Raw genomic sequence first — 56,661 nt, forward strand, 5'->3', positions numbered from 1 at the left:
GGGGGGGGGGGGGCTGGGGGGGTTGTTGGTGGGGGGGGGGGGGGGGGGGGGGCGGGGGGGCGGGGGGGGGGCCCCCCCCGGGGGGGGGGGGGGGGCCGGGGGGCCCCCCGGGGGGGGCCCCGCCCCGCCCCGCCGCTGTTTCGCCCCCTTCGCGTTAGGCTGCCCGAATGACGTGGCTCATCACCGGCGGCGCCGGCTACATCGGTTCCCATGTCGTCAAGTCCATGACCGAGGCCGGTGAGCGGGTGGTCGTCCTGGACGACCTCTCCACCGGCGACCCGGACAGGGTCCCGGCGGGCGTGACCCTGGAGCGCGGCAGCGTCCTCGACCGCCCCTTCCTCGACCGGGTCCTGCGCGCCCACACGATCGGCGGGATCGTCCACCTCGCCGCGAAGAAGGCCGTCGGCGAATCCGTCGAGCGCCCGCTCCTCTACTACCGCGAGAACGTCAGCGGCCTCCAGGTCCTGCTCGAAGCCGCCGCCGCGGCGGGCGTCCGGAGCTTCGTCTTCTCCTCCTCCGCCTCCGTGTACGGGATGCCCGACACCGCCCTCGTGACCGAGGACACCCCCTGCGCCCCGCTCAGCCCGTACGGCGAGACGAAGGTCGCCGGGGAGTGGATGGTGCGCTCCACCGGCCGCGCGCACGGCATGGCCACCGCCTGCCTGCGCTACTTCAACGTGGCCGGCACCGCCGAGCCCGCCCTCGCCGACACCGGCGTCCACAACCTCGTGCCGATGGTCTTCGAGCGGCTCGACGCGGGCGAGCCGCCGCTGATCTTCGGCGCCGACTACCCGACCCCCGACGGCACCTGCGTCCGCGACTACATCCACGTCGCCGACCTCGCCGACGCCCATCTGGCCACCGCGCGCCGGCTCACCGAGTTCGCCGCGGCGGGGGAGTTCCGCGACCTCACCCTCAACATCGGCCGCGGCGAAGGCGTTTCGGTCCGGGAGATGATCGACCTGGTCCGCGAGGTCACCGGCCGCGAGGTCACGCCCGAGGTGGTCGCGCGGCGTCCGGGCGACCCGGCCCAGGTGGTCGCCTCGGCCGAGCGGATCTCCGCGGAGCTCGGCTGGAAGGCCCGCCACGACGTGCGCTCCATGATCGCCTCGGCCTGGCAGGCGCACACCGGGAACGCCGTCCAGCCGGTGGAATAGGCGGGCGGTGCGCGACACCGCTCGCGTAGATTGCGTGCCGAGCGAGAGCACGAGCATGACGGCGAGGACGACGCAGGTGACAGTGGCCAGGCAGTACGTGACGGAAGCCCGCAGGATCGTCGTGAAGGTCGGGTCGTCCTCGCTGACCACCGCCTCCGGCGGACTCGACGCCGACCGCGTCGACGCCCTCGTGGACGTCCTCGCCAAGGTCCGCAGCGGCGGCGAGAAGGAGATCGTCCTGGTCTCCTCCGGCGCCATCGCCGCGGGCCTCGCGCCGCTCGGTCTCACCCGCCGCCCCAAGGACCTCGCCCGGCAGCAGGCCGCCGCCAGCGTCGGCCAGGGCCTGCTCGTCGCCCGCTACACGGCCTCCTTCGCCCGGTACGGGGTCCGCGTCGGCCAGGTCCTCCTCACCACCGACGACACCAGCCGCCGCGCCCACTACCGCAACGCCTACCGCACCCTCGACCAGCTGCTCGCCATGGGCGCCCTGCCGGTCGTCAACGAGAACGACACCGTCGCCACGGACGAGATCCGCTTCGGCGACAACGACCGGCTCGCCGCCCTCGTCGCCCACCTCGTCCGGGCCGACCTGCTGGTCCTGCTGTCCGACGTGGACGGCCTCTACGACGGCGACCCGTCGAAGCCCGGCACCTCGCGCATCGAGGAGGTCACCGGCCCCGACGACATCGCCCACGTCGAGATCGGCTCCGCAGGCAAGGCGGGCGTCGGCACCGGCGGCATGGTCACCAAGGTCGAGGCCGCCCGGATCGCGGCCGCCGCCGGCATCCCCGTGGTCCTCACCTCCGCCGTCCGCGCCGCCGACGCCCTGGCCGGCCGCGACACCGGCACGTACTTCCACCGCACCGGCCGCCGCTCCGCCGACCGGCTCCTCTGGCTCGCCCACGCCTCCACCCCGCAGGGCGCGCTCACCCTCGACGACGGGGCCGTGCGGGCCGTGGTCGAGGGCAAGAAGTCGCTGCTCGCGGCCGGAATCGCCGCCGTCGAGGGCGAGTTCACCGCCGGTGACCCGGTCGAGCTGCGCGACACCGCGGGCCGCGCCGTCGCCCGCGGGCTGGTCAACTTCGACGCCCGGGAGATCCCCCGGCTGCTCGGCCGCTCCACCCGTGAACTCGCCCGCGAACTCGGCCCCGAGTACGAGCGCGAGGTCGTGCACCGCGACGACCTCGTCGTGATGTGAACCGAAACGGCTGAAACTCTGGTCATCCGGTAGGGACCTTTACCAAAACCGCCCCATGCGCCGCCCCGGGCTGGTCAACTTTGTCTCGGGGGCACGGAAGAGGGCGGGGACGACAGCACGCGCAGCACACGCAGCAGCATGCAGCAGCACGCAGCACAGGCATCACACAGGAGGCCGCCGGTGAGACGAGCGCGCCCAGGGGCACTGCCCCGCGGGACGGCCGAACGCGCCCTGACGAGCGTCGAGGCCGGAGCCGACTTCGACCAGTACGAGCAGGATCTTCCGGAGCAGTCCGACGAGACGACCCCGGACCGGGAGGTGTCCAAGCTCTGGCACATCACCCTCAGCGTCTCCGGTGCGGAGGCTCCGCTGAAGGAGGTGCGCCGGGCCCTGGAACAGCTGGCCCACGACCACCCGTTCCTGCTGACCAGTCGCTACGCCAACGACCACGCGGAGATCCGCTACTGGGAGGAGGCCCGCGACCTGCACGACGCCGCGGCCGTCGCCCTGCGGCTGTGGGGCGAACACCGTCAGACCGCCAAGCTGCCGCCCTGGGAGATCGTCGGCCTGGAGGTCATCGACCGGGAGACCTACCACCAGCGGATCGCCGAGGGCTACGGCCCCCCACCGGCCGCCCCGGTCGGCGTCCACCCGTACTGACGTCGACTTCCGGCCGTTCGGCAGCCGGTCACGGGGCGTCTCGCAGAGCGGGACGCCGGAGGGATACGTGAGGGATGTCCGCAGAGGTGCCAGTACCCTGCGGGCATGACCTCGCTCACGCCCTTCGACAACATGTCCCCGGTCACCCAGGCCGCCTACCGGGCCCGCGGCGCCGCCGCCGAGATCGCGCCACTCCCGCGCGCGACGAAGGACGACGCCCTGCTCGCCGTCGCGGACGCCCTGGAGGTCCGCACGGCCGAGATCGTCGAGGCCAACGCGGAGGACATCGCCCGCGCCCGTGAGGCCGGCACCAGCGAGGCCATCATCGACCGCCTGACCCTCACCCCCGAGCGGGTGCGGGCCATCGCCGCCGACGTGCGGCACGTGGCCGCCCTGCCCGACCCGGTCGGCGAGGTCGTCCGCGGCTCGACCCTCCCCAACGGCATCGACCTGCGCCAGATCCGCGTCCCGCTCGGCGTCGTCGGCATCATCTACGAGGCCCGGCCCAACGTCACCGTCGACGCCGCCGCCCTCTGCCTCAAGTCCGGCAACGCGGTCCTGCTGCGCGGCTCGTCCTCCGCGTACTCCTCCAACACCGCCCTGGTGAAGGTCCTGCGCGACGCCGTCGGCGGCGCCGGACTGCCCGCCGACGCGATCCAGCTCGTCCCCGGCGAGTCCCGCGACTCGGTGCGCGAGCTGATGCGCGCCCGCGGCCTCGTCGATGTCCTCATCCCGCGCGGCGGCGCCTCCCTGATCAAGACGGTCGTCGAGGAGTCCACCGTCCCCGTCATCGAGACCGGCACCGGCAACTGCCACGTCTACGTCGACGCCCAGGCCGACCTCGACATGGCGGTCGAGATCCTGATCAACTCCAAGGCCCACCGGGTCAGCGTCTGCAACGCCGCCGAGACCCTCCTCGTCCACCAGGACATCGCCGCCGACTTCCTGCCGCGCGCCCTCGACGCCCTGGCCGAGGCCGGTGTCACCGTCCACGCCGACGAGCGGGTCCTCGCCCACGCCGAGGGCAGCAAGGCCACCGTCGTCCCGGCCACCCCGGAGGACTGGGAGACCGAATACCTCTCCTACGACATCGCCGCCGCCGTGGTCGACTCCCTCGACCGGGCCGTCGAGCACATCCGGCTGTGGTCCTCCGGCCACACCGAGGCCATCGTCACCACCTCCCAGGCCGCGGCCCGCCGTTTCACCCAGCTGGTCGACTCGACCACCGTGGCCGTCAACGCCTCCACCCGCTTCACGGACGGCGGACAGTTCGGCTTCGGCGCCGAGATCGGCATCTCCACCCAGAAGCTGCACGCCCGGGGCCCCATGGGCCTTCCGGAACTCACCTCCACCAAGTACATCGTGACCGGCGACGGTCACGTGCGGTAACCGGCGTCCCTCTTTCGGCCGCCCGGATCGGGCAGGGACAGTTCGCGCTCTCCCTGCCCAAAACCCCCTCCCCGGTCTACTCTGAATCCGTGCCGGACGACGTGGGGGGCAAGCCGTTCCAGGACGGCGGGGACCCCGAGGACTCTGTCGACCGCGGAGGCGCCGACGAGGACTTCGCCACCGTGGTCTTCGACGAGGACTTCGTACGGGCCGCCACGATCCACGAGCCCACCGCCGTCGAGCGACTGCTCGCCGCCGCCCAGGCCCGTGCCGAGGCCGAGGCCGCCCGGGCCCGCGCCGTCGCCGGCCTCGCCGACGACGACCTCTACGAGGACGGCTACGACCCCCGCCGCCTGCCCGACGGCTACGACCCGGACACCGCCGACGACGACCTCGGCCCCTACGGCCCCCACGGCGGCGCCCTGCGCCCCTACCGGAGCAGCGCCCGCTGGCACCGCCCGGTGGCCTGGGTGCTCGCCCTGGTGATGGGCGTCGGCATGGTCGCCCTCGCCTTCAGCGCCGTGTACCGGGGCGCCTCCGCCAACCGCCAGGACCGCATCCCGCCGCCGGCCACCACCGGCGTCGACAAGCCCCGCGCGGTCCCCTCCGCGGCCACCGCCTCCGCCTCGCCCGCTCCCGCCGTTCCGGCGGCGCCGGGCGCCCCGTAGGGGCCGTCCGGGGGCCGTTCGCGGACCGTCCGGGAGGCTGTTCGAGGGACTCGTCCGGGGGCTGCCCGGTGGCTGTCCGTGGACCGTCCTGGAGGGCTGTTCGAGGACCGTCCGGGAGCTGTCCGTGGACCGTCCGGGCTCTCTCGGGGCCGCGGGCCGGGCCCGGTCGGCGGTTGCTTCGCCCGTTCGCCGCAGCCGCGTCGGAATTCTTCGGAAGTTGTCGTGTACCTGGGCGTTTACCGAAGCTTCCGCCGACCTACCCTGAAGGTATGGCAGGGCGTGGCGACCCGCCTGAGGGGACTCCCGAGGGACTCCCCGGCGGTGAGGACGAGTACCGATCCGTCGTCTTCGACGAGGCGTTCGTCCGTGCTGCCCGGCTCCAGGAGTTCTCCGCCCAGGAACGCATGGGGGAACACGCCCAGGCCGTCCGCTCCCGCCCGACCTGGGAGGGCCGCGGGGGCTCCCGGCAGGCCCTGCTGCTCGTTCTGCTGATCGTGCTGGCCTTCGGCACCGCGGTCTACCTCGGCGTCCGCAACCCCTACCAGCCGCCGGTCGACCAGCGGGCCGAGGCGCTCCGGACCACTCTGGTCCCGCTCGCCCCCCAGGGTCCCGTGCCCGGCGGCGAACCCGCCCGGCTCTTCGCCCGCAGCCCCGCCGCGGAGTTCCGCACCGGCGCCGCCGGCATCAATCTCCCCCTGGCCGGCCGCACCAGCCACTTCTCCGAGAGCCAGGTGGTCGCGGCCCTCGTCATCGCCAAGGACTACCTGGTCGCCTCCTCCCTCGAACCCGACGTCCTGGCCGGCGTGACCGTCCGCCCGGCGCGGCTCCTCCTCGACCCCGACCAGCTGGAGCAGTTCGACCGGAGCGTCGAATCGCCCCAGGACGACGGCCGGCACGCCGTCTCCGGCTGGCTGGTCCGCTTCGACCCGCGCCGGGTCGTACTCGCCGACCCCGCCGTCCGCGTCCAGGGCACCCTGCACTTCGCCGAGGTCAACTCCGACCTGCTGGACGTCGTGGCGGACCACACCTTCACCTACGCCGTCCGGCCCGCCGCCTCCGGCACCGGCCCGACGGCCCGGGCCTCGCTGTACACGGTCCACCGCGCGCTGCACTTCCGCTTCGACCGCGAGGACCTGCGGATGCACCGCGCCGAGCTGCTCACCAGCACCGTCGAGGCCGGCCCGCAGTCCTGCGACGCCGACACCACCGGCGCGCTGCGGCCGCTGCTCGCCGGCGAGCGGGCCGCCGACCCGAGCCGGCGGGCCGGCACCGACCCGTACGCGACGGGCCGGCCCACCGTCTCCTCGCTCTGCGGGACCCTGGCCCCGGAGGCTCAGCCCTCGCTCTGACCCCGCTCGCCGCTCCCGGTGCCGTCGCCGTCGTCCGAACCGCTCCCGGAGCCGCCATGCGCGCTCTTGGCGCCCTGGCCGCCGGCGGCGCCGGCGCCACCGCCGTTGCCGCCGTTGAAGCGGCCGAACAGCTTGCCGCCCAGGTCGCCCGCGAGGTCCCCGGCGCCGCCGGCTATGTCCGACACCAGCTTCATCAGCGGATCCCGGCTGGTACGCACCGAGTCCGCGTAGTGCCGCCCGGACTCGCGGAAGGAGTCGGTCACCGAGGTGTCCTTGTCCTCGGAGCGCTTCGGGTAGTGCCCGTCCATGATCCGCTGGTAGTCACGGGTCTCGGACCACTTCTTCAGCTCGGCGGCCCGCACCGTGGTGAACGGGTGCGAGCGCGGCAGCACGTTGAGGATCTTCAGGACGGAGTCCCGCAGGTCGCCGCCCTTCTCGTACTCGTCCGCCTGCGCGAGGAAGGCGTCCACGTTCATCTCGTGGAGGTGGTTGCCGCCGGCGATCTTCATCAGGCCGCGCATCGAGGCCTGCACGTCCTGGCCCACGAGCAGGCCCGCCCGGTCGGCCGAGAGCTCCGACTTGCGGAACCACTCGCGCAGCGCGGTCACGATCGCCATGATCGCCACGTTCCCCAGCGGGATCCAGGCGATCTTCAGCGCCAGGCTGGTGAGGAAGAGCAGGATCGTCCGGTACACCGAGTGGCCCGACAGCGCGTGGCCCACCTCGTGTCCGACGACCGCGCGCATCTCCTCCTCGTCGAGCAGCTCCACCAGGCCGGTGGTGACCACGATGATCGGCTCGTCGAGGCCGATGCACATCGCGTTCGGCTTCGGGTCCTGCGTGACGTACATCGGCGGGACCTTCTCCAGGTCCAGGATGTAACAGGCGTCCCGCAGCATGTCGTTGAGGTGAGAGAACTGTGCGTCGCTCACCCGCACGGAGTCGGACAGGAAAAGAAGGCGCAGGCTGCGCTCGGGCAGCAGCCCGCTCAGCGCCTTGAAGACGGTGTCGAAACCGCTCAGCTTGCGCAGCGCGACCAGCGCCGAGCGGTCCGCCGGGTGCTCGTAGGCCCGCGAGGAGATGCCGGCGAAGCGCCTGCGCTGCCTGCCCGGCAGATTCCCCTGGTGGTTCTCGGTCATGGATGCCCCCTGTTCGTACGAGTCGGTGCTCGTCCCCCTGACGCCCACCAGACTAGGCGAGGGGGCTACCGTGTGCCGGAGCCTGTGGATAACTCGGGCACTGTGGACAAGCGAGGAGCACCACCGTCATGACGGACACCCCGACCACCGCCGTCACCGCCCTGCTCGCCGCGACGGGGCAGCAGGGGCCGGGCGACACGCTCCGGATCGTCCTGCTCGGCTCGCTGGTGGGCGCCGCCCTGCTCGCCTGGTTCCTGCTGCGCGGATACCGCAACGGCGGCGAGGACACCACCGGCGCCGAGGGCCCCCGGGGTGACGGCCGGGCCGCGGCGACCCGCGCCGAAAACGGACCCGGTGACGCCAACGCCTGAGTCGGCGTGAGCGCTCCGCGACGCGCCGCATACGATGTGCGCGAAGTCTCCGCTCCCATCCCCGATCGAAGGTCCTACCGAAGATGAGCCTCCACGCCACCGCCGCCAACCTGGTCACGCTCGCCGAGGGTGCCGAGCACGGCGGCAACCACGAAAGCCTCAGCCCGTACGTGACGGGTGGCGGCGCCCTGCTCGCGCTCCTTCTGCTCCTCTGGATCACCACCCGCTTCAACCGCGACCGCTGAGCCGAGAGGCCGCTGATCCGGCGTCCGCCGCCGTGCCAGTAGGCTCTGCACGCATGGGAGAGCAGGAAGTGCCTACTGGCGGTCGCGGCAAGCGCCGCCTCGGCGTGATGGGCGGAACGTTTGATCCGATCCACCACGGACACCTGGTGGCCGCCAGCGAGGTGGCCGCCCTGTTCCACCTCGACGAGGTGGTGTTCGTGCCGACGGGACAGCCGTGGCAGAAGAGCCACAAGGCCGTCACGCCGGCCGAGGACCGCTATCTGATGACGGTCATCGCCACCGCGTCCAACCCGCAGTTCTCCGTCAGCCGCATCGACATCGACCGCGGCGGTCCGACGTACACCATCGACACCCTGCGGGACCTGCGCTCCCTCAACAGCGATTCGGACCTGTTCTTCATCACCGGCGCCGACGCGCTGTCCCAGATCCTCACCTGGCGCGACGCCGAGGAACTGTTCGCGCTCGCCCACTTCATCGGCGTCACCCGCCCGGGTCACGACCTCACCGACGACGGCCTGCCCAAGGGCGGGGTGTCGCTGGTCGAGGTCCCCGCGCTCGCCATCTCGTCCACGGACTGCAGGGCGCGGGTCGCACAGGGCGACCCGGTCTGGTATCTGGTCCCGGACGGTGTGGTGCGCTACATCGACAAGCGCCAGTTGTACCGCGGCGAGTGAGCCTCGGGGAGGGGCACCGGTGAACGATCAGCAGAACCCGTACGACCCGTACTATCCGCAGCCGCAGATCATCGGCTACGACGCGTACGGGCAGCCGGTGTACCAGCAGCAGGTCCCGCAGCAGCACTACGACCCCTACGGACAGCCCGCCCAGCAGCAGCCGCAGCAGCAGCAACAGCAGCAGCAGTACGGCTACGACGCGTACGGGCAGCCGGTCCAGCAGCCGCAGGCACCGCAGCCCCCGTACGACCCCTACGGCCGGCAGCCCGGGTACGACTACCAGCAGTACGACGCCGGCGGCACCGCCCAGTTCGACCAGACGGGCCGGACCGCCCCGTACGACCAGACCGGCCAGACCGGCACGTTCGACCGGATCGACCAGGTCGACCAGACCGGTCAGCAGTGGGCCGTCCGGACCCAGCCCGCCCCCGCTCCGCAGGCCCCGCCGGCGGCCCGCCCGCCGCAGGCCGCCCCGGCCGGCGTGCCCGGGCAGCGCCCCGCGCCGGAGGACGACGGGCGCGCGTACCGCACCGAGCAGTTCTCGTTCATCGAGGAGCCCGACGAGGACTCCGAGGACGTCATCGACTGGCTCAAGTTCACCGAGAGCCGGTCCGAGCGGCGCGAGGAGGCCCGCCGCCGCGGCCGCAACCGGATCGTCGCCCTCGTCGTGGTCGCCGTGCTCGCCGTGGTCGGCGGCGTCGGCTACCTGTGGTCCGCCGGCAGGCTCCCCGGGATGTCCGCCGAGGAGCAGCAGCAGAACACCGCCACCGGGCCGCAGAAGCGCGACACGATCGTGGTCCACCTGCACAACACCACGGGCGGCGGAACCTCCACCGCCCTCCTCGTGGACAACGCCACCACCAAGCAGGGCACGACCGTCCTGCTCCCCAACTCCCTCGCCGTCGCCAACGGGGAGGGCGCCACCACCACCCTCGCCAAGTCCGTAGAGGAAGACGGCTCCAGCGGCACCCGCGAGGCCATCGGCAACCTCCTCGGCGCGAAGATCACCGGCACCTGGCGGCTGGACACCCCGTACCTGGAGAACCTCGTCGAGCTCGTCAGCAACATCGACATCACCACGGACACCGACGTCCCCGGTGCCAAGCCGGGCGACGAGCCGCTGGTCAAGAAGGGCGAGAACCAGACCCTCAACGGCCGCGCCGCCGTCGCCTACGCCACCTACCGGGCGCCCGGCGAGGCCGAGGCCAAGCAGCTCCAGCGCTTCGGCACGGTCCTGTACGGCGTCCTGCGGAAGATCTCCGACGACCCCAAGGCCGCCACCGTCACCATCGAGACCCTGGCCCAGATCCTCGACCCGTCCCTCCCCGAGAAGGACCTCGGCGCCTCCCTCGCCAAGCTCGCCGAGCACGCCAAGGTCGGCGACTACAAGACCGCGGTGCTGCCCGTCGAGCCCGACGGCTCGCTCAGCGAGGCCACCGGCGACAGCGTGGTCAAGGACATCCTGGGCGGCAAGGTCAGCGCCCCCGAGCAGGGCGCGGCGACCCGGGTCGCGATCCGCGACGCCACCGGCAAGGACGCCACCGAGGCGGCCCGCGTGGTGCTGATCAACGGCGGCTATGCCGTGGTCGGCGGCACCAAGGCCGGAACCGAGGAGAAGTCCCAGGTCGTGTACGGGGACGACGCCCAGAAGCCGACGGCCGTGGAGGTCGCCAAGACCCTCGGTCTGCCCGCCGGCTCCGTCACCAAGGGCAAGCCCACCGGGAACGCCGAGGTCACCGTGGTCCTGGGCGAGGACTACAAGGTCCCCGGAGCCAAACGGTGACCCTCCGATAATCCTTTTCGGGCCCGTCGGCGGTACATGAGACCCTTGAGGTGACTCAGACCGCCGACGAAAGCCTGCTTGTGACCGCCACGGATCGCTCCATCGAGCTCGTCAACGCCGCCGCCCAGGCGGCGGCCGACCGGCTCGCGCACGACATCATCGCGTACGACGTCAGCGATGTGCTGTCGATCACCGACGCCTTCCTGCTCGCCTCCGCGCCCAACGACCGCCAGGTCAAGTCGATCGTCGACGAGATCGAGGAGCGGCTGAACAAGGACCTCGGCGCCAAGCCGGTCCGCCGTGAGGGCGACCGCGACGCCCGCTGGATCCTCCTCGACTACGTCGACATCGTCGTCCACGTGCAGCACAGCGAGGAGCGGGTCTTCTACGCCCTGGAGCGGCTGTGGAAGGACTGCCCCGAGCTGGAACTGCCCGAGGACGCCAAGAAGACCCGCGGCAAGGCGGAGGAGCACGCCAAGCTGATGGGCACCGACGGAACGGACGGTGAGCTGAGCTGACCAGCGGCAAGGGCGGCACCGGCCGCCGCATCGTGCTGTGGCGTCACGGCCAGACCTCCTGGAACCTGGAGCGCAGGTTCCAGGGGTCCACGGACATCGAGCTGACCGAGACCGGCGTCGCCCAGGCGCGCCGGGCCGCCCGGCTGCTCGCGGCGCTGAAGCCGGACGCGATCGTCGCCTCCGATCTCAAGCGGGCGGCGGCCACGGCCGCCGAGCTCTCCGCCCTGACCGGCCATGTCGTCGCCCACGACTCCGCGCTGCGCGAGACGTACGCGGGGGAGTGGCAGGGCCTCACGCACGACGAGATCACCGCGCGCTACGGCGAGCAGTACGCCGCCTGGAAGCGTGGCGAGCCGGTGCGCCGGGGTGGCGGCGAGCTGGAGACCGAGGTGGCCGACCGGGCCGCCCCGGTGGTCCTGGAGCACGCCGACAAGCTGCCCGTGGACGGCACGCTGGTCGTGGTGAGCCACGGCGGCACCATCCGCACCACCATCGGCCGGCTGCTCGGCCTGGAGGCCCGGCACTGGGAGTCCCTCGGCGGCCTCTCGAACTGCTGCTGGTCGGTCCTGGGTGAGGGCGCGCGCGGCTGGCGCCTCCTGGAGCACAACGCCGGCACGCTGCCGGAGCCGGTCCTCGGCGACGACGACTGACCCCGCGTGCGGCCTGTCAGGCCTCGATTTCACTTTCTGGCAGGTCACAGGCTAAAGTTCTTCTTGTTCGCAGCGCGGAGCGCGAAGAACACGAGGGGCTATAGCTCAGTTGGTAGAGCGCTTGCATGGCATGCAAGAGGTCAGGAGTTCAATTCTCCTTAGCTCCACAGTCACCGGATCCCGTCCCCGCAGGGGGCGGGATCTTGCTTTGCGTCACCTCGTCGTCCGCAGACGGTCGATGGCCCGGCGGCTGTCCTCGTCGTTCGGCGTGTACGTGACGATCCGGCACTCCGGCATCCCGTTGATCGACAGCGAGACCGAGGTCATGCGTATCTCGCCGACCAGCTCGTGCCGGAAGGTCTTCACCCGCGGGCCCGGCGGCACCACGTCCCCGCTGCGCCACAGCTCCGCGAAGTACGCGCTGGCCTCGCAGAGCCGCCGGACGAACCCCTCCCACGAGGGCTCGCCCACATGCCGGCCGTACGCGCCGCGCAGCTGCGCCACCATCAGCGGCAGCTCGAGCCGCCGGTCGACCACCGGGCAGTCGAGCTCGGGCATCGTGAAGAGGTTCCACAGCACGTTGCGGACACCCGGCGGCTCGTCCGCCGTGCCCTCCCGGTCGTCGACGAACAGCATGTCGTACGTCGTGTTGGTCGCGAGCACGTCGTACCGCGCGTTGTAGACCACGGCCGGATGCGGCGCGAGGGCGTCCAGGATGCCCTGGATCTCCGGGCTGACCGACGCCACGTGCTCCGGGGCCGCCTCGGGCTCGTACGGCACCTCCGCGAGGTGGTACAGATGCTCGCGCTCCGGCCGGTCCAGCCGCAGCGTACGGGCCACCGCGTCGAGCACCTGCGCCGAGGCGTTGATCGGCCGCCCCTGCTCCAGCCACGTGTACCAGGTCACGCCGACCCCCGACAGCTGGGCCACCTCCTCGCGGCGCAGTCCCGGAGTGCGCCGTCTCAGGCCCGGTGGCATGCCGACGTCCGCCGGCGTCACCCGCGCCCGGCGGCTGCGCAGGAAGGCCGCCAGCTCCGGCCTGCGGCGCGTCTGGATCGGTGCTGCCAAAGTCGTCACACCCCCATGGTCGAGCCCCCGTACCGCCGTTGCCAGGTGCTGTCGCTACCAGCATCAGCGGGCTCTCGTTACCCGTATCCGGCCCGCGTCACGCTTCCGGCATGACGACGACCCTCACACGTCCCGCACCCAGTGAAGACCCCGGCACCGACAACCGCCCCGGCGCGCTCCTCGCCGTCGTGCTGGCCGCCCAGTTCATGGCCCTGCTCGACGTCTTCATCGTCAACGTCGCCGCCCCCACCATCCGCACCGAACTCGCCGCCACCGGCGCCGGGATCCAGCTCGTCGTCGCCGGATACACCATCGCCTACGCGGTATTGCTCATCACCGGGGCCCGCCTCGGCGACCTGCTCGGCCACCGGCGCGTCCACCTCACCGGCCTCGCCGTCTTCACCGCCGCCTCGCTCGCCTGCGGACTCGCGGCGAGCACCGGGCAGTTGATCGGCTTCCGTGTCGCGCAGGGGGCCGGGTCGGCCCTGATGATCCCGCAGGTGCTCAGCCTCATCCAGCGCAACTTCACCGGCGAGGGGAGGGTCCGGGCGCTCAGCGCCTACTCCGCCGTCCTCGCCACCGGCGCGGCCGCCGGCCAGGTCGTCGGCGGCGTCCTCGTCAGCGCCGACCTGTTCGGCACCGGCTGGCGCCCGGTCTTCCTCGTCAACGTGCCCATCGGCCTCGTCCTGCTCGTGCTCGGCGCCAAGGTGCTGCCCCGCGACGCCGCCACCGGCGCCGGCCGGGCCCGCTCCCTGGACCTGCCGGGCCTGCTCCTGCTCGCCGGCTCCGTCTCGCTGCTCACCGTCCCGCTCGTGCTCGGTCAGGAGGAGGACTGGCCGCTTTGGACCTGGCTGTCGCTCGGCGGCGCGCTGCTCCTCCTCGCCGCCTTCGGCGCCTACGAGGCCCGTCTCGCCCGGCGTGGCGGCGCCCCGCTCATCGCCCCGCGGGTGCTGCGGATCCGGGGCATCGGGCCCGCCGTCCTGCGGATCGCGGCAGTGATGGCCGTCAACGCCGGATTCCTGTTCACCCTCACCCTGCACCTCCAGGGCGCCCTCGGACAGAGCGCCCTGCGGGCCGGACTCACCTTCGGTCCCACCGCCGCCGCGTTCGGGCTCGTCGGCCTCACCTGGCGTCGCCGGCCGGCCCCCTGGCAGCGCTTCCTCGTGCCGGGCGGCTTCTTGTTGACGGCCGCCTCCGCGCTCGGCGCCGGCGCCGCCCTGAGGGACGGCGGCACGGGCGGCTGGACGCTCTACCCGGTCCTGTGCGGCATGGGCGTCGGACTGGCCCTGGCCTTCAGCCCCGTCCTGACCGGCGCGCTCGCGACCGTACGGCCGGAGGACGCCGCCGACGCCAGCGGACTGCTCGCCACCGTCACCCAGCTCGGCCAGCTGATCGGCGTGGCCGCCTTCGGCAGCCTCTACCTGGGGGCTGTCACCGGACCGGGGGCACGGGTCTCGGCCGGGGCCCTCGGAGAGTCCACCCTGGCCCTCGCCGCGGTGGCGGTCCTGGGCGCCTCGGTGGGCCTCCTCGGCCGACGACGCTGACCCCCTTGCGGGGCCATGGCAGAATCGGACCGCCGGAGGGGAAGAGGGTCCGGGCGGGAGGGAGCGCGCATGGCCGTGGACGGTGCCGAGGAGATCGCAGCCTTTGCCGTCGCGGAATGCGTTCCCGAGCCACGGGCCCGGCTGGACCGCCCCTCGTGTCGCTCCGCTCGGGTCACCGGGGCCGAGTGATGGGGGCCCACAGGCGGAAGTGCGACTGGTGCGACAGCGGTACGCCCATCGTCCGGGACATGGACCCGGTCAACGCCGAGTTCCAGTACTGGTGCGAGGAATGCGCGCGGGCGCTGATCATAAAGGGCGACCCGATCGAGACCTACCGTGAGCTCGAAGGGGAGCCGATCTACGGCCGGCTCCTCGACGAACACTGCACCCTGAAGCGGTTCTACTCCTTCGCGACGGCCTGACGCTCCCGCTCCCGGACCGTCTCCCGCGGCTCCGGCTCCGTCGCGGGCGCCTGCACCCGGGTCCGCGCCCGCCACAGGCTCAGCGCGTAGCCGGCGAGGACCGCGGTCGCCGTCAGCGGATAGACCGCGGACAGCAGCATCTGACCGGCGTTCTGATCGAGTTCGGGGCGGCCCGGGTCGTGCGGCACCCACCACAGCGCGAACGAGGCGAAGGCCAGCGCCACCGCTCCCGTCACCGGCCACGCGCGCGTGGAGCGGTCGTACAGCAGGATCAGCAGCGTCACGCACCACACCCAGTGGTGGGACCAGGAGATCGGGCTGATCATCAGCGCGGTGAACGCGGTGACGACCACGGCCACCGCCTTGTCGCCGCGGACCGCTGCCCGTACCGCGAGCACCATCGCCGCGCCGCCGAGGAGGGCGGCCGCCGCGACCCACCACAGGCCCGGCGCGTCGGTGTGCAGAAGCCGGGCCAGGACGCCGCTGACGGACTGGTTCGCGGTTTCCTCGGCGTGACCGACCCGGCCCGTCTCGAACAGGGTCTCCGTCCAGAACTTCTTCGAGTCGGCCGGCAGGGCCAGCGCCGAGGCGAGGGTGATGCCGAGGAAGGTCCCGGTCGCCGTGATCGCGGTGCGCAGCCACTGGTTCGGCCGCCGGTCCCGGCGCCACAGCAGCAGGCCCGCGGCGAACAGCAGGACCACGAAGAGGCCGGGTGTGAGCTTCACCGCGGTGGCCAGCCCGATGCCCACGCCGGCCCACCGGCTGCCCTCGCGGCGCGTCAGGTCCCACAGCACCGCCACCGCTATGAGCAGGTTGATCTGCCCGTAGCGCAGCGTCGTCCACACCGGCTCGCACCAGACCACGACGGCCGCGATCCACAGCGCCGTACGCCACAGCTCGGCGCGGGACCCGGGACGGGACAGCGCCGGGCGGACCAGCTGGAGCGACAACCGGACCAGCGCCACCACCAGCAGCAGGTTCCCCGCGGTGTTCAGGGTCCGCATCAGCGGGACGCCGACCAGCGTCAACGGCAGGAACAGCACGGCCGCGAACGGCGGATAGGTCATCGCCAGGTTCGCCGACGTGGCGCGCATCGCGTAGAGGTCGCCGCCGGCCCGCAGGGTCTCGGCCTCGGCCCGGTAGACCATCACGTCGAGCATGTTCACGTGGGCGAGGCGTTGCGCCACCCAGAAGGCCGCGAACGAGATCAGACAGGCCGCCGCGGCGGTGGCGAGGGGCCACGGCCGGGCGCGGGTCGGGGACAGCGACGAGACGGACACAGTCGGCGACCCTACCCGGAGCCCCGCACGGGCCGGAGAAACGGATTTGGCGATCTGCCGGGCGGGCCGTTAGTGTTCTGTCCGTCGCCGCGAGGGAGACCGGAGCGGTGACGGCAAAACAAGGGGCTATAGCTCAGTTGGTAGAGCGCCTGCATGGCATGCAGGAGGTCAGGAGTTCAATTCTCCTTAGCTCCACAGAACGGAAGCGGGCCATCCGGATCGGATGGCTTGCGCCGCTTCTGCGGAAAACCGAATTCCCGCGCGCGGGGCTATAGCTCAGTTGGTAGAGCGCCTGCATGGCATGCAGGAGGTCAGGAGTTCAATTCTCCTTAGCTCCACAGAAGAGAAGCGGGCCGTCCATCGGACGGCCCGCTTCGTCGTGTGCCCACGGCACGGAACATCGGTGCGGCCCGCTCGGGCCCTGCGGTACCCTGACGCCATGCGTGCCGTACGCCTTCTGCTTAGCGAGCCGCGCTGATCAGTCCCGACGGATGAAGATCCGGTCGGCATCGGCGCGGCGTCCCCTCCTGTGCGAGGGGATTTTTCATTTCGTGGCAGTTGCTGGCAGTGGGCAGAGACGATCGATGGAGCTTCAAGGACCATGACCGAGATCAACACGGCCGCCGAGACGGCGGCCCCGCATCGCTACACGGCGGCCATGGCCGCCGACATCGAGGCACGCTGGCAGGACGCCTGGGACGCCGAGGGCACCTACGAGGCCCCGAACCCCACCGGTGACCTCGCCGGGGACGCGGCCGTGGCGGCCCGCCCCAAGAAGTTCATCATGGACATGTTCCCCTACCCGTCCGGTGCCGGTCTGCACGTCGGCCACCCGCTGGGCTACATCGCCACCGACGTCTTCGCCCGCCACGCACGCATGACCGGGCACAACGTCCTGCACACCCTGGGCTTCGACGCCTTCGGTCTGCCGGCCGAGCAGTACGCCGTGCAGACCGGCACGCACCCGCGCGTGTCCACCGAGGCCAACATGGAGAACATGAAGGTCCAGCTGCGCCGGCTGGGCCTGGGCCACGACAAGCGCCGGTCGTTCGCCACGATCGACCCGGACTACTACAAGTGGACCCAGTGGATCTTCCTGCAGATCTTCAACTCCTGGTACGACGACGAGGCCGGGCGGGCGCGCCCGATCGCCGAGCTGGTCGAGCAGTTCGAGACCGGCGCCCGTGAGGTTCCCGGCGGCCGGGACTGGAACGCCCTGACCGCCGCCGAGCGCGCCGACGTCCTGGGCGAGTACCGCCTGGCGTACGCCTCCGACGCCCCCGTCAACTGGTGCCCCGGCCTGGGCACCGTCCTGGCCAACGAGGAGGTGACCGCCGACGGACGTTCCGAGCGCGGCAACTTCCCCGTCTTCAAGGCCAAGCTGCGCCAGTGGAACATGCGCATCACCGCCTACGCGGACCGCCTGCTGGACGACCTGGACGGCCTGGACTGGCCCGAGGCCATCAAGCTGCAGCAGCGCAACTGGATCGGCCGCTCCGAGGGCGCCCGCGTCGACTTCCAGGTGGGCGACGCCGGCGCGATCACCGTCTTCACCACCCGCCAGGACACCCTGTTCGGCGCCACCTACATGGTCCTGGCGCCCGAGCACGACCTGGTCGAGAAGATCGTCCCGGCCGCCTGGCCCGAGGGCACCCACGACGTGTGGACCGGCGGTCACGCCACCCCCGCCGAGGCCGTCGACGCCTACCGCAAGCAGGCCGCCTCGAAGTCCGACGTCGAGCGGCAGGCCGAGGCCAAGGAGAAGACCGGCGTCTTCACCGGCGCCTATGCGACCAACCCGGTCAGCGGCGAGCAGGTCCCCGTCTTCATCGCCGACTACGTCCTGATGGGCTACGGCACCGGCGCGATCATGGCCGTCCCGGCCCACGACGGCCGCGACTTCGCCTTCGCCCGCGCCTTCGAGCTGCCGATGCGCTGCGTCGTGGAGCCGTCGGACGACCGCGGCACCGACCCGTCCACCTGGGACGACGCCTTCGGCTCGTACGAGGCGAAGCTGATCAACTCCGCCAACGACGAGATCTCCCTGGACGGCCTGGGCGTCGTCGAGGCCAAGGCGAAGATCACCTCCTGGCTGGCCGACCGCGGCATCGGCGAGGGCACCGTCAACTTCCGCCTGCGGGACTGGCTGTTCAGCCGCCAGCGCTACTGGGGCGAGCCCTTCCCGATCGTCTACGACGAGGACGGCGTCGCCCACTCGCTGCCCGAGTCGATGCTGCCGCTGGAGCTGCCGGAGGTCGACGACTACTCGCCGCGCACCTTCGACCCGGACGACGCGGACACCCAGCCGGAGACCCCGCTGTCCCGCAACGAGGACTGGGTCAACGTCACCCTGGACCTGGGCGACGGCCCGAAGAAGTACCGCCGCGAGACCAACACCATGCCCAACTGGGCCGGTTCCTGCTGGTACGAGCTGCGCTACCTGGACCCGCACAACGACCAGAAGCTGGTCGACCCGGCCGTCGAGCAGTACTGGATGGGCCCCCGCGAGGGCATGCCCACCGGTGGCGTGGACCTGTACGTCGGCGGTGCCGAGCACGCCGTGCTGCACCTGCTGTACGCGCGCTTCTGGTCCAAGATCCTGTTCGACCTGGGCCACGTGTCCTCGGCCGAGCCGTTCCACAAGCTGTACAACCAGGGCATGATCCAGGCCTTCGTCTACCGGGACGCCCGCGGCATCGCCGTCCCGGCCGCCGAGGTCGAGGAGCGCGACGGCGCCTTCTACTACGAGGGCGAGAAGGTCAGCCGCGTCCTGGGCAAGATGGGCAAGTCCCTGAAGAACGCCGTCACGCCCGACGAGATCTGCTCCGAGTACGGTGCCGACACCCTGCGCCTGTACGAGATGGCCATGGGCCCGCTGGACGTCTCCCGTCCGTGGGACACCCGCGCGGTCGTCGGCCAGTACCGCCTGTTGCAGCGGCTGTGGCGCAACATCGTCGACGAGACCACCGGCGAGGTCACCGTCGTCGACGCGTCGGCCGACGAGGACACCCTGCGGGCCCTGCACAAGGCCATCGACGGGGTCGGCCAGGACATGGTCGCGATGCGCTTCAACACCGCCATCGCCAAGATCACCGAGCTGAACAACCACCTGACCAAGTCCGGTGGCGCGGTCTCCCGCCCGGTCGCCGAGCAGCTGGTCCTGCTGGTCGCCCCGCTGGCCCCGCACATCGCCGAGGAGCTGTGGCACCGCCTGGGCCACGCCGACTCGGTCGTCCACCAGGACTTCCCGGTCGCCGACCCGGCCTACGTCGTGGACGAGACCGTGACCTGCGTCGTGCAGATCAAGGGCAAGGTCAAGGCCCGCCTGGAGGTCTCCCCGTCGATCACCGACGCGGACCTGGAGGCGCTGGCGCTGGGCGACGCGAACGTGGTCGCGGCGCTGGGCGGCGCGGAGATCCGCAAGGTGATCGTCCGCGCGCCGAAGCTGGTCAACATCGTCGCCGGCTGACGCCGTCGGCCGCTGACGCCGTAGGCCGCTGACACCGGCCGTCCCCTAGGGGAGCGGTAGGGGCAGGTTGGGGGTTCCGCTGGAACCGTCGGCCTGCCCTTTCCGTTTACCGTGGAAGAACCACCATCGAGGCCGGAGGGGCGAGCACATGGAAGCCGCGATCATGATCATGGCGTTGCTCTTCGTCGCCTTCGTGGCGCTCGGGATCTACGCCACGGTGAAGGTCGCCAAGGCGGCCAAGCGCGGTGTCGACCGCACCATCGGCCACGCCCGGCGCACGGTCGAGGACACGACTCTGAAGGCCAAGAGCTTCGGACAGGTCGGTGTCGGAAGCGAGCTGGCCCAGCTGCGGCTCTCGCTGCGCACGTCGATGCGCGCCACCCAGGACGCCCTGCACGCGGGCGTCGCGGAGGACGCGTCCCTGAAGGAGTCCCTGGATCTCTTCGAGCGGCTCAGCGCCCATGGGCGGGAGCTGGACGAGGACCTCAAGCGGCTGGAGCGCGAGCCGGACAGGGCGCACGTCGCGTCGCAGCTGCCGGACCTCCGCCGCCGCACCGAACAGATCACCCACTCCGCCGACTCCCTGCGCTTCGCGGCCCGGGACCGGGCCCGCAAGTTCGCCGAGGACGAGCTGTCCTCGCTGAGCGCCCAGATCGACATGGAGGCGGGGGCACTGCGGCACTGGACCGGGACCGGGGTCGAGACCGAGACCGGGGCCGGGGCCGTGGGTGGTGTCGGCGGAGGTGTGGGTTCGAGTGCGGGCGCGGCGGGCGCCGGGCAGGCGCGAACGGGGACGGGCGGCGCGGGTGCCGGGGCGGCCGAACGGCCGCAGGCGATCACGGCCCCTGACCCCCGTGCGACGGCGTATCCGTGGGAGAAGACGAACCGCCCCGAGACGACGACCTGAGCCCGCTGCCTGCTGCCCGAGCGGTTTGCCGGGCCGCCCCTCGCCCTTGCCCTCGCCCGGCCGGCTGAGCGAAGGCAAGGGCGAGGGGCGGCCCGCATTCGGCCGGCGGGAGTCCTCGGGGGGCCTGAGACGGGGTGGTCGGGGTGACGGCCCGGCCCGCTGCCGGGGCCCGGGCTGCCGTGCGGCCGCCCCGGCGGGTAACCTCCCGCTCATGTCCCGGCATGTCGCGATCGTCACCGATTCCACGGCCTACCTGCCACCCCAGACGATGGAGCGGCACGCCATCACCGCCGTTCCGCTCACCGTCGTCATCGGCGACCGCGCGCTGGAGGAGGGGACCGAGATCTCGGCCCGCTCGCTCGCCGAGGCGCTGCAGAAACGCCGCTCAGTGACCACCTCGCGGCCCGCCCCCGAGGTCTTCGCGGCGGCCTACCGCGCCGCCGCCGAGGGAGGGGCCCAGGGGATCGTCTCGTTGCATCTGTCCGGGGAGTTCTCCGGCACCTACGACGCCGCCGTGCTCGCGGCCAAGGATGCTCCCGTGCCCGTCCGGGTCGTCGACACGCGGATGGTGGGGATGGCCCTCGGCTTCTGTGCCCTCGCGGCGGCGGAGGTCGTCGAGGCGGGCGGCTCGCTGGACGAGGCCGTCGCGGCGGCGGAGAAGCGGGCGGCCGGCACCTCGGCCTTCTTCTACGTGGACACGCTCGAGTATCTGCGGCGCGGCGGGCGCATCGGGGCGGCGCAGGCGCTGCTCGGGTCGGCGCTGGCCGTGAAGCCGCTGCTCGAACTCGACGGCGGGCGCATCGAGCTGCGCGAGAAGGTGCGCACGGCGTCGAAGGCGATCGCCCGTCTTGAGGAGATCGCGGTCGAGCGGGCGGGAAACGGTCCCGTCGACGTCGCCGTGCACCACCTGTCCGCGCCCGAGCGGGCCGCCGCGCTGGCCGAGCGGCTGCGTGAGCGGCTGACGGCCGTGGAGGACCTGCAGGTCACCGAGGTCGGTGCGGTCATCGGCGCGCACACGGGGCCGGGGCTGCTCGCGGTCGTCGTCTCCCCGCGCTGACGAGCCGCCGGGGCCGCGCGATCCCTCGTGCGGGTGACGGAGTTATCCACAACTGGGCGTTTGTCCACCGGATTTGAAGGGTCTCGGCAGGTTCGGGCGGAAGTCCCTAACGTCGGATCCATGACTCTTCGTACACACATCGGATCACGACACGGCGCACCCACCAGCGGCCCCGGCAGGCCGCCGGGATCGGACGGCCGGGCCACCCGCCGCCGTACCCGGACGGATCGCACGGTGCGGGCCGGCCGGCCGGGGCGGCACGCGGCCGGACCGGCGTCGGAGGCGCTACGACGCAGGGGCGAGGCGCTGTTCCCGCCGACGGCACCTCCGGAGCCGCGCGCGCCTGAGCCGCCGGAGCCGCGCGCGCCTGAACTTCCCGGGTCCCGGGTGCCCGAGCCTCCGGAGCCGCGCGCGCCTGAGCCCCCGCAGCCGCGCGCGCCCGAGCCGCCGGAGCCGCCCGGACTCCCCGTGGCGGATCGGGCCGGACCGGAGCCGCCGGTGTGGCACGGGGAGCGCTTACGGCTCGCGCTGCGCGAGCGGCTGCCCGTGTGGATCCAGGCGCGGTGCGGGCTCGAACGGCGCTCGCTGGCCGCCCTCGCCGTGGTCCTCGTGGTGGCCGCGGGCGTCGCCGGTGCCTTCTTCTGGACGGGGCGGCCCCAGCAGGTCAGGGCGCCGGAGGTGGTGGCGGCGGCCCGGCCGCTGCCCGAGACGCCGCCGTTGACCGAGCCCGCGGACCATTCGCCTGCCGGTGCCGGTGCCGGTGCCGGTGCCGGTGCCGGTGCGGGTGTGGGGACGGCTGTGGGTGCGGTGGCCGGGGCGGTGGGGACAGGGGCGGGCGCCGGTGCCGCCGGTGCCGCTCCGGTGGTCGTGGTGGACGTCGGGGGCAAGGTGCTCCGGCCCGGGGTGTTCACGCTGCCCGCCGGGTCCCGCGTCACCGACGCCCTGCGCGCGGCGGGCGGCGTGCGTCCCGGCACGGACCTGACGGGCCTCAACCGGGCCAGGGTGCTCCTGGACGGCGAGCAGGTGGTGGTCGGACTGCCGGGCGCCGCGACGAGCGGCACGGGAGCGAACGGCGCCGGTGCCGGAGGCGCGGCCGGCGCGGGCAGTCGCGCGGCCCCGGGACTGCCGGGCCCCGCCGCCCCGCTCAGCCTCAACGCGGCGACCGTGGAACAGCTCGACGGGCTGCCCGGGGTCGGTCCGGTGCTCGCCCGCCACATCGTCGAACACCGCGTCCGGCACGGGGGGTTCCGGTCGGTCGCCGAGCTGCGGGACGTGAACGGGATCGGCGCACGCCGGTTCGCGGACCTCGCGCCGCTGGTCCGGCCATGAGCGAGGACGTGCGCCGGCTGTACGGAGGGGACGAGGGCCCGGCCGACCTGAGACTCGTCCCGCCGGCCCTCGCCGCCTGGGGCGCGGCGGCGCTCGCGGTGGGCGCGGCCGGCTGGTGGACGGTCGGGGGCGTGCTGTTCTGCCTGGCCGGTGCGGCGCTGCTGCTGGTGCCGGCCGGGCGACGCGGGTCGCGGGTGACGGCGTGCGCCGGGGTGCTGCTCTGCGCTGCGGCGGGGGCCGCGTCGGGTGGGTTGCACGCGGCCGATCTGCGGCGCGGCCCGGTGCCCGAACTCGCCCGCACGGAGGCCCGGGTGGCTGTGGAGGTGACGGTCACCGCCGATCCCCGGCTCACCCGGCCCCGGGTGAGCGGAAGCAGGGCGGCCCCGGTCTTCGTGGTCGTCACGGGCGAGGTGGTAAGGGTCGAGGAAAGGGACGGTGCCGAGCACCGGACCAGGGCGCCGGTCCTGGTCCTCGTGCCCGCGCGGGAGGGTCGGCAGGAGTGGCTGGGGTTGCTGCCCTCGACCCGGATCGGGGTGGCGGGACGGCTCTCGCCGGCCCGGTCCGGCGACACCGTCGCCGCGGTGCTGCGGGCCGACGCCGACGGGCCGCCGCGGATCGTCGGGCCGCCCAGCGCCCTCCAGCGGAAGGCCGGGGAGCTGCGTGCGGGGTTGAGACGGGCGACGGAGGGGCTGTCCCCGGACGCCCGGGCGCTGCTGCCGGGCCTCGTGGTGGGCGACACCTCCCGCATCGGGCCCGAGCTGAAGGAGGCCTTCGAGGCGACCGATCTGACGCATTTGTTGGCAGTGTCGGGTTCGAACCTCACCGTCGTGCTGTTGCTGCTCATCGGGAGGCCCGGCACCGCGCAGCAGGTCGAGCGGGGCGGGCTGGCCCCCAGACTCGGCATCCCGCTGCGGGCCACGGCTCTCGCCGGGGGCGGGCTGACCCTCGCCTTCGTGGTCGTGTGCCGCCCCGATCCGAGCGTGCTGCGGGCGGCGGCGTGCGGGCTCGTCACCCTGCTCGCCATCGCGACCGGTCGGCGCCGCTCGCTGCTCCCGGCGCTCGCCGCGGTGGTACTCCTCCTCGTGCTCTACGACCCCTGGCTCGCCCGGAGTTACGGCTTCCTGCTCTCGGTCCTGGCGACCGGGGCGCTGCTCACCGTCGCCCCGCGCTGGAGCGACGCCCTGCGGCGGCGCCGGGTGCCCGGACGGATTGCCGAGGCGCTGGGCGCGACGCTCGCGGCGCAGATGCTGTGCGCGCCCGTCGTGGCGGTCTTCGCGGCCCGGGTGAGCCTGGTCGCGGTCCCCGCGAATCTGCTCGCGGAGCCCGCGGTGGCCCCGGCCACGGTCCTCGGATTCGCCACCCTGGCGCTCGCGGCCGGGTGGCCGGGGGCGGCGGAGGCGCTGGCGAGGGTCGCGGCCCTGCCCGCCGGTTGGATCGCGAAGGTGGCCCGCACCGGGGCGGAGCTCCCCGGAGCGGAGTCGCCCTGGCCGGACGGCTGGTGGGGCGGCCTGGCGCTCGCGCTGCTCTCCGGGCTGGTGCTGCTCGCCCTGTGGCGCCTGCCGTTGCGGCGGTGGATCGGGGTGGGCTGCGCGGTGCTGCTGTTCCTGGCCGTGGTGCGGCCGCCGCCGCTGGTCCGGCTCGTCACGGGCTGGCCGCCGCCGGGCTGGGTGTTCGCGATGTGCCAGGTCGGCCAGGGGGACGCGACCGTCCTCGCGGCGGGCGGGGACGCGGCCGTGGTGGTGGACGCCGGACCGGACCCGGAGCCGGTCGACCGGTGCCTGCGGGATCTCGGGGTGCGCCGTGTGCCGCTCCTGGTGCTCACCCACTTCCACGCGGACCACGTGGCCGGGCTGCCGGGGGTGCTGCGCGGGAGGGCGGTGGGGGCGATCCAGGTGACCGGGCTCGAAGAGCCGCCGGGGCAGGCGGAGTTCGTACGGCGGACGGCGCTGGCGGCCGGTGTGCCGCTGGTGCGGGCCGGGGCGGGGGAGCGGCGCAGGATCGGAGCGCTGGAGTGGCGGGTGCTGTGGCCGCGGGCCGGCCCGGGGGCGCTGGGCCCGGCGGGAGCGGGGGAGGCGACGGAGTCGGGGCCGAACGACGCCAGCGTCACGCTCTTCGTCCGGACCACGGGCGGGCTGAAGCTGCTGCTGCTCGGTGATCTCGAACCCCTGGCGCAGCAGGCCCTGTTGCGGGCGTACCCGGCGCTGCCGCCCGTCGACGTGCTGAAGGTCGCGCACCACGGCTCCGCGCACCAGGACCCGGGGCTGATACGGGCGGTGCGGCCGCGGCTCGCCCTGGTGTCGGCCGGCCGGGACAACCCGTACGGGCATCCGTCGCCGCGGACGGTGTCGGCGCTGCGGGCCGGTGGAGCGCGGGTGCTGAGCACGGACCGGGAGGGGGCGATCGCGGTGACGGGCGCGGGCGTCGGGCTCACGGCGCACACGTCCGCCGGGCGGGCGGGGGAGGGGGACGACGGCGCAGGAGGCTTGTAAAGGAGTCTTTCTAAAGATACGTTTACATCATGAGCGAGCAGCAGCCTCGAAGCATCCGGCTCACCGACCCCCGGGCCTTGCGGGCCTACGCCCATCCGACGCGGATGACCCTCGTGGGTCTGCTGCGGCGCAGTGGGCCGTTCACCGCCACCAGGGCGGCCGAACTGACCGGCGAGTCCGTCGCCAGCTGCTCGTACCACCTGCGGATACTCGCCAAGTACGGACTGGTCGAGCAGGCGCCGGGCGGCAAGGGGCGGGAGAAGCCGTGGCGGGCGACGGCCCAGTACACGGAGTGGCCGGACCACAGCGAGGACGCGGCGGTCGCCGAGGCGGCGGACGCGCTCAGCGGCGCCGCGATCGAGCTGTACTTCCACCGGGTCCTCCGGGCCGTGGAGAACCGGCACACGCTGCCCAAGGAGTGGCGGGAGGCCGAGCAGTACGGCGACTCGCTGCTCCATCTGACTCCCGAGGAGCTCACCGGTCTCGGGCGGCGGATCGCGGAACTGCTGCGGCCCTACGAGGAGCGTGAGCTCGACCCGGCCCGGCGTCCCGAGGGCGCCGAGCCCGTCGGCATCCTGCGGATCGCCTTCCGGGAGCGCGACCTTCCCGCGGGCGATGACGACCGGGGTGGCGGCGAAGGCAGTGCCGACGGCGACGGCGACGACCACAGGGACGAACAGGGGGAGTGACCGATGGTGATCATGACGCGCATACCCGCGCTGCTGCGGGAGCGGCCGTTCCGGCGGTACTGGACCGGCCAGACGGTCTCGCTCGTCGGCGACCAGATCTCCCTCATGGCCCTTCCGCTCGCCGCCGTGCTCGTCCTCGGCGCCGACGCCGCCGAGATGGGCTGGCTGAAGACGGCCGAGCTGCTGCCCGCGCTGCTGCTCAACCTGCCCTTCGGGGCATGGGCGGACCGGCAGGCCCGGCGCCGGCGCGCGATGATCGCCGCCGACCTCGGGCGGGCCGCGCTCTTGCTGACCCTGCCGGTCGCCTACCTGCTGGACGCCCTGACGCTCGCTCAGCTCTACGCGGTGGCCTTCTCGGTGGGGGCGCTCACCGTGCTCTTCGACGCGTGCAACACCACGCTGTTCGTGGCGCTCGTCCCCACCGAGCGCTACGTGCAGGCGAACTCGCTCGTCAACGGCAGTCGGTCGATGGCCTGGCTGGCGGGCCCGGGGATCGGCGGTGTGCTGGTGCAGGTGCTCACCGCGCCCTTCGCGCTGCTCGCGGACGCGCTCAGCTATGTGGTCTCGGCCGGGTACCTGGCCCGGCTCCGCCCCGTCGAGCCCGCTCCCGCGCCGGTCGAGAAGGGGCACTTCACCGAGGGGCTGCGCTGGGTGCTGCGGGACTCCTCGATGCGCGCGCTGTTCGCGGCCTCCGGCACGGTGCAGTTCTTCAACTACATGTTCCACACCCTCTTCGTGCTCTACGCGACGACCGAACTCGGCCTGAACGCGGGCGTGCTGGGCGCGGTGCTCGCGGCCGGTGCGGTGGGCGGCCTGATCGGGGCGCTGTGCAGCGGGGCGGTCGTGCGGCGGATCGGCATCGGGCGGTCCCTCGTCGCCGGCTTCCTGGGCTTCACCCTGCCCCTCCTGCTGATACCGGCCGCGAGCGGTCCGCTGCCGCTGGTCATCGGGCTGCTCTTCGTCGCCGAGTTCCTGTCCTGCGCGGGGGTGATGATCGTCGACGTCGCGGCCGGGTCGTTCCAGATGGCGCTGATACCCGACGTCGTGCGGGCCCGGGTGATGGGTGCCTTCCGGACCCTCAACCACGGCTTCCGCCCGCTCGGCGCGCTCGCCGGCGGTGTGCTCGGCACGGCGCTGGGGCTGCGGCCCACCCTCTGGCTCGCCACCGTGGGCGCGGTCTTCGCGGTGGTGTGGGTGCTGCCCTCGCCGCTGCCGCGGCTGCGCCAGCTGCCGGAGCGGACCCCGGTCACCTCACACGTGTAAGTGGAATGCTCAATTCGGACCCTCGGTAACACTTGCGCCGTTTGCCTCGAACGGCGCAACAGTGATCGAATGCGTCTTCGTTGAAGCGGAAACGTGAGTGGTTTGCACGGGGGTACGTGAAGTGTTCGGTCTGTTCGGTAAGCGCGGTGCGGGAGCCTCCCGGGGCGGCCCGCTCGCGGGACTCACGGTGCCGTCCTCGGCGGGAGTGCTGAGCTGCCGGGTTCTGGACCCCGTCAGCGAGCCGGTCCGCCAGGCCGAGTTCGTGGTCAGCGACACGGCCGGCCGCAAGGTCCTCGCCGGGGAGACCGACCCGTACGGCAGCCTCCTCGCGACCGTGCCCGCCGGGGAGTACCGGCTCGCGGTCACGGCCGAGGGCTACACGCCGTACCACGGCAACGCCGTCGTCGCGGAGAGCGCGCACGCCAGCCTCGGCGACGTGCTGCTCCAGGTCGCGCCCCCGCAGCCGCTGCCGGAACCGGGCGACTGGGAGATCGACCCGACGCATTCCCAGATCGGCTTCACCGCACGGCACATCGGCCTCGCGCGGATCCACGGCCGCTTCAACAGCTTCGCCGGTGCGGTCCGTATCGGCGAGCGCATGGAGCGGTCGGCCATGCACGTCGTGATCGACGCGGCGTCCATCGACACCGGTGTGCGGATGCGGGACGACCACCTGCGGTCCGCCGACTTCCTCGACGTCGGCGCCTTTCCCACGCTGGAGTTCTACAGTGAGCGCTTCGTCCACAAGGGCGGCAGCCGCTGGGCCGTCACCGGCGCGCTCACCCTGCACGGCGTCAGCCGGACGGTGACGCTCGACACCCAGTACCTGGGCCTCGGCAACGGCCTGCAGGGAGAGACCCGGGGCGCCTGCCGGGCGACCACCGAACTGCACCGCGAGGACTTCACGCTGACCTGGCAGACGCTCCTCGCGCGCGGGATCGCGGCGGTCGGCTCCAGCATCACGATCGACCTGGACGTCCAGATCGTGCCCAAGTCGCAGGCCTAGCCGCCGCCCCACCCCCCCGCGTGGCAGCGGCGCTACGGGGCCTCCAGCCAGCCCTCGTACTCGGCGGCCAGGGCGTCCAGGGCCGCCGGGTCCAGGCGCCGGTCCGGGTCCTCGACCACCACCAGCCACTGGGCGTCCTCGGCGTCGTCCTCGCCGGCCAGGGCGTCCCGTACGAGCTGGGGCTCCTCCGCGACGCCGAAGCGGTCGGGGAGTTCCTCGGCGACCTCCTCGGCCGCGTCACGGTCGGGGAGGACCAGTACGTGTCTCACATCGCTCACGTGCACATTCTCGACGATGGCCGGGCCGGGGCCGGGCCGGGGCCGGACCCGCTGTCGGTGGCGCGTGGGATGCTGGAGCGCGATGGCCACCAAGAAGTCTTCCCCCGACGATCTCCTCGCCCCCCTCACGCTTGCCGTGGGCCAGGAGGACCTGCTGCTGGACCGCGCGGTCCGCGAGGTGGTGGCGGCGGCCCGCGCCGTCGACGCCGACACGGACGTGCGCGACCTCGCCCCGGAACAGCTCCAGCCCGGCGCGCTGGCGGAGCTGACCAGCCCCTCGCTCTTCGCCGAGCGCAAGGTCCTGGTCGTGCGGAACGCGCAGGACCTGTCGGCGGACACGATCAAGGACATCAAGGCCTACATCGACGCGCCGGCCGAGGAGATCAGCCTCGTGCTGCTGCACGCGGGCGGCGCCAAGGGCAAGGGGCTCCTCGACGCGGCCCGCAAGGCGGGGGCCCGGGAGGTGGCCTGCCCGAAGACGACGAAGCCGGCGGAGCGGCTGACGTTCGTGCGGCAGGAGTTCCGGACGCTCGGGCGTTCGGCCACGCCCGAGGCCTGCCAGGCGCTCGTCGACGCGATCGGCAGCGATCTGCGGGAGCTGGCCTCCGCTGTCTCGCAGCTGACCGCGGACGTCGACGGGACGATCGACGAGGCGGTCGTCGGGCGCTACTACACGGGCCGCGCCGAGGCCTCGTCCTTCACGGTCGCCGACCGCGCCGTCGAGGGGCGGGCGGCGGAGGCGCTGGAGGCGCTGCGGTGGTCGCTGTCGACGGGGGTCGCCCCCGTCCTCATCACCAGCGCTCTCGCCCAGGGCGTCCGGGCGATCGGCAAGCTCTCCTCGGCCCGCGGCGGCCGCCCGGCGGACCTCGCCCGCGAGCTCGGCATGCCGCCGTGGAAGATCGACCGGGTCCGGCAGCAGATGCGGGGGTGGACGCCGGACGGTGTCGCGCTGGCGCTGCGGGCGGTCGCGGAGGCGGACGCGGGGGTGAAGGGCGGCGGGGACGACCCGGAGTACGCCCTGGAGAAGGCCGTCGTGGCGATCGCCCGGGCGGCACGGATGCGACGAGGCTGAGGGGCCGCGCCTCCTCTGTGCGCCGCCGCGCTGCACGCATCTGGCATGCGCCCGCCCATCGCCCGCTCGCCCGCTCGCCCGTGCGGCCATGCGCCTGTGCGCCCATGCGCCTGTGCGCCCATGCGCCTGTGCGCCCATGCGCCCGCTCGCCCATGCGCCCGTGCGGCCATGCGCCTGTGCGCTCATACGCCCGTGCGCCTTCGCGCCCGTGTGTCCCGTGCGCCCGCCCGTCCCGCCCTGCGGGACGACTGCCCGCCCCCCGGTGGCCGGTACGCCGCAGGCCCCGGTGCTGTCCTGGGGAAGGACGGCGCCGGGGCCTGCGGGGTGTTGCCGGGGTGGCTCGTACACGCGTGGCGAACGCGTCTCGCGTACGGAGCCGGGTGGCCGGGCGGGAGCGGTTAGAGGGCCCGCTGGGTCCCGTACGGCCGTGTCACATCAGAGCTCAGCCCTGGAGGGAGGCAACCTTGGTGGCCAGCGCCGACTTCTTGTTGGCGGCGGCGTTCTTGTGGATGACACCCTTCGAGACAGCCTTGTCGAGCTGACGCGAGGCGGCACGAGCGGCAACGGTGGCCTTCTCGAGGTCGCCGGCGGCGACAGCCTCACGGGCCTTGCGGATCGCGGTCTTGAGCGACGACTTGACGGCCTTGTTGCGCAGGCGCGCCTTCTCGTTGGTCTTGTTCCGCTTGATCTGGGACTTGATGTTCGCCACGAAAAGAGCCTTTACAGGTTCGATGTTTCTTCAGGATGTGCCGCGCAGCTGAGAGGGCACACGAGACACAGCTGTCCACGGTATCAGCCGCTCTCCAGACCGCCCAAACCGAGCACCGGCCCACAGTCATGGGACCATGGAGCCTACGTATCCGTTCTGAACATCGCCCGAGACGAGAACCCTGCGTGCCCGCGACTCCTACCAACGTGCCCGAGCCGAGCCGTACCGACCCGGCTCTGATCCGCAATTTCTGCATCATCGCGCACATCGACCACGGCAAGTCCACGCTTGCCGACCGGATGCTCCAGCTGACCGGTGTGGTCGACCAGCGGCAGATGCGCGCCCAGTACCTCGACCGGATGGACATCGAGCGTGAGCGCGGCATCACGATCAAGTCCCAGGCGGTCCGTCTCCCCTGGGCCCCCACCGAGGGGCCGGAGCAGGGCCGGACGCACATCCTGAACATGATCGACACCCCCGGGCACGTCGACTTCACCTACGAGGTGTCGCGTTCGCTGGCCGCCTGCGAGGGCACGATCCTGCTGGTGGACGCCGCTCAGGGCATCGAGGCGCAGACCCTCGCCAACCTCTACCTGGCGATGGAGAACGAGCTCACCATCGTCCCGGTGCTCAACAAGATCGACCTCCCGGCCGCCCAGCCGGAGAAGTTCGCCGAGGAACTGGCCAACCTCATCGGCTGCCAGCCGGAGGACGTGCTCAAGGTCTCCGCCAAGACCGGCATGGGCGTCGAGGCGCTGCTCGACCGGGTCGTCCGGGACATCCCGGCGCCGGTGGGCGTCGCCGACGCCCCGGCCCGCGCGATGATCTTCGACTCGGTCTACGACTCGTACCGCGGCGTCGTCACGTACGTCCGTGTCGTCGACGGCCAGCTCAACAAGCGTGAGCGCATCCGCATGATGTCGACCGGCGCCACCCACGAGCTCCTGGAGATCGGCACCAACTCGCCCGAGATGCTGCCGGCCGACGGCCTCGGCGTCGGCGAGGTGGGCTATCTCATCACCGGCGTGAAGGACGTCCGCCAGTCCAAGGTCGGTGACACGATCACCTCCCAGAGCAAGGGCGCCGAGGAGGCGCTCGGCGGCTACAAGGACCCGAAGCCGATGGTCTTCTCGGGTCTGTATCCGCTGGACGGCTCGGACTACCCCGAGCTGCGCGACGCCCTCGACAAGCTGCAGCTCAACGACGCCGCGCTGGTCTACGAGCCGGAGACGTCCGCCGCCCTCGGCTTCGGCTTCCGTGTCGGCTTCCTCGGCCTGCTCCACCTCGACGTGATCCGCGAGCGTCTGGAGCGCGAGTTCGGTCTCGACCTGATCGCCACCGCCCCCAACGTGGTCTACCGCGTGGTCATGGAGGACGGCAGCGAGCACACGGTCACGAACCCGAGCGAGTTCCCCGAGGGCAAGATCAGCGAGGTGTTCGAGCCGGTCGTGCGCGCCACCATCCTGGCGCCCACCGAGTTCATCGGCTCCATCATGGAGCTGTGCCAGACCCGGCGCGGCACCCTCCTCGGCATGGACTACCTCTCCGAGGACCGCGTCGAGATCCGCTACACCCTGCCGCTGGCCGAGATCGTCTTCGACTTCTTCGACCAGCTGAAGTCCAAGACCCGCGGCTACGCCTCGCTCGACTACGAGCCCACCGGCGAGCAGGCCTCCAGCCTGGTCAAGGTCGACATCCTGCTGCACGGCGACAAGGTGGACGCCTTCTCGGCGATCACCCACAAGGACGCCGCGTACGCCTACGGTGTGCGGCTGGTCGCCAAGCTGCGCGAGCTCATCCCGCGGCAGGCCTTCGAGGTGCCCATCCAGGCCGCCATCGGCTCCCGGGTCATCGCCCGCGAGACCATCCGCGCCATCCGCAAGGACGTCCTCGCCAAGTGCTACGGCGGTGACATCTCCCGTAAGCGGAAGCTGCTGGAGAAGCAGAAGGAAGGCAAGAAGCGGATGAAGATGGTCGGCTCCGTGGAGGTCCCGCAGGAGGCCTTCATCGCCGTCCTGTCGAGTGACGACGCGGCCGGCGGCAAGGCCAAGAAGTAGCCGGAGCGGAGGCCGCCCAGTAGCTGCCCCGTACATCGAGATGTACCCCGAACGGGTCTGTGCGCCGTGTGCGTGCAGACCCGTTCGTTATATGCAAGCCCTTACGCGCCAGTCCCCGGCGCTCTACTCTGAAGCCGCTCGAAGGTTACTCGCCAGTTAGTTACGCACTGTCCGACCCACCGCCTGACCGCACCGCCGCCGCCCGGAGGACGTCGTGAGCGACACACAGACCCTGATCGAGAACCGGCCGCCGTCCGTGGCGACCCTCTTCCTTGAGCGAGTCGAGCGGACGCCGGACGCCGAGGCCTATCGCTACCCCGTCCCCGCCGCCGGCGACGGGCCGGACGACTGGAAGTCGCTCAGCTGGGCGCAGGCCGCCGAGCGCGTCTACGGCATCGCCGCCGGCCTCGTCGACCTCGGCGTCCAGCCGGAGGAGCGGGTCGCGCTCGCCTCCTCGACCCGGGTCGAGTGGATCCTCGCCGACCTCGGCGTCATGTGCGCCGGCGCCGCCGTCACCACGATCTACCCGCAGACCAACGCCGAGGAGTCGGCGTTCATCCTGGCCGACTCCGACTCGCGCGTCCTGATCGCGGAGAACGCGGCCCAGCTCGCCAAGGCCGTCGAGCGCCGCGCCGACCTGCCGAAGCTCCACCACGTCGTCGTCATCGACGCCGAGGGCGCGGACACCTCCGACGAGTGGGTGCTCACCCTCGCCGACCTGGAGGCGCGCGGCAAGGCCTACCTGGAGAAGCACCCGGAGGCCGTGAAGGAGCGCGTCGGGGCCATCACCGCCGACCAGCTGGCCACCCTCATCTACACCTCGGGCACCACCGGCCGTCCCAAGGGCGTGCGCCTTCCGCACGACAACTGGTCGTACATGGCCAAGGCCATCGCCTCCACCGGCCTGATCACCAAGGACGACGTGCAGTACCTGTGGCTGCCGCTCGCCCACGTCTTCGGCAAGGTGCTCACCTCCGGCCAGATCGAGGTCGGCCACGTCACCGCGGTCGACGGCCGCATCGACAAGATCATCATGAACCTGCCGGTCGTGCAGCCCACCTACATGGCCGCCGTCCCGCGCATCTTCGAGAAGGTCTACAACGGCGTCGCCGCGAAGGCGCGCGAGGGCGGCGCGGCCAAGTACAAGATCTTCCAGTGGGCGGCCGGCATCGCCCGCGAGTACGCCAAGGTCACCCAGGACAACTTCCGCCGTACGGGCACGGCCTCCGCGCCCTTCGGCCTCGCCGCCAAGCACAAGGTCGCCGACGCGCTCGTCTACAAGAAGCTCCGCGAGGCCTTCGGCGGCCGGCTGCGCGCCGCAGTCTCCGGCTCCGTCGCGCTCGCGCCCGAGATCGGCTACTTCTTCTCCGGCGCCGGCATCCACATCCTGGAGGGCTACGGCCTGACGGAGTCCTCCGCCGCCTCCTTCGTCAACCCGGGCGAGGCCTACCGCACCGGCACGGTCGGCAAGCCGCTGCCCGGCACGGAGGTCCGCATCGCCGACGACGGCGAGATCCTGCTGCGCAGCCCCGGCGTCATGGAGGGCTACCACGGCCTGCCGGAGAAGACCGCGGAGGTCCTGGAGCCGGACGGCTGGTTCCACACCGGCGACATCGGCGAGCTGTCCGCGGACGGCTACCTGCGGATCACCGACCGCAAGAAGGACCTGTTCAAGACCTCCGGCGGCAAGTACATCGCGCCGACGGAGATCGAGGGCCAGTTCAAGGCCGTCTGTCCGTTCGTCTCGAACATCGTGGTGCTCGGCGCCGACCGGAACTACTGCTCCGCGCTCATCGCCCTCGACGAGCCCGCGATCCTCGGCTGGGCGGCCGAGCACGAGCTCGGCGGGAAGTCCTACGCGGAGGTCGTGGCGTCCCCGCAGGTCGAGCAGCTGATCGAGGGCTACATCGGGCGCCTCAACGAGGGCCTGCAGCGCTGGCAGACGATCAAGAAGTTCCGCCTCCTGCCGCGCGACCTCGACGTCGAGCACGGCGAGCTCACGCCGAGCCTGAAGATGAAGCGGCCGGTGGTCGAGCGGACCTACCAGCACCTGATCGACGAGATGTACGAGGGAGCGCGGGAGGCCTGACGGCCTGGACGCCGGGGGCCTGCGCTCCGAGGGCCCGGCGGTCCAGCGGCCTGACCTGGGCCTTCGGAGTTATCCACAGGGGCGGCGCTTACGTCGGGCGGTACGGGACAATGGGCTCATGCCTTCCGTACTGCCCGATGGTGAGCCCATGCCCGAGGACGGTGCGCTGCCCGCGAGCGCCCTGCAGGGCGCCGGGGAGCGGCCGCTCGGGTTCTATCTGCACGTGCCGTACTGCGCGACCCGCTGCGGTTACTGCGACTTCAACACCTACACCGCGAGCGAGCTGCGCGGTGCCGGGGGCGTGCTCGCCTCCCGGGAGAACTACGCGGGGCAGGTGGCCGAGGAGATACGGCTCGCCCGCAAGGTCCTCGGCGACGACCCGCGTCCGGTGCGGACCGTCTTCGTCGGCGGCGGCACCCCCACGCTGCTCGACGCGGGCGATCTCGTGTCCATGCTCGCCGTCATCCGGGACGAGTTCGGGCTCGCGGACGACGCCGAGGTGACGACGGAGGCGAACCCGGAGTCCGTCGACCCCGCGTATCTGGCGACGCTGCGCGAGGGCGGCTTCAACCGGATCTCCTTCGGCATGCAGAGCGCCCGGCAGCACGTGCTGAAGATCCTCGACCGCAGCCACACGCCCGGACGCCCCGAGGCGTGCGTCGCCGAGGCGCGGGCGGCCGGCTTCGACCACGTCAACCTGGACCTCATCTACGGCACGCCCGGCGAGTCCGACGACGACTGGCGGGCGTCCCTGGACGCGGCGATCGGCGCCGGGCCGGACCACGTCAGCGCCTACGCGCTCATCGTGGAGGAGGGCACGCAGCTGGCGCGGCGCATCCGGCGCGGCGAGATACCCATGACGAACGACGACGTGCACGCGGACCGGTACCTGATCGCGGAGGACGTGCTGTCCGGGGCGGGCTACGAGTGGTACGAGGTGTCCAACTGGGCCACCTCCGATGCCGGCCGCTGCCTGCACAACGAGCTGTACTGGCGCGGCGCCGACTGGTGGGGCGCCGGACCGGGCGCCCACAGCCACGTGGGCGGGGTGCGCTGGTGGAACGTCAAGCATCCGGGCGCGTACGCGGCGGCCCTGGGGTCCGGGAAGTCGCCCGGAGCCGGCCGGGAGCTCCTGACGGAGGAGGACCGGCGGGTGGAGCGGGTGCTCCTCGAGCTGCGGCTGCGTGAGGGGGTCGAGCTGGAGCTGCTCCGGCCGGCGGGCCTGGCGGCGTCCCGCAAGGCCCTGGAGGACGGCCTCCTCGCGCCCGAGGCGTACGGCGCGGGCCGTGCCGTGCTGACGCTGCGGGGGCGGCTGCTGGCCGACGCGGTCGTCCGCGACCTGGTCGACTGACCCCAAGCGACTCCCCCCCGGGCGCCTCCCGCCCGGCGCGCCTCCCGCCCCCCGGGTGCCTTCCGTCGGGGACGCTTTGGCCGTTGTGGGCACGGCCCACCGCGGGCTGCGGGCCGCGGCGGGCTGCGGGCCGTGTCGGGCTGCGGGTCGAGTTGGGTGGGGTGGTTCGGTTGGGTTAGGGGGCTGTGACGAAGTCGATGAGTTCTTCCACTCGGCCCAGGAGGGCCGGCTCCAGGTCCTTGTAGGAGTGGACCTTCGACAGGATGTGCTGCCAGGCCGCGCCCGTGTTCTCCGGCCAGCCGAGGGCGCGACAGACGCCGGTCTTCCAGTCCTGGCCGCGGGGGACGGTCGGCCAGGCGGGGATGCCGACCGAGGAGGGCTTCACCGCCTCCCAGACGTCGATGTAGGGGTGGCCGACCACCAGGACGTCGGGGGAGGTGACCTGGGCCGCGATGCGGGACTCCTTGGAGCCGGGGACCAGGTGGTCGACCAGGACGCCCAGGCGGGCGTCCGGGGCGGGGGCGAAGTCGGCGACGACGGCCGGGAGGTCGTCGACGCCCTCCAGGTACTCCACGACCACGCCCTCGACGCGCAGGTCGTCGCCCCAGACCTTCTCGACCAGCTCGGCGTCGTGGCGGCCCTCCACGTAGATGCGGCCCGCCCGGGCGACGCGCGCCCGGGCGCCCGGGACCGCGATCGAGCCGGAGGCCGTACGGGTGGGGTGGGACGGGGCCGGGCGGGAGGGGCGGACCAGGGTGACCACCCGGCCCTCCAGCAGGAAGCCGCGCGGTTCCAGCGGGAAGACCCGGTGCTTGCCGAAGCGGTCCTCCAGGGTCACCGTGCCCGCCTCGCAACGGATCACCGCCCCGCAGAAGCCCGTCGAGACCTCCTCGACCACGAGGTCGCGGTCCGCCGGGACCTCGGGGACGGGGGCCGACTTCTTCCAAGGAGGCGTCAGGTCCGGGTTGTAGCTGCGCATTTGCGCGACGCTACGACACCTCGAAGCGGCGTGCCAGTTCCTCCCGTTGGCGTCGCACGAAGTCCGCGTCGACCAGCGCGCCGTGCCCCGGCACGTACAGCGCGTCCTCGCCGCCCAGGGACAGCAGGCGGTCGAGGGCGGCCGGCCATCGGCTCGGGATCGCGTCCGGGCCCGCCTGTGGCTCGCCCGACTCCTCCACCAGGTCGCCGCAGAAGACGACCTCCCGCTCGTCCGGCACGAGGAGTACCAGGTCGTGGCCCGTGTGGCCGGGCCCGACGTTGGCCAGGAGGACCTGCCGCCCGCCCAGGTCCAGGGTCCACTCACCGGTGACGGTGTGGCTCGGCGCCACCAGCGCCTCCGCGGCCTGGGTCGCCTCCCGCTCGTCCACCCCCTGCCGTACCGCGTCCTTCCACAGTTCCTCCCGCTCCCGCGGCAGCAGCGTGTCCATGCCGACCGCGCCGAAGACCTCGGCCCCCGGGAAGGCCGCGGTGCCCAGCACATGGTCGAAATGGGGGTGGCCGAGTGCGATGTGTGTCACCTCACGGCCGGCCAGCGCGGTCGCCTGCTCGCGCACCTCGGCGCCCTGCGCGAGGGTGGCGCCCGTGTCGTAGAGAAGCACCGCGTCCCGCCCGATCACCAGGCCCACCGTGGCGTCCCACCCCGGCAGCCGGCGCCGGCCGACCCCTCGTCCGAGCCGCTCCCAGCCGTACGTCTCCCAGTTCACGTCCATGCCCAGACGCTATCCGCTGCACCCGCTTCGACCCCGCCTCCTTGCCAGGAGCGATGTCGGCCGCCTTACACTGGCCGGGGGTTTCCTGGCACTCGGACAGGGCGAGTGCCAAAAGCGGAGCAACCGGAACCGGATCGACAGCTGGAGGTGCGCGCGATGCTCAGCGAACGCAGACTCGAGGTGCTGCGCGCCATCGTCCAGGACTACGTCGGGACGGAGGAGCCGGTCGGCTCCAAGGCGCTCACCGAGCGCCACAAGCTCGGCGTGTCGCCCGCCACCGTGCGCAACGACATGGCGGTCCTGGAGGAGGAGGGGTACATCGCCCAGCCTCACACCAGCGCCGGGCGCATCCCCACCGACAAGGGCTACCGCCTGTTCGTGGACCGGCTGGCCGGCGTCAAGCCGCTGTCGACCCCCGAGCGGCGGGCGATCCACAACTTCCTCGACGGAGCCGTCGACCTCGACGACGTCGTCGGCCGCACGGTCCGGCTGCTCGCGCAGCTCACCCGGCAGGTCGCCGTCGTGCAGTACCCCTCGCTGACCCGTTCGACGGTCCGGCACGTGGAGCTGCTGTCGCTGGCCCCCGCCCGGCTGATGCTGGTGCTCATCACCGACACCGGCCGGGTCGAGCAGCGCGTGATCGACTGCCCGGCGCCCTTCGGCGAGACCTCCCTGGCAGACCTGCGGGCCCGGCTCAACAGCCGGGTCGTCGGCCGCCGGTTCGCCGACGTGCCGCAGCTGGTGCAGGACCTGCCGGACTCCTTCGAGGAGATCGAGGACCGCGGCACGGTCTCGACCGTGCTCGCGACCCTCCTGGAGACCCTCGTGGAGGAGCAGGAGGAGCGGCTCATGATCGGCGGCACCGCCAATCTGACCCGCTTCGGACATGACTTCCCCCTGACGATCAGGCCCGTCCTGGAAGCCCTGGAGGAGCAGGTCGTCCTCCTGAAGCTGCTCGGCGAGGCCAAGGAATCGGGCATGACCGTACGCATCGGGCACGAGAACGCCCACGAGGGACTGACGTCCACGTCGGTCGTCTCGGTCGGCTACGGTTCCGGCGGCGAGGCAGTCGCCAAACTCGGCGTGGTCGGACCGACCCGCATGGACTACCCCGGAACGATGGGAGCGGTACGCGCAGTGGCACGTTACGTCGGACAGATCCTGGCGGAGTCGTAAGTGGCCACCGACTACTACGCCGTACTCGGCGTACGCCGCGACGCGTCGCAGGACGAGATCAAGAAGGCCTTCCGCCGCCTTGCCCGCGAGCTTCACCCGGACGTGAACCCGGACCCGAAGACGCAGGAGCGGTTCAAGGAGATCAACGCCGCGTACGAGGTCCTCTCGGACCCGCAGAAGAAGCAGGTCTACGACCTCGGCGGCGACCCGCTGTCCGCCTCCGGCGGCGGCGGTGGGGCCGGCGGCTTCGGCGCGGGCGGCTTCGGGAACTTCTCGGACATCATGGACGCCTTCTTCGGTACGGCGTCCCAGCGCGGCCCGCGCTCGCGCACCCGGCGCGGCCAGGACGCGATGATCCGCCTGGAGGTCACCCTCGACGAGGCGGCCTTCGGCACCACCAAGGACATCCAGGTCGACACGGCCGTCGTCTGCACCACCTGCTCGGGTGAGGGCGCCGCGCCCGGCACCACCGCGCAGACCTGCGACATGTGCCGCGGCCGTGGCGAGGTCTCCCAGGTCACCCGGTCCTTCCTGGGCCAGGTCATGACCTCCCGCCCCTGCCCGCAGTGCCAGGGCTTCGGCACCGTCGTCCCGACCCCGTGCCCCGAGTGCGCGGGCGACGGGCGCGTGCGGTCCCGCCGTACGCTCACGGTGAAGATCCCGGCCGGTGTCGACAACGGCACCCGCATCCAGCTCGCGGGTGAGGGCGAGGTCGGCCCCGGCGGCGGCCCCGCCGGCGACCTGTACGTCGAGATCCATGAGATCCCGCACGACGTCTTCCAGCGGCGCGGCGACGACCTGCACTGCACGGTCACCATCCCGATGACGGCGGCCGCGCTCGGCACGAAGGTGCAGCTGCAGACGCTGGACGGCCTGGAGGACGTCGACATCCGCCCGGGCACCCAGTCCGGCCAGTCGATCCCGCTGCACGGCCGTGGCGTCACCCACCTGCGCGGCAACGGCCGGGGCGACCTGATCGTCCACGTCGAGGTCCAGACCCCGACGAAGCTCGACCCGGAGCAGGAGCGCCTGCTGCGCGAGCTGTCCAAGCTGCGGGGCGAGGAGCGCCCGACGGGCCAGTTCCAGCCGGGGCAGCAGGGGCTGTTCTCGCGCCTGAAGGACGCGTTCAACGGGCGCTGAGCCGGCAGCGGCGTATGCGTGAGGGGCGGTCCCGCGAATTCGCGGGGCCGCCCCTTCCTCGTTTCTCGCGGCGGGGCCGCCTCTTCGCGTTCCTCGCGGCGGGGCCGCCCCCTCGCGTTCCTCGCGGCGGGACGCCCCTCCGCGTCCTCGCGGCGAAAGCCCTCCGCGTCCTCGCGGCGAAAGCCCTCCGCGTCCTCGCGGCGGCGGGACGCCCCTTTGTGTCCTCGCGGCGGGGGCGATGCCGGCCCGGGTCGTAGCGCCCCTGGCCGTGCCGCGTGGGCGCGTGGCGGCGGCGCGGCCGTGCCGCTGTGGCCGCCGCTCGGGCCGCCGCCGCGGTCGCCTCGTGGCCCTCTTGTATCGATTCGGCCGCGCCGTTCGGGCATGGCACGATGCCTGCATGTCCACCGCTCTGAACGATCTCTCTCGTCATCCGATCGTGCAGGCCCCCATGGCGGGTGGCGCCTCCTCTCCCGAGCTCGTCGGGGCCGTCTGCGAGGCCGGGGCGCTCGGGTTCCTGGCCGGGGGGTACAAGACCGCGGGCGGGCTCTACCAGGAGGTCAAGCGGGTGCGCGGGCTCACCGCGCGGCCCTTCGGGGTCAACCTCCTCATGCCGCCCGGCGGACAGGCCGCCGACCCCGGCGCCGTCGAGGTCTACCGGCACCAGCTCGCCGGTGAGGCCACCTGGTACGAGACGGCGCTCGGCGACGCCGAGCAGGGGCGGGACGACGCGTACGACGCCAAGCTGGCGATCCTCCTCGACGACCCCGTGCCGGTCGTCTCCTTCGCCTTCGGCTGCCCCGACCGCGACGCGCTGGACGCGTTCGCGCGGGTCGGCACGTTCACGATCGTCACCGTGACGTCCGTCGAGGAGGCCCGGACCGCCGAGCGCGCCGGGGCGGGCGCGATCTGCGTGCAGGGCGCGGAGGCGGGCGGGCACCGGAGCACCCACCGGGACGAGCCGGCCGACGGCCCCGCCCCCGGCCGGGCCCGCGGGCTGCTGCCGCTGCTCACGGAGATCCGCGAGGCCGTCCGGCTGCCGCTGGTCGCGGCCGGCGGGATCATGCGCGGCCGTCAGATCGCCGCCGTGCTCGCCGCGGGCGCCGACGCCGCGCAGCTCGGCACCGCGTTCCTCGTCTGCCCCGAGTCGGGGGCGCATCCGCTGCACAAGCGGGCCCTCACCGATCCGCTGTTCACCCACACCGAGTTCACCCGGGCCTTCTCCGGGCGCCCCGCGCGGGGGCTCGTCAACCGCTTCCTGCGCGAGCACGGGCCGTACGCCCCCGCCGCGTACCCCGAGGTCCATCACCTCACCGCCCCGCTGCGCAGGGCCGCCGCCACCGCGGGCGACCCGCAGGGGATGGCCCTGTGGGCCGGGCAGGGGCACCGGATGGCGCGGGAGCTCCCGGCCGGGCGGCTGGTCGAGGTCCTCGCCGAAGAACTCGACGCCGCCCTCTCGTCCCTTTCCGGCACCGCACGCACCAGGAGCACCTCGTGACCGCACCCGTCTTCGTCGTCGACACCGTTCCCGGGGGCGGCAGCTTCCTCCTCGACGGGCCCGAGGGCCGGCACGCCGTCTCCGTGAAGCGGCTGCGCGCCGGGGAGGACGTCGTCCTGACCGACGGGCGGGGGCGCTGGGCCGAGTGCGTCGTGCTGTCCGCCGAGGGCAAGGACCAGCTGACCGTGCGGGTCTCGGCGGACCACGAGGAGCCCGCGCCCGCGCCCCGCGTGACCGTCGTCCAGGCGCTGCCCAAGGGCGACCGCGGCGAACTGGCCGTCGAGATCATGACGGAGACCGGCGTGGACGCGATCGTGCCGTGGGCGGCGTCCCGTTGCATCACGCAGTGGAAGGGCGACCGGGGCCTGAAGGCGCTCGCGAAGTGGCGGGCCACCGCCCGCGAGGCCGGCAAGCAGTCGCGCCGCACCCGCTTCCCGGAGGTGGCCGACCTCATGACGTCCAAGCAGGTCGCCGCGCTGCTCGCGGAGGCCGACTTCGCGGCCGTCCTGCACGAGGACCGGGCCCACCCCAGCGGCGCGCTGGCCACCGCCGAGCTGCCGGACAAGGGCTCGATCGTGCTCGTCGTGGGGCCCGAAGGCGGCGTGTCGCCGGAGGAGTTGGCGCTCTTCGAGGGCGCCGGGGCCGCGCCGTACCGCCTCGGTCACAGCGTCCTGCGCACCTCCACGGCCGGCACGGCGGCCGCGGCGCTCGTGCTGGGGCGGACGGGCCGCTGGTCGTAGCGGGGCGGGGCCGTGGTGCCGTCGGGCGGCGGGGCGTCGGGCGGGGTCGTGCGGGGCGGTTGCGTGGGCCGTCGGTCGGGCGGGGCGGTTCAGCCGGGTCGGGTGGGCGGGCCGTCGTGTGTCGTGGGCCGTCGCGTCGGCGGACCGTCGGACTGTCGGACCGTAGGGCCGTCAGCGCGGCGGGTCGTCGGGTGGCGGGCCGGTGTGTCGTACGGCGTCGGGCGGGGGCGGCGCGTCGTGCCGGTGCCCCGGTCGGGCGTCGGCCGGGAGGTCGCCGTGGGCCGATACGATGCGCGTGTACTGATGATCGACGGAGGCGAGGAGGCCCGGGCCATGGCCGGAGAGCCGCAGAGCGACTGCCTGTTCTGCAAGATCGCGGAGGGGGAGGTCCCGGCGACGATCGTGCGCGCCACCGAGACGACGCTCGCCTTCCGCGACATCAACCCGCAGGCGCCGACCCACGTCCTGGTCATCCCGCGCCTGCACTACCCGGACGCCGCCTCCCTCGCGGCCGCCGCGCCGACCGTCGCCGCCGACGTCCTCCGGGAGGCCGGCGAGATCGCGGCGCAGGAGAAGGTCGACGGCAGCGGCTTCCGCATCGTCTTCAACACCGGCGCCGGCGCCGGCCAGACCGTGTTCCACGCGCACGCCCACGTCCTCGGCGGCCGCGGCCTCAACTGGCCGCCCGGATAGGCCGGGACACCCCCTTGTCCGTACGCGAACTGGTCGTCCTCGGTACGGCCAGCCAGGTCCCGACCCGGCACCGCAACCACAACGGCTATCTGCTGCGCTGGGACGGGACCGGCATCCTCTTCGACCCCGGCGAGGGCACCCAGCGCCAGATGCTCCGTGCCGGGGTCGCGGCGCACGACCTGAACCGGATCTGCGTCACGCACTTCCACGGCGACCACTCGCTGGGACTGGCCGGGGTGATCCAGCGGATCAACCTCGACCAGGTCCCGCACCCCGTCACCGCGCACTACCCGGCGAGCGGGCAGCGGTACTTCGAGCGGCTGCGGTACGCGACGGCCTACCGCGAGACCGTACGTCTGGTGGAGCAGCCGGTCGCCGCCGACGGACCGCTCGCCGTCACCGACGCGTACACGCTCGACGCGCGGCTGCTCTCCCACCCCGTGGAGTCGTACGGCTACCGGCTCACCGAGCCCGACGGGCGCCGCCTCCTGCCCGAGCGGCTCGCCGCGCACGGCATCAAGGGCCCCGACGTGGGGCGCATCCAGCGCGAGGGCGTCCTGAACGGCGTCACGCTGGAGCAGGTGAGCGAGGTGCGGCGCGGGCAGCGGTTCGCCTTCGTCATGGACACCCGGCTGTGCGACGGGGTGTACGCGCTCGCCGACGGCGCCGACATGCTCGTCATCGAGTCCACCTTCCTCGACGAGGACGTCCGGCTCGCCACCGACCACGGCCACCTGACCGCCGGTCAGGCGGCGGCCGTCGCCCGGGACGCGGGCGTACGGCACCTCGTGCTGACGCACTTCTCGCAGCGGTACGCCGAGCCCGAGGAGTTCGAGCGGCAGGCACGGGCGGCCGGGTTCGAGGGGGAGCTGAGCATTGCCCAGGACCTGATGAGGGTCCCCCTACCGAAGAGACAGAACGCTTCCTGATGCCCGTACCCAAGGCCGAACTGCACCTCCACATCGAAGGCACCCTCGAACCCGAGCTGGCGTTCGCGCTGGCCGCGCGGAACGGCGTCACGCTGCCGTACGCGGACACCGAGGCGCTGCGCGAGGCGTACCGCTTCAGTGACCTCCAGTCCTTCCTGGACCTGTACTACGCGCTGATGGCGGTCCTGCGCACCGCCGACGACTTCACCGAGCTCGCCGACGCGTATCTGGCGCGGGCCGCGGAGCAGGGTGTGCGGCACGCCGAGATCTTCTTCGACCCGCAGGCGCACGTGGCGCGCGGCGTGCCCTTCGGCGTCGTCGTCGAGGGCCTCGGCGCGGCGCTCGACCGCGCCGAGGAGCGGCACGGGATCTCCACCCGGCTCATCATGTGCTTCCTGCGCGACGAGTCGGCGGAGTCGGCGATGGCGACGCTGGAGGCCGCGAAGCCGTATCTGGACCGGATCACCGGGATCGGCCTCGACTCGGCGGAGGTCGGGCATCCGCCGGTGAAGTTCCGCGAGGTGTACGAGGCGGCCGCCCGCCTCGGCCTGCGGCGGGTCGCCCACGCGGGGGAGGAGGGGCCGCCGGCGTACATCCGCGAGGCCCTCGACGTGCTCGGCGTCGAGCGCGTCGACCACGGTCTGCGGTGCCTGGAGGATCCCGCGCTCGTGGAGCGGCTCGTCCGCGAGCGGATTCCGCTGACCCTGTGCCCCCTCTCGAACGTGCGGCTGCGTGCCGTCGACACGATCGAGCAGCATCCGCTGCGGGCGATGCTGGACGCGGGGCTGGTGGCGACGGTCAACTCCGACGACCCGGCGTACTTCGGGGGCTACGTCGGCGACAACTACGGCGCGGTGCGTGATGCGTTGGGGCTGTCCGCCGATCAGCTGCGGACGCTGGCGCGGAACTCGTTCCTGGCGTCCTTCCTGGAGGACGAGGAGGGGCGGCGGGAGCGGTACCTGGCGGAGGTCGAGGCGTACGAGTTCGTGGGGGAGTAGGGCGCCTGCGGCGGGCCTTCCCCCACCCCGCCCCTTCCCGAAACCGGGGCTCCGCCCCGGCCCCCGCGCCTCAAACGCCGGCGGGGCTGGATGTGCCGGCGAGGCTGGATATGCCGGCGGGCCGGATAGGCCGGTGGGGCAGAGGTGGCGTGTGGTGCTGGGTCCGCCCCCGGGCCGGTGGGCCGGCGCCCGTTCGGTGGGTTGATCGGGGCTCCGCCCCGGTCCCCGCGCCTCAAACGCCGGCGGGGCTGGATGTGTCGGCGAGGCTGGATGTGCCGGCGGGCCGGATAGGCCGGTGGGGCAGAGGTGGCGCGCGGTGCTGGGTCCGCCCCCGGGCCGGTGGGCCGGCGCCCGTTCGGTGGGTTGATCGGGGCTCCGCCCCGGTCCCCGCGCCTCAAACGCCGGCGAGGCTGGATGTGCCGGCCAGGCCGGAATCGTGAGGCGGGGCGACCGGCTGGAGCGCGATGTCCTGTGCGCTCGGTCGGGGGACGCGGGCCGGGGGCGGCGTAGTGGCCGCCTCCAGGACGGCCGCCTGCGCGCCACCGTGGCGGACGGAGCCAGGGCCCACAGCCCGGTGGACGGATCCGAGGCCCACAGCGCGGCGAACGGCGCCGGGGACCACGGCGCGGCGGTCGGCGCCAGGGACCAAGCCCCGGCGGACGGATCCGAGGCCCACAGCGCGGCGGACGAAGCCGGGGACCGGGGCCCGGCGGACGGAGCCGGGGACCACGGCGCGGCGGTCGGCGCCAGGGACCAAGCCCCGGCGGACGGATCCGAGGCCCACAGCGCGGCGGACGAAGCCGGGGACCACAGCGCGGCGAACGGCGCCAGGGACCAGGGCCCGGCGGACGGAGCCGGAGACCACGGCGCGGCGAACGGCCCCAGGGGCCAAGCCCCGGCGGACGGATCCGAGGCCCAGAGCGCGGCGGACGGAGCCGGGGACCACGGCGCGGCGAACGGAGCCGGGGACCGAGGCCCGGTGCATGGATCCGAGGCCCACGGCGCGGCGGACAGTGGCAGGAAGCAGCCGGCGGGTCGAGCCATGGCGGGCCACCGTCGTCATGGGGGCGGCGATCAGTAGGAGTACGGTCGCCAGGGTCAGGCCCATCGTCGGGTAGCCCGCCGTCTCCGACAGGACGCTGCCCGTGACCGGGCCGCATGCCACCCCCAGGGACGACGCCGAGCCGACCAGGACCGCCCAGCGGCCGCGCGGGTCCAGGGACGCGGCCAGGCCCAGGAGGTAGGAGAGGACGACGGGGTAGAGGGCGTTCCACGCGATCTCGCCGGTCGCGAAGGCCACCGGCGTCGTCGCCGCCGAGCTCAGCAGGACGCAGCCCGCGATCAGGGCCGTTCCCCCGCCGACGGGGATCGCCCGGCCCAGTCGCGGGCCCAGCGCCCCCGCCGCCAGCACGCCCGCCAGGCCCGCGCCGAGCGCGACGGCGAAGACCGCGCCCAGGGCCACCTCCGAGAGGCCCGCCTGGGTCAGGCCGATGCGGCCGCTCACGCCCCACAGGGCGTTCTGCGCCATCGACCACAGGAGGATCGCGGCCGCGAGGGTCGTGCCCGCTCGGCGGTGGGGGAGGGGGCCGGACCCTGCGGGGGTCGGTTCCTGGGACGGGGAGCGGTGGTGGTGCCGCGCGGGGGCCAGGGCCGCCGTCGTCGGCCATACCGCCAGTGCCGTCGCCGCTATCGCCGCGAACGGCAGCGCGTGGCCCCCGCCCAGGAGCGGCAGCGCCAGGTAGAGCGCGCCCGCCGTCGCCGAGACGGACAGCAGGCCGAGGGCCGACGCGCGGTGCGGATCCGGGCGGCCCGCGATGCCCGCCGCGGCGACCGCCGTCGACGTGCCCGAGCCGAAGCCGCCCAGCACCGCGCCCAGCACCACCAGCGGCACCACGTGCGTCGCCGCGGCGAGGCCGTAGCCGGCCGCCATCGCGGTCAGGCCGAGGCGGGCCACGCGCCGCGGGCCGAGGCGGTCCACGTGGGCCGCCAGCGTGAAGCCGGCCGACGCCGAGCCGAGCAGGAGGATCGAGCCGATCAGGCCGGCCGGGGAGGGGCCCAGGCCCAGCCCGGCGGAGAGGCGTCCGACGACCGTCGGGAGGAGGTACGGGGCCAGGTAGCCGGCGGTGAACAGGGCGACGAGGGCGGACTGCGGTGCCAGGGCACGCGCACGGCGCGACGGCATGGGCGTTCCAGTTACTGAACGGAGAGATGAGATGGCGCCCGGTGATCCCCCGGGGCGCGGCACCATGTGTATCAAGCATCCGAGTGGGCGGAGAAGGCGTTATCCTCCGATTCGGTCTGTGATACGGGTCACGATCGGTTTGGATTCGCGTCGGGCGGGTATCGCGGGGCGGAATCCTCGCGTCCCGCCCGCCCCACCGTTCCCTTCGGGCACACTGTCCGGGTCAGCACCACGGTGCCGATCCGCCGCACCACGACCGGGGAGCCTGCCGTGACCGAACGCGACAACGACGTCGACCCGCTGGTGCGCCTGCGTGAACCCACGGACCCCCAGTGCGACGTCTTCCTCACCGGCACGGTCTTCCTCGACATCATCTTCACCGGGCTCGATTCCGCTCCCGTGCGCGGGACCGAGTCCTGGGCCCGCGGCATGGGGTCCAGCCCCGGGGGCGTCGCCAACATGGCGACCGCGCTCGCCCGGCTCGGGCTGCGGACCTCGCTGGCCGCCGCGTTCGGCGACGACCACTACGGCGAGTACTGCTGGGACGCCCTGGAGCAGGGGGAGGGGATCGACCTCTCCCTGTCGCGGACCGTGCCGGGGTGGCATTCGCCCGTCACCGTCTCCATGGCCTACGAGGGCGAGCGCACCATGGTGTCGCACGGCCACGACGCCCCGCCCTTCGACGGCGCCCCGCCCGCCTACCCGCCGCACGCCCGCGCCGCCGTCGCGTCCCTGGTGCCCGGCCGCACCGAGGAGTGGGTGGCCCGGGCCGCCGGCGCCGGCGCCAAGGTCTTCGCCGACGTGGGCTGGGACGACACCGGGCGGTGGGACCTCGCCGGGCTCACCGACCTGGAGCACTGCGAGGCCTTCCTGCCCAATGCCGCCGAGGCGATGCGCTACACCCGCACCGACTGCCCCCGCGCCGCCGCCCGGGCGCTCGCCGACAAGGTGCGGTACGCCGTCGTCACGCTCGGTTCCGAGGGCGCCTACGCCGTGGACGGGGCCACCGGCGAGACCGCCGAGGTGCCCGCCATCCAGGTCGCCGCGCTCGACCCGACCGGCGCCGGGGACGTCTTCGTCGCCGGGTTCGTGACCGGCACCCTCGCCGGGTGGCCGCTCGCCGACCGGCTCGCCTTCGCGGGGCTGACCGCCGCCCTCTCCGTACAGGAGTTCGGCGGGTCGCTGTCCGCGCCGACCTGGGGCGAGATCGCCGCCTGGTGGCAGCACGTCCAGGGGCACGAGTGCCAGGACCCGGCCGCCCTGCGCGACCGCTACGCCTTCCTGGAGCGCCTGCTGCCCGCCCCGGCCCGCCCCTGGCCGCTTCGCCGGGCCGTCCCCACCATCGGCTTCCGCGCCGCCCCCGCCTCCTGAGACCCGGCTCCGGCCGCCCGGGCCGTCCGCGTAAATCCGTTCAGGGTTGTCCCAGGTGAGTCGTAGGCTTGGTATCCGAGAGGTTGTCGAGCAGCGAGAACCCTGCAACAGGAGGTATGTGCAGGCCACAGTGCCGGCCCATGACTCAGACACCCACAGCCCACACCCCCGACCTCGCGCCGGGGCAGGCACGCGCCCGGTTCACCGTCCCCGCGAAGCACCCGATGGTGATGGTGCTGGGTTCCGGTGACTCCCTGCTGCGCGTGATCGAGGAAGCGTTCCCGACGACGGACATCCACGTACGGGGAAACGAGATCAGCGCGACCGGTGAAGCGCGGGAAGTCGCGCTGATCCAGCGCCTGTTCGACGAGATGATGCTGGTGCTCCGCACCGGACAGCCGATGACGGAGGATGCCGTGGAACGTTCGATCGCGATGCTGCGGGAGGAGAACGAGGAAGCCGCGGTCGAGACGCCTTCCGAGGTGCTCACCCAGAACATCCTCTCCAGCCGCGGTCGCACCATCCGCCCCAAGACGCTCAACCAGAAGCGCTACGTCGACGCCATCGACAAGCACACGATCGTGTTCGGCATCGGCCCCGCCGGCACCGGCAAGACGTATCTGGCCATGGCCAAGGCGGTCCAGGCCCTGCAGTCGAAGCAGGTCACCCGGATCATCCTTACCCGGCCGGCCGTCGAGGCGGGCGAGCGGCTCGGCTTCCTGCCCGGCACGCTGTACGAGAAGATCGACCCGTACCTGCGGCCGCTGTACGACGCGCTGCACGACATGCTCGACCCCGACTCGATCCCCAAGCTGATGGCGAACGGGACGATCGAGGTCGCGCCGCTGGCGTACATGCGCGGCCGGACGCTCAACGACGCGTTCATCATCCTCGACGAGGCGCAGAACACGAACCCCGAGCAGATGAAGATGTTCCTCACCCGCCTCGGCTTCGACTCGAAGATCGTCATCACCGGTGACATCACCCAGGTCGACCTGCCGGGCGGCACGAAGAGCGGTCTGCGGCAGGTCCGGGACATCCTCGACGGGGTCGCCGACGTGCACTTCTCCATGCTCACGTCGCAGGATGTCGTACGGCACAAGCTCGTCGGCCGTATCGTCGACGCGTACGAGAAGTACGACAGCCGCAACGACAGCCGCACCGGCGGCCGTCAGGACAGCCGTAACGGGAAGTAGAAGCAACCGCACATGTCGATCGACGTCAACAACGAGTCCGGCACCGAGGTCGACGAGCAGGCGATCCTCGACATCGCCCGCTACGCGCTCGCGCGCATGCGCATCCACCCGCTCTCCGAGCTCTCGGTGATCGTGGTGGACGCCGAGGCGATGGAGCAGCTCCACATCCAGTGGATGGACCTGCCGGGTCCGACGGACGTCATGTCCTTCCCGATGGACGAACTGCGTCCGCCGTCCAAGGACGACGAGGAGCCCCCGCAGGGGCTCCTCGGCGACATCGTGCTCTGCCCCGAGGTCGCCAAGAAGCAGGGCGAGGACGCGCCGACGCGGCACTCCATGGACGAGGAGCTCCAGCTCCTGACCGTCCACGGAGTGCTGCACCTGCTCGGCTACGACCACGAGGAGCCGGACGAGAAGGCCGAGATGTTCGGTCTTCAGGCCGCCATCGTGGACGGCTGGCGCGCGGAGAAGGGCCTGACCGGCCCGTCGCCGGCGCCGACCGTCTCCTGAGCGGGCGCCCATGAGTGCTCAGCTGATCCTGGGCGCCGTCGCCCTCGTCATCGTCGCCTGGCTCGCCGCCTGCGCCGAGGCGGGCCTCGCCCGCGTCTCCAGCTTCCGCGCCGCCGAGGCCGTACGGTCCGGGCGGCGCGGTGCCGACAAGCTCGCCCAGGTGGCCTCCGACCCGACCCGCTATCTCAACGTGGCGCTGCTCGTCCGCGTCGCCTGCGAGATGGCGGCCGGGGTGCTCGTCACGTACGCGTGCCTGGAGGAGTTCCAGGAGACCTGGCAGGCGCTGCTCGTCGCGATCGCCGTGATGGTGCTCGTGTCGTACGTCGCCGTCGGCGTCTCGCCGCGCACCATCGGCCGCCAGCACCCGCTGAACACCGCGACCGCCGCCGCGTACGTGCTGCTGCCGCTGGCCCGGATCATGGGCCCGATCCCGCAGCTGCTCATCCTCATCGGCAACGCGGTCACGCCCGGCAAGGGCTTCCGCAAGGGGCCGTTCGCCTCCGAGGCCGAGCTGCGCGCGATGGTCGACCTGGCGGAGCAGGAGTCGCTGATCGAGGACGACGAACGCCGCATGGTGCACTCGGTCTTCGAGCTCGGCGACACCCTGGTGCGCGAGGTGATGGTGCCGCGCACCGACCTCGTCTGCATCGAGCGGTACAAGACCGTCCGCCAGGCCCTCACCCTCGCGCTGCGCTCCGGCTTCTCGCGGATCCCGGTGACCGGCGAGAACGAGGACGACATCGTCGGCATCGTGTATCTGAAGGACCTGGTCCGCAAGACGCACATCAACCGGGAGGCCGAGGCCGACCTGGTGTCCACGGCGATGCGCCCGGCGGCCTTCGTGCCCGATACCAAGAACGCCGGCGACCTGCTGCGCGAGATGCAGCAGGAGCGCAACCACGTCGCCGTCGTCATCGACGAGTACGGCGGCACGGCCGGGATCGTCACCATCGAGGACATCCTGGAGGAGATCGTCGGCGAGATCACCGACGAGTACGACCGGGAGCTGCCGCCCGTCGAGGAGCTCGGCGACGACCGCTACCGGGTCACCGCCCGCCTCGACATCGGCGACCTCGGCGAGCTCTACGGCTTCGGGCCGGACGAGTACGACGACGAGGACGTCGAGACGGTCGGCGGACTGCTCGCCAAGGCCCTCGGCCGGGTGCCGATCGCCGGTGCCCGCTCCGTCGTGGAGCTGCCCGACGGACGCCCGCTGCGGCTGACCGCCGAGTCCCCGGCCGGGCGCCGGAACAAGATCGTGACCGTGCTCGTCGAACCGGTCGGCGCCGCCGGCCCCGAGGGGGGAACCGACTCGTGACGCCCGCCCAGCTGCGCGCCTTCTGCCTGGACTTCAACGACGCGACCGAGGAGTTCCCCTTCGGGCCCGACGTCTCCGTCTTCAAGGTGGCCGGGAAGATGTTCGCGCTGTCCTGGCTGGACGGCGACCCGCTGACGGTCAATCTCAAGTGCGACCCGGAGGACGCCGTACGGCTCCGCGAGGAGTATCCGGCGATCGCCCCCGGCTATCACATGAACAAGCGCCACTGGAACACGGTGAGCGTGGGAGAGCTCCCGGACCGGATGGTCCGGGAGCTCGTCGAGGACTCGTACGACCTCGTCGTCGCCGGTCTTCCGAAGGCGGTACGCCTCCGCCTCGACCGGCCCTGAGCGTCAGGCACGCTTCCGCAGGCCGAGCGCGACCAGGACCGCCGTCGCCAGGACGATCACCGCGTCCAGGGCGAGGACCGTGCGCACACCCCCGTACAGGCTGTCGCCCGTGGTGGCGAGGACGCCGAGCAGCGGGATGCCGACGGTGAGGCCGACCTGCTGGGTCGTGGTCACCAGACCGGTGGCCAGGCCCTGCTCCTCGTCCGGGACGCCGGAGGTGACGGTGACGCCGTACGAGATGATCGCGCCCAGGTGGCACATGGAGGCCAGGGAGACCGCGACCGTCGCCAGGATCGCGCCCGCGTCGCTGCCGACGGCGAGCAGCCCGGCGGTCAGCACGCCCTGGCCGGCGAGGCCGGCGACCAGGGTGCGGCGGGCGCCGAAGCGGCCGATCACCTTGGCCGCGAAGGAGCCGGCGAGGACCGACATCACGCCCTGGACGCCGAAGACCAGACCGGTCCGGAAGCCGGACAGGCCCAGCGTCTCCTGCAGGTAGAGGGTCAGGACGAAGACGACGGTCGACATCATGGCGAAGGTGATCAGCCCGCCCAGGTTGCCGAAGGCGACCGTGCGCCGCTTCAGCATCGGCAGCGACACCAGCGGGGCCTCGTGCCGGGACTCGACGACCACGAAGACGCCCAGCAGGGCCACGCCCGCCACCAGGGTGACCAGGACGTCCGCGCCGCCGAAGCCGCGCTGGGCGGCCGTCGACAGGGCGTAGATCAGGGAGAGCAGACCACCGGTGACGGTCACCGCGCCCGGCACGTCGAGGCGGGGCCGCTCGGGCGTGCGGGACTCCGGCAGCAGGCCCGGGGCGAAGGGCAGCACGAGGGCGCTGAACAGGGCGAGCAGGCCCATGGTCGAACGCCAGCCGAAGGTGTCGGTCATGACACCGCCGAGGACCATGCCGACGGTGAAGCCCAGCGACAGGATGGTGCCGGAGATGCCGAGCGCCCGGTCGCGCTGCGGCCCCTCCGGGAAGGTGGTGGTCAGCAGGGCCATGCCGGTCGGCACGATCGCCGCCGCGCCCAGGCCCTGCAGGGCGCGGCCGGTGAGGAAGGCGGCCGGGCTCCAGGCGAAGGTGGCGAGCAGCGAGGCCGCGCCGAAGAGCGCGAGGCCGGTGAGGAACAGCTTCTTGCGTCCGTACAGGTCGCCGATCCGGCCGGAGAGCAGCAGGAAGCCGCCGGACGGCAGGGCGAAGGCGGTGACCGCCCACTGGAGCGCGGAGGTGCTGAGGCCGAGGTCGGCGCCGAGCACGGGCAGGGCCACGTTCAGGACGGAGAAGTCCAGCGACACCATGAACTGGGCGGCGCACAGCACGATCAGGATGAGCCGGGCGCGGCCGGTGAGCGCGGGGGTCGAGGGGGCCGGGGAGGCGGAGGCGACCGGGGCGGTCCCGGTCGGGGAGGTCTTGGGTGAGGTGACGGTTGCCATGGCAACGACTCTCGTGGTCCGGGAATGCCCGTGGGGAGCGGGAACTTATCCTGTTGGTCGCACCACCAGGCACCACCACGCGTCCAGGGGGAGGAAGCACACGTGGCCACGGCAGTGGAGAACACGGACGGCAAGGCCCACCGACTCGCGGAACTGCGCGAGTTCCTGATGAGCCGTCGGGCCCGGGTGAGCCCCGCCGAGGCGGGCCTGCCGGACGGCGGCGGCCGGCGCCGCACCCCCGGACTGCGCCGCGAGGAGGTCGCGGTCCTCGCGGGGGTCGGCGTCTCCTGGTACCAGTGGCTGGAGCAGGGCCGGGACATCACCGTCTCCCCGCAGGTCCTCGACTCCGTCGCCCGGGTGCTGCGGCTCAGCCCGACCGAGCGGCGCCACCTGTACGTCCTGGCGGGGCTCAACCCGCCGGCCCCCGAGGCCGCGCCCGAGGACCGGGACATGTGCGACGGGCTGCGGCGCCTGATCGACACGTGGATGCCGTTCCCGGCGCACATCATGGACGTGTACTGGAACACGGTCATGTACAACGAGGCGGCGGCGATCGTGCTCGGCATGCGCCCGGAGATCGTGCAGAACTGCCTGATCGCCTTCTTCACCGATCCGCTCTACCGCGCGCGGTCGAACCGCTGGGAGGAGCTTGCGCCGCAGGTCGTCGCCCAGTTCCGCGCCGCCTGCTCGGAGCATCCCGGGGACGACGGCTTCCGTTCGGTGGTCGAGGAGGCGCGGGCGGCGAGCCCGGAGTTCGCGGAGCTGTGGGAGCTGCGGGACATCCGGCCCGGCGGGCTCAACCGCAAGGAGATGGAGCACCCGCTGGTCGGCCCGCTCTTCGTCGAGGCCACCCAGCTGCGGGTGCCCGCCCGCCCGGACCTGGTGATCGTGCTGCACACCCCGCTCCCGGAGGCGGACACGGCGGCGAAGCTGGAGTGGCTGGTGTCTCCCGAGGGGCGGCGCGGGGCGATGTTCCCGGTGGCGGGCTGAGCGCGGATGTCGGGGGCCGTTCGCCGGGGTGTCACCCGTGACGGCTATCCTCCTCGCGAACCGCCGTCGAACGTAGGGCCGTTCGCCTCCTCGTACCCTCACCTCCAAGGGCTTTCGCACTCATGCGTACGCGTATCTCCCGCGGCCTGGCCGCCGTCCTCGCCGTCTCGGCGCTCTCGCTGACCGCCGCCTGCAACGGTACGGACGACCCCGCGAAGGACGGTGCCGACAAGCCGGCCGCCGACCGGTCGGGCTCCGCCACCGCCGCCCCGACCTCCCAGGCTCCGGCGACGCCGTTGACGGCCGCGCAGATGAAGGCCGCGGCCCTGGAGCTGAAGGACCTGCCGGCGGGCTGGAAGGCCGCCAAGGCGGACGCCGCGACGAGCAACTACAAGGCCGACAAGGCCGAGTGCCAGCCGCTCGCCGCCGTGATGAGCGCCGACACCGAGGGCGCCACCGACGGCCCCCGGGCCGACTTCGTCCTCGGCCGGCAGCAGTCCGAACTGAGCGAGCGGGTCATGACCTTCCCGGGCACGGGCGCGGCCGACTACACCGGGAAGCTCGCCACGGCCCTGGACACCTGCAAGGACTTCACCGTCGACGTGGACGGCCAGAAGACGAAGTTCACGACGCGCAAGCTCACCGCCCCGCAGGGCGCCGAGGAGGCGCTCGCCTTCGCGATCACGATCGAGATCGCGCCCGGCATCAAGATCGAGCCGCACCTCGTCGTCGGCCGCCAGGGCACCGGCGCGTTCCGCATGGTGCACCTCGCGGACACCACCTCGACCAAGAAGGACTTCGACTCCTTCGCCAAGCTGGCCACCGACAAGTTCGTCAAGGCCGCTCAGGGCTGAGCCCACCGCCCGGCCCGCACCGCCCCGACCTATCCTCGGATCATGACACTCAACCGCGAGCACGACGACCTCGGCGCCGAGGACCTCAAGATCATCACGCTGGCACGCAGCGCCCGCGCCCGCAACGGGGTGGCGGAGGGCGCGGCGGTACGGGACGAGACCGGGCGCACCTATGTCGCCGGCACGGTCGACCTGGAGTCGCTCAAGCTGAGCGCGCTGCGGACCGCGGTCGCCATGGCGGTGGCGAGCGGCGCCGAGTCGCTGGAGGCCGCGGCCGTCGTCTCGACCGCGGAGGCCGCGTCCGACGAGGACCGCGCGGCCGTACGGGACCTGGGCGGGCCGGAGACCCCGGTGCTGCTCGCGGGTCCCGACGGGCGGCTGCGCACGGCGGTCACGGCGGGCTGAGGCCCGCCCGTCCGACCAGGCGGCCCGGCGCGAGCACCCCGCGCCGGGCCCTTGTGGTACCGCTCCCGCACGGGCCTTGTGCTCTTGTGAAGAATGCGCGTCAATAGCTGCGAACGGTCCGACGGGCCGTCAGATCTCCGCCGTGCTCGCGGAGTCTCCTTGACGCAGTGCCCGCACCCCTGCGTTCGTCATCGGAAGGGGTACGACCTCGCCATGAGAACCAGCAGCAGCTTAGGGATCGTCGCGGTGCTCTCCGGGGCGCTCGCCGCCTCGGCCCTCGTCCTCGCGCCGGGTGCCGCCGCCGTGTCGCCGGGCTCGGCCACGGCCACGTACGACTGCGGGTCCTGGGGCGGTGGCGGCGCCACCCTCACCGCCACGCAGAGCGGCACCGCCGCGACGATCACCCTCACCTCGGCCGTGAAGACGCCGATCTCGGTCGGCGCCGACCAGATCAGCGCCACGCTCACGATGGCCAAGGCCGGCGGCGGCACCCGGGTCTTCACCGGGAAGAAGAACCCGCCGCTCGCCGCGAACCAGTCCGTCACCATCGGCCCGCTCGGGGGGACCGTCGCCTCCGGTGACAGCCTCAACTCCTACTTCGCGGGCACCGCGCTCAAGATGGTGATCTTCGGCGTCACCGTGAACTGCGACGCGCTCACCTCGCAGTCGCCCGGGCCCTTCGTGTTCAGCTGAGCTCCTTCCGCACGGCCGACCGGTACCGCCGACGGCGGTACCGGTCCCTGTTGTGGCCTGGGGAAATGCGCCGGATGTACCGATCTTGCCAGTATCTGATGGGCCATCAGTCGGTGCATTTCGATTCCATTGACTTCTCTCGGCCCGCAGCCGTCAATGGCGCCCTCTCATCCCTCAGGAGGGGCCCACATGGCACTCGACAGAAGCCGCGCGGCGGCACGAAGACGGCGTCGCTGGTCCGCCGCCCTCGGCGCCACCGCGCTCGCCCTCACCGCCGGCGGGGCGCTCGCCGCCCCGGCCGGCGCGGTCACCGCGGCCTCCGCGCCGGTGGAGTTCGCGACCCACTGCGTACCCCCGCCGATCGCCGGCATCCCGCCGATCGACGGCACCACGACGGCGCAGATCACCGTCGACAACGCCGCGCCGAAGGTGGGCGACACGGTCACCGTCACCTACACGGTCACCAAGCCCGCCGCCTCGAACCCGGTGGACCTGGCGCTCCCGGAGAACATCATGACTCCGAGCGGCAAGGTCACCCTCGGCGGCGCCCAGTCCGGCGCCGTCACGGTCACCGGCGAGAAGAAGAACCCGCCCGTCC

51 protein-coding genes, 3 tRNA genes and 1 pseudogene (1 of these 55 only partly in view) are annotated in these 56,661 nt (G+C 72.8%); 46 read left to right on the plus strand and 9 right to left on the minus strand.

Annotation, left to right across the window (positions count from 1 at the left end):
- Window positions 1-167: 167 nt before the first annotated feature.
- The 6 genes from galE (at window position 168) to ACIGXE_RS01870 (ending at window position 6,421) form a co-directional block, all read left to right on the plus strand.
- Window positions 168-1,157 carry a UDP-glucose 4-epimerase GalE gene (gene galE / locus ACIGXE_RS01845; protein ID WP_399741497.1) on the plus strand — a complete coding sequence of 330 codons (990 nt, stop codon included), beginning with the start codon at window positions 168-170 and terminating at the stop codon, window positions 1,155-1,157.
- Window positions 1,158-1,233: 76 nt separating this feature from the next.
- Window positions 1,234-2,355 (plus strand): glutamate 5-kinase, encoded by a 1,122-nt coding sequence (proB, locus tag ACIGXE_RS01850; protein WP_399741500.1) that lies wholly within the window; start codon window positions 1,234-1,236, stop codon window positions 2,353-2,355.
- Window positions 2,356-2,535: 180 nt separating this feature from the next.
- Window positions 2,536-3,015, plus strand: coding sequence for a hypothetical protein (locus ACIGXE_RS01855; protein ID WP_399741503.1), 480 nt, complete (start codon window positions 2,536-2,538; stop codon window positions 3,013-3,015).
- Between the two features lie 105 nt (window positions 3,016-3,120).
- Window positions 3,121-4,404, plus strand: coding sequence for a glutamate-5-semialdehyde dehydrogenase (locus ACIGXE_RS01860; protein ID WP_399741506.1), 1,284 nt, complete (start codon window positions 3,121-3,123; stop codon window positions 4,402-4,404).
- Between the two features lie 89 nt (window positions 4,405-4,493).
- Window positions 4,494-5,072: a hypothetical protein gene (locus ACIGXE_RS01865; protein WP_399741508.1), complete on the plus strand. Its 579-nt coding sequence runs from the start codon at window positions 4,494-4,496 to the stop codon at window positions 5,070-5,072.
- A gap of 269 nt (window positions 5,073-5,341) precedes the next feature.
- Window positions 5,342-6,421: a hypothetical protein gene (locus ACIGXE_RS01870; protein ID WP_399741511.1), complete on the plus strand. Its 1,080-nt coding sequence runs from the start codon at window positions 5,342-5,344 to the stop codon at window positions 6,419-6,421.
- Here the strand turns inward: ACIGXE_RS01870 and ACIGXE_RS01875 are convergent.
- Window positions 6,406-7,560 carry a M48 family metallopeptidase gene (locus tag ACIGXE_RS01875; RefSeq protein ID WP_399741514.1) on the minus strand — a complete coding sequence of 385 codons (1,155 nt, stop codon included), beginning with the start codon at window positions 7,558-7,560 and terminating at the stop codon, window positions 6,406-6,408. The genes ACIGXE_RS01870 and ACIGXE_RS01875 overlap by 16 nt on opposite strands.
- 128 nt (window positions 7,561-7,688) lie before the next feature.
- Between ACIGXE_RS01875 and ACIGXE_RS01880 the strand changes: the two genes are divergently transcribed.
- The 7 genes from ACIGXE_RS01880 (at window position 7,689) to ACIGXE_RS01910 (ending at window position 11,968) form a co-directional block, all read left to right on the plus strand.
- Window positions 7,689-7,931, plus strand: coding sequence for a hypothetical protein (locus tag ACIGXE_RS01880; RefSeq protein ID WP_399743808.1), 243 nt, complete (start codon window positions 7,689-7,691; stop codon window positions 7,929-7,931).
- Between the two features lie 83 nt (window positions 7,932-8,014).
- Window positions 8,015-8,176, plus strand: coding sequence for a hypothetical protein (locus ACIGXE_RS01885; protein WP_376630377.1), 162 nt, complete (start codon window positions 8,015-8,017; stop codon window positions 8,174-8,176).
- A gap of 53 nt (window positions 8,177-8,229) precedes the next feature.
- On the plus strand, window positions 8,230-8,850 hold the full coding sequence (nadD, locus tag ACIGXE_RS01890; RefSeq protein ID WP_365340122.1) for a nicotinate-nucleotide adenylyltransferase: 621 nt from the start codon (window positions 8,230-8,232) through the stop codon (window positions 8,848-8,850).
- A 19-nt stretch (window positions 8,851-8,869) separates the two neighbouring features.
- Window positions 8,870-10,633 (plus strand): LCP family protein, encoded by a 1,764-nt coding sequence (locus ACIGXE_RS01895; RefSeq protein ID WP_399741518.1) that lies wholly within the window; start codon window positions 8,870-8,872, stop codon window positions 10,631-10,633.
- Window positions 10,634-10,713: 80 nt separating this feature from the next.
- On the plus strand, window positions 10,714-11,151 hold the full coding sequence (gene rsfS, locus ACIGXE_RS01900; protein ID WP_399741521.1) for a ribosome silencing factor: 438 nt from the start codon (window positions 10,714-10,716) through the stop codon (window positions 11,149-11,151).
- Entirely contained in the window at window positions 11,148-11,801 is a 654-nt protein-coding gene (locus tag ACIGXE_RS01905) for a histidine phosphatase family protein (RefSeq protein ID WP_399743683.1), read from the plus strand. Before rsfS ends, ACIGXE_RS01905 begins: the two co-directional genes overlap by 4 nt.
- A 94-nt stretch (window positions 11,802-11,895) precedes the next feature.
- Window positions 11,896-11,968 (plus strand) — tRNA-Ala (locus tag ACIGXE_RS01910).
- A gap of 46 nt (window positions 11,969-12,014) precedes the next feature.
- On the opposite strand, the gene ACIGXE_RS01915 is transcribed toward ACIGXE_RS01910, so the two are convergent.
- Window positions 12,015-12,878, minus strand: coding sequence for a helix-turn-helix transcriptional regulator (locus tag ACIGXE_RS01915; RefSeq protein WP_399741524.1), 864 nt, complete (start codon window positions 12,876-12,878; stop codon window positions 12,015-12,017).
- Window positions 12,879-12,979: 101 nt separating this feature from the next.
- Between ACIGXE_RS01915 and ACIGXE_RS01920 the strand changes: the two genes are divergently transcribed.
- Window positions 12,980-14,413, plus strand: a complete 1,434-nt coding sequence (locus ACIGXE_RS01920) for an MFS transporter (protein ID WP_399741527.1) — start codon at window positions 12,980-12,982, stop codon at window positions 14,411-14,413.
- Window positions 14,414-14,601: 188 nt separating this feature from the next.
- Entirely contained in the window at window positions 14,602-14,835 is a 234-nt protein-coding gene (locus tag ACIGXE_RS01925; protein ID WP_365340132.1) for a hypothetical protein, read from the plus strand.
- Here the strand turns inward: ACIGXE_RS01925 and ACIGXE_RS01930 are convergent.
- Complete coding sequence (locus ACIGXE_RS01930; RefSeq protein ID WP_399741531.1) at window positions 14,814-16,115, minus strand: glycosyltransferase 87 family protein; 1,302 nt, start codon at window positions 16,113-16,115, stop codon at window positions 14,814-14,816. The genes ACIGXE_RS01925 and ACIGXE_RS01930 overlap by 22 nt on opposite strands.
- Window positions 16,116-16,237: 122 nt before the next feature.
- Between ACIGXE_RS01930 and ACIGXE_RS01935 the strand changes: the two genes are divergently transcribed.
- From ACIGXE_RS01935 to ACIGXE_RS01980, 10 genes are all read left to right on the plus strand, one after another.
- Window positions 16,238-16,310, plus strand: a tRNA-Ala gene (locus tag ACIGXE_RS01935).
- A 70-nt stretch (window positions 16,311-16,380) separates the two neighbouring features.
- Window positions 16,381-16,453 (plus strand) — tRNA-Ala (locus ACIGXE_RS01940).
- Between the two features lie 263 nt (window positions 16,454-16,716).
- A complete protein-coding gene (gene leuS / locus ACIGXE_RS01945; protein ID WP_399741534.1) occupies window positions 16,717-19,584 on the plus strand; it encodes a leucine--tRNA ligase in 2,868 nt (955 codons plus the stop codon).
- Between the two features lie 148 nt (window positions 19,585-19,732).
- The gene (locus ACIGXE_RS01950) at window positions 19,733-20,491 is read left to right on the plus strand and encodes a hypothetical protein (protein WP_399741537.1); all 759 of its coding nucleotides are present in this window, start codon (window positions 19,733-19,735) and stop codon (window positions 20,489-20,491) included.
- Between the two features lie 211 nt (window positions 20,492-20,702).
- Window positions 20,703-21,548 carry a DegV family protein gene (locus ACIGXE_RS01955; RefSeq protein ID WP_399741539.1) on the plus strand — a complete coding sequence of 282 codons (846 nt, stop codon included), beginning with the start codon at window positions 20,703-20,705 and terminating at the stop codon, window positions 21,546-21,548.
- Window positions 21,549-22,016: 468 nt separating this feature from the next.
- Window positions 22,017-22,877 (plus strand): helix-hairpin-helix domain-containing protein, encoded by an 861-nt coding sequence (locus ACIGXE_RS01960; protein WP_399741542.1) that lies wholly within the window; start codon window positions 22,017-22,019, stop codon window positions 22,875-22,877.
- A complete protein-coding gene (locus ACIGXE_RS01965) occupies window positions 22,874-25,366 on the plus strand; it encodes a ComEC/Rec2 family competence protein (RefSeq protein WP_399741544.1) in 2,493 nt (830 codons plus the stop codon). The genes ACIGXE_RS01960 and ACIGXE_RS01965 overlap by 4 nt, the downstream gene beginning before the upstream one ends.
- 29 nt (window positions 25,367-25,395) lie before the next feature.
- Window positions 25,396-26,055, plus strand: a complete 660-nt coding sequence (locus ACIGXE_RS01970; RefSeq protein WP_399741547.1) for a winged helix-turn-helix domain-containing protein — start codon at window positions 25,396-25,398, stop codon at window positions 26,053-26,055.
- Window positions 26,056-26,058: 3 nt separating this feature from the next.
- Window positions 26,059-27,318 (plus strand): MFS transporter, encoded by a 1,260-nt coding sequence (locus tag ACIGXE_RS01975; RefSeq protein WP_399741550.1) that lies wholly within the window; start codon window positions 26,059-26,061, stop codon window positions 27,316-27,318.
- Between the two features lie 121 nt (window positions 27,319-27,439).
- Entirely contained in the window at window positions 27,440-28,324 is an 885-nt protein-coding gene (locus tag ACIGXE_RS01980; RefSeq protein ID WP_399741553.1) for a YceI family protein, read from the plus strand.
- Window positions 28,325-28,356: 32 nt separating this feature from the next.
- Here the strand turns inward: ACIGXE_RS01980 and ACIGXE_RS01985 are convergent, their stop codons facing one another.
- Entirely contained in the window at window positions 28,357-28,602 is a 246-nt protein-coding gene (locus ACIGXE_RS01985; RefSeq protein WP_399741556.1) for a hypothetical protein, read from the minus strand.
- An 82-nt stretch (window positions 28,603-28,684) separates the two neighbouring features.
- Here ACIGXE_RS01985 and holA point away from each other — a divergent pair, with 82 nt between their 5' ends.
- Entirely contained in the window at window positions 28,685-29,674 is a 990-nt protein-coding gene (gene holA, locus ACIGXE_RS01990) for a DNA polymerase III subunit delta (RefSeq protein WP_399741557.1), read from the plus strand.
- A gap of 442 nt (window positions 29,675-30,116) precedes the next feature.
- On the opposite strand, the gene rpsT is transcribed toward holA, so the two are convergent.
- On the minus strand, window positions 30,117-30,383 hold the full coding sequence (gene rpsT, locus ACIGXE_RS01995) for a 30S ribosomal protein S20 (protein ID WP_030211082.1): 267 nt from the start codon (window positions 30,381-30,383) through the stop codon (window positions 30,117-30,119).
- Window positions 30,384-30,568: 185 nt separating this feature from the next.
- On the opposite strand from rpsT, the gene lepA reads away from it, so the two are divergent.
- From lepA to hemW, 3 genes are all read left to right on the plus strand, one after another.
- Window positions 30,569-32,440 carry a translation elongation factor 4 gene (gene lepA / locus ACIGXE_RS02000; RefSeq protein WP_399741561.1) on the plus strand — a complete coding sequence of 624 codons (1,872 nt, stop codon included), beginning with the start codon at window positions 30,569-30,571 and terminating at the stop codon, window positions 32,438-32,440.
- A gap of 214 nt (window positions 32,441-32,654) precedes the next feature.
- Window positions 32,655-34,529, plus strand: a complete 1,875-nt coding sequence (locus tag ACIGXE_RS02005) for an AMP-dependent synthetase/ligase (RefSeq protein WP_399741564.1) — start codon at window positions 32,655-32,657, stop codon at window positions 34,527-34,529.
- A 118-nt stretch (window positions 34,530-34,647) separates the two neighbouring features.
- The gene (hemW, locus tag ACIGXE_RS02010) at window positions 34,648-35,880 is read left to right on the plus strand and encodes a radical SAM family heme chaperone HemW (protein WP_399741567.1); all 1,233 of its coding nucleotides are present in this window, start codon (window positions 34,648-34,650) and stop codon (window positions 35,878-35,880) included.
- 175 nt (window positions 35,881-36,055) lie between these two features.
- On the opposite strand, the gene ACIGXE_RS02015 is transcribed toward hemW, so the two are convergent.
- The gene (locus tag ACIGXE_RS02015) at window positions 36,056-36,859 is read right to left on the minus strand and encodes a DUF3097 domain-containing protein (RefSeq protein ID WP_399741570.1); all 804 of its coding nucleotides are present in this window, start codon (window positions 36,857-36,859) and stop codon (window positions 36,056-36,058) included.
- Window positions 36,860-36,869: 10 nt separating this feature from the next.
- Complete coding sequence (locus tag ACIGXE_RS02020) at window positions 36,870-37,589, minus strand: MBL fold metallo-hydrolase (protein WP_399741573.1); 720 nt, start codon at window positions 37,587-37,589, stop codon at window positions 36,870-36,872.
- Window positions 37,590-37,745: 156 nt separating this feature from the next.
- Between ACIGXE_RS02020 and hrcA the strand changes: the two genes are divergently transcribed.
- The 7 genes from hrcA (at window position 37,746) to ACIGXE_RS02055 (ending at window position 44,760) form a co-directional block, all read left to right on the plus strand.
- The gene (gene hrcA, locus ACIGXE_RS02025; RefSeq protein WP_399741576.1) at window positions 37,746-38,765 is read left to right on the plus strand and encodes a heat-inducible transcriptional repressor HrcA; all 1,020 of its coding nucleotides are present in this window, start codon (window positions 37,746-37,748) and stop codon (window positions 38,763-38,765) included.
- Window positions 38,766-39,905: a molecular chaperone DnaJ gene (gene dnaJ / locus ACIGXE_RS02030; RefSeq protein ID WP_399741578.1), complete on the plus strand. Its 1,140-nt coding sequence runs from the start codon at window positions 38,766-38,768 to the stop codon at window positions 39,903-39,905.
- A 397-nt stretch (window positions 39,906-40,302) separates the two neighbouring features.
- A complete protein-coding gene (locus tag ACIGXE_RS02035; protein WP_399741581.1) occupies window positions 40,303-41,400 on the plus strand; it encodes a nitronate monooxygenase in 1,098 nt (365 codons plus the stop codon).
- On the plus strand, window positions 41,397-42,140 hold the full coding sequence (locus ACIGXE_RS02040) for a 16S rRNA (uracil(1498)-N(3))-methyltransferase (protein WP_399741584.1): 744 nt from the start codon (window positions 41,397-41,399) through the stop codon (window positions 42,138-42,140). The genes ACIGXE_RS02035 and ACIGXE_RS02040 overlap by 4 nt, the downstream gene beginning before the upstream one ends.
- A 333-nt stretch (window positions 42,141-42,473) precedes the next feature.
- Entirely contained in the window at window positions 42,474-42,833 is a 360-nt protein-coding gene (locus ACIGXE_RS02045) for a histidine triad nucleotide-binding protein (protein ID WP_399743686.1), read from the plus strand.
- 14 nt (window positions 42,834-42,847) lie between these two features.
- The gene (locus ACIGXE_RS02050; protein WP_399741586.1) at window positions 42,848-43,762 is read left to right on the plus strand and encodes a ribonuclease Z; all 915 of its coding nucleotides are present in this window, start codon (window positions 42,848-42,850) and stop codon (window positions 43,760-43,762) included.
- Window positions 43,762-44,760, plus strand: a complete 999-nt coding sequence (locus ACIGXE_RS02055) for an adenosine deaminase (RefSeq protein ID WP_399741589.1) — start codon at window positions 43,762-43,764, stop codon at window positions 44,758-44,760. Before ACIGXE_RS02050 ends, ACIGXE_RS02055 begins: the two co-directional genes overlap by 1 nt.
- 853 nt (window positions 44,761-45,613) lie before the next feature.
- Here ACIGXE_RS02055 and ACIGXE_RS02060 read toward each other — a convergent pair.
- A pseudogene (locus ACIGXE_RS02060) lies at window positions 45,614-46,942 on the minus strand (MFS transporter); the annotation flags it as partial.
- A gap of 270 nt (window positions 46,943-47,212) precedes the next feature.
- On the opposite strand from ACIGXE_RS02060, the gene ACIGXE_RS02065 reads away from it, so the two are divergent.
- The 5 genes from ACIGXE_RS02065 to ACIGXE_RS02085 all read left to right on the plus strand — a co-directional run bounded on the left by ACIGXE_RS02065 (window position 47,213) and on the right by ACIGXE_RS02085 (window position 51,687).
- The gene (locus tag ACIGXE_RS02065; RefSeq protein WP_399741591.1) at window positions 47,213-48,313 is read left to right on the plus strand and encodes a carbohydrate kinase family protein; all 1,101 of its coding nucleotides are present in this window, start codon (window positions 47,213-47,215) and stop codon (window positions 48,311-48,313) included.
- A gap of 140 nt (window positions 48,314-48,453) precedes the next feature.
- The gene (locus ACIGXE_RS02070) at window positions 48,454-49,509 is read left to right on the plus strand and encodes a PhoH family protein (RefSeq protein WP_399741594.1); all 1,056 of its coding nucleotides are present in this window, start codon (window positions 48,454-48,456) and stop codon (window positions 49,507-49,509) included.
- 12 nt (window positions 49,510-49,521) lie between these two features.
- Window positions 49,522-50,019 (plus strand): rRNA maturation RNase YbeY, encoded by a 498-nt coding sequence (ybeY, locus tag ACIGXE_RS02075; protein WP_399741597.1) that lies wholly within the window; start codon window positions 49,522-49,524, stop codon window positions 50,017-50,019.
- Between the two features lie 10 nt (window positions 50,020-50,029).
- A complete protein-coding gene (locus ACIGXE_RS02080; RefSeq protein WP_399741600.1) occupies window positions 50,030-51,337 on the plus strand; it encodes a hemolysin family protein in 1,308 nt (435 codons plus the stop codon).
- On the plus strand, window positions 51,334-51,687 hold the full coding sequence (locus tag ACIGXE_RS02085; protein WP_399741603.1) for an MmcQ/YjbR family DNA-binding protein: 354 nt from the start codon (window positions 51,334-51,336) through the stop codon (window positions 51,685-51,687). The genes ACIGXE_RS02080 and ACIGXE_RS02085 overlap by 4 nt, the downstream gene beginning before the upstream one ends.
- 3 nt (window positions 51,688-51,690) lie before the next feature.
- On the opposite strand, the gene ACIGXE_RS02090 is transcribed toward ACIGXE_RS02085, so the two are convergent.
- Window positions 51,691-53,121: an MFS transporter gene (locus ACIGXE_RS02090; RefSeq protein WP_399741606.1), complete on the minus strand. Its 1,431-nt coding sequence runs from the start codon at window positions 53,119-53,121 to the stop codon at window positions 51,691-51,693.
- Between the two features lie 102 nt (window positions 53,122-53,223).
- On the opposite strand from ACIGXE_RS02090, the gene ACIGXE_RS02095 reads away from it, so the two are divergent.
- The 5 genes from ACIGXE_RS02095 to ACIGXE_RS02115 all read left to right on the plus strand — a co-directional run.
- Window positions 53,224-54,111, plus strand: a complete 888-nt coding sequence (locus ACIGXE_RS02095) for a helix-turn-helix transcriptional regulator (protein WP_399741609.1) — start codon at window positions 53,224-53,226, stop codon at window positions 54,109-54,111.
- Between the two features lie 122 nt (window positions 54,112-54,233).
- The gene (locus ACIGXE_RS02100) at window positions 54,234-54,965 is read left to right on the plus strand and encodes a hypothetical protein (protein ID WP_399741612.1); all 732 of its coding nucleotides are present in this window, start codon (window positions 54,234-54,236) and stop codon (window positions 54,963-54,965) included.
- A gap of 42 nt (window positions 54,966-55,007) precedes the next feature.
- Window positions 55,008-55,370, plus strand: a complete 363-nt coding sequence (locus ACIGXE_RS02105) for a cytidine deaminase (protein ID WP_399741615.1) — start codon at window positions 55,008-55,010, stop codon at window positions 55,368-55,370.
- A gap of 213 nt (window positions 55,371-55,583) precedes the next feature.
- Window positions 55,584-56,063 (plus strand): hypothetical protein, encoded by a 480-nt coding sequence (locus ACIGXE_RS02110; protein WP_399741618.1) that lies wholly within the window; start codon window positions 55,584-55,586, stop codon window positions 56,061-56,063.
- Between the two features lie 189 nt (window positions 56,064-56,252).
- A protein-coding gene (locus ACIGXE_RS02115) for a beta-xylosidase (protein WP_399741621.1) crosses the window boundary here: on the plus strand, window positions 56,253-56,661 show its start. 941 nt of this gene lie beyond the right edge of the window; the window shows 409 of its 1,350 coding nt (coding positions 1-409); it begins with the start codon at window positions 56,253-56,255; its stop codon lies off the right edge, out of view.

Source organism: Streptomyces sp. NPDC053431 (genome assembly GCF_044544925.1).
Taxonomy (GTDB): domain Bacteria; phylum Actinomycetota; class Actinomycetes; order Streptomycetales; family Streptomycetaceae; genus Streptomyces.

What these genes read in the sequence shown, in the direction of transcription:
- galE (WP_399741497.1), top strand. Translation starts at nt 168, where the DNA reads ATGACGTGGCTCATCACCGGCGGCGCCGGCTACATCGGTTCCCATGTC.
- ACIGXE_RS01860 (WP_399741506.1), top strand. Translation starts at nt 3,121, where the DNA reads ATGACCTCGCTCACGCCCTTCGACAACATGTCCCCGGTCACCCAGGCC.
- ACIGXE_RS01870 (WP_399741511.1), top strand. Translation starts at nt 5,342, where the DNA reads ATGGCAGGGCGTGGCGACCCGCCTGAGGGGACTCCCGAGGGACTCCCC.
- ACIGXE_RS01875 (WP_399741514.1), bottom strand. Translation starts at nt 7,560, where the DNA reads ATGACCGAGAACCACCAGGGGAATCTGCCGGGCAGGCAGCGCAGGCGC.
- ACIGXE_RS01880 (WP_399743808.1), top strand. Translation starts at nt 7,689, where the DNA reads ATGACGGACACCCCGACCACCGCCGTCACCGCCCTGCTCGCCGCGACG.
- ACIGXE_RS01885 (WP_376630377.1), top strand. Translation starts at nt 8,015, where the DNA reads ATGAGCCTCCACGCCACCGCCGCCAACCTGGTCACGCTCGCCGAGGGT.
- nadD (WP_365340122.1), top strand. Translation starts at nt 8,230, where the DNA reads ATGGGAGAGCAGGAAGTGCCTACTGGCGGTCGCGGCAAGCGCCGCCTC.
- ACIGXE_RS01920 (WP_399741527.1), top strand. Translation starts at nt 12,980, where the DNA reads ATGACGACGACCCTCACACGTCCCGCACCCAGTGAAGACCCCGGCACC.
- ACIGXE_RS01925 (WP_365340132.1), top strand. Translation starts at nt 14,602, where the DNA reads ATGGGGGCCCACAGGCGGAAGTGCGACTGGTGCGACAGCGGTACGCCC.
- leuS (WP_399741534.1), top strand. Translation starts at nt 16,717, where the DNA reads ATGACCGAGATCAACACGGCCGCCGAGACGGCGGCCCCGCATCGCTAC.
- ACIGXE_RS01950 (WP_399741537.1), top strand. Translation starts at nt 19,733, where the DNA reads ATGGAAGCCGCGATCATGATCATGGCGTTGCTCTTCGTCGCCTTCGTG.
- ACIGXE_RS01955 (WP_399741539.1), top strand. Translation starts at nt 20,703, where the DNA reads ATGTCCCGGCATGTCGCGATCGTCACCGATTCCACGGCCTACCTGCCA.
- ACIGXE_RS01965 (WP_399741544.1), top strand. Translation starts at nt 22,874, where the DNA reads ATGAGCGAGGACGTGCGCCGGCTGTACGGAGGGGACGAGGGCCCGGCC.
- ACIGXE_RS01970 (WP_399741547.1), top strand. Translation starts at nt 25,396, where the DNA reads ATGAGCGAGCAGCAGCCTCGAAGCATCCGGCTCACCGACCCCCGGGCC.
- ACIGXE_RS01975 (WP_399741550.1), top strand. Translation starts at nt 26,059, where the DNA reads ATGGTGATCATGACGCGCATACCCGCGCTGCTGCGGGAGCGGCCGTTC.
- holA (WP_399741557.1), top strand. Translation starts at nt 28,685, where the DNA reads ATGGCCACCAAGAAGTCTTCCCCCGACGATCTCCTCGCCCCCCTCACG.
- hemW (WP_399741567.1), top strand. Translation starts at nt 34,648, where the DNA reads ATGCCTTCCGTACTGCCCGATGGTGAGCCCATGCCCGAGGACGGTGCG.
- ACIGXE_RS02015 (WP_399741570.1), bottom strand. Translation starts at nt 36,859, where the DNA reads ATGCGCAGCTACAACCCGGACCTGACGCCTCCTTGGAAGAAGTCGGCC.
- ACIGXE_RS02020 (WP_399741573.1), bottom strand. Translation starts at nt 37,589, where the DNA reads ATGGACGTGAACTGGGAGACGTACGGCTGGGAGCGGCTCGGACGAGGG.
- hrcA (WP_399741576.1), top strand. Translation starts at nt 37,746, where the DNA reads ATGCTCAGCGAACGCAGACTCGAGGTGCTGCGCGCCATCGTCCAGGAC.
- ACIGXE_RS02035 (WP_399741581.1), top strand. Translation starts at nt 40,303, where the DNA reads ATGTCCACCGCTCTGAACGATCTCTCTCGTCATCCGATCGTGCAGGCC.
- ACIGXE_RS02045 (WP_399743686.1), top strand. Translation starts at nt 42,474, where the DNA reads ATGGCCGGAGAGCCGCAGAGCGACTGCCTGTTCTGCAAGATCGCGGAG.
- ACIGXE_RS02055 (WP_399741589.1), top strand. Translation starts at nt 43,762, where the DNA reads ATGCCCGTACCCAAGGCCGAACTGCACCTCCACATCGAAGGCACCCTC.
- ACIGXE_RS02070 (WP_399741594.1), top strand. Translation starts at nt 48,454, where the DNA reads ATGACTCAGACACCCACAGCCCACACCCCCGACCTCGCGCCGGGGCAG.
- ybeY (WP_399741597.1), top strand. Translation starts at nt 49,522, where the DNA reads ATGTCGATCGACGTCAACAACGAGTCCGGCACCGAGGTCGACGAGCAG.
- ACIGXE_RS02080 (WP_399741600.1), top strand. Translation starts at nt 50,030, where the DNA reads ATGAGTGCTCAGCTGATCCTGGGCGCCGTCGCCCTCGTCATCGTCGCC.
- ACIGXE_RS02090 (WP_399741606.1), bottom strand. Translation starts at nt 53,121, where the DNA reads ATGGCAACCGTCACCTCACCCAAGACCTCCCCGACCGGGACCGCCCCG.
- ACIGXE_RS02100 (WP_399741612.1), top strand. Translation starts at nt 54,234, where the DNA reads ATGCGTACGCGTATCTCCCGCGGCCTGGCCGCCGTCCTCGCCGTCTCG.
- ACIGXE_RS02105 (WP_399741615.1), top strand. Translation starts at nt 55,008, where the DNA reads ATGACACTCAACCGCGAGCACGACGACCTCGGCGCCGAGGACCTCAAG.
- ACIGXE_RS02110 (WP_399741618.1), top strand. Translation starts at nt 55,584, where the DNA reads ATGAGAACCAGCAGCAGCTTAGGGATCGTCGCGGTGCTCTCCGGGGCG.